Below are 57671 nucleotides of genomic sequence, written 5' to 3' on the forward strand. Positions count from 1 at the left end.
AAGATTTGTTTGGTCCGTTCCCGAAAGAACAGAGAGTACAAAGTTTGAAAAATGATAATCCGGAACTAATGAAAATAGCGAAGGAAACAAAGCTTAGTCCGGCCAACTTGTCAAAAATCATTCAATTTAGTCAATCGCACCCGTCATTGAAGTTTACAGCAGCTGATCTTTCTGAGTACTTACAAGTGACTCGAAGATCGACAGAAAGGTTGTTAAAGAAATTAGTTGATTACGGGTATGCTCATATTTGCGGCGAGGAAATGCCCTATCAACAAGGGCGACCTCGCGCACTATATGAACTGAATTTACCGCTATTTTTAAGCTTCTAGTTGAGCTTTTTGTTTCTTTAGTAGTTCTGCTTTTTCAATGTCTGATAGTTTTACAATTGTGAAGCCTGTTATACCATAAATGATTGAGATAATAGGTACGATGAAATTCAAAATAGCATAAGGGGCATATTCAAATGCACCTACGCCAAGTGTAGCGAGAATAAATACACCGCACGTATTCCAAGGAACGAAGACAGAAGTTAATGTTCCGCCATCTTCTAATGCTCTGGATAAGTTTTTTGAATGTAGTCCTTTTTCCATGTATGCATTTGCGTACATTCTTGAAGGGACAACAATTGAAATATATTGTTCAGAGCAAGTAAGGTTTGTTGCAAAACAAGATGCGATAGTAGAAGCGATAAGCCCTTTTGCTGATTTCGCTAACTTTAAAATTTGATTTACAATTGAGCGAAGAATACCTGTATGTTCTAATACTCCTCCGAAAGTCATAGCGACAATTGTCATAGAGACTGTATTCATCATCGAATCTAAGCCACCGCGGTTAAATAGTTCGTCTACTAGCTTGTTTCCAGTGTCTATAACAAATCCAGCTTGGAGTGCACTGACAGATGCTGAGACAGAACCACCTTGAATAAAGACTTGTGATAAGAATCCTAAAATAATACCGACGAGAATCGCTGGTATAGCAGGGACTTTTTTAGCGACCAATACCATAACGACTACGGGTATAATGAGTAGAAAAGGCGAGATAACAAAGTTTTGTTGCAATACTTGTAACGTTTGATCGATGCTCTTCGCATCAATATTGTTAGCGCCGAAGCTTTTTCCTAAGACTGCGTAGACGATAAGAGTAATAATTAAACCTGGAACTGTAGTAAATAACATATGACGAATGTGTGCGAATAAATCTGTATTTGTTAATCCTGCGGCTAAGTTAGTTGTATCTGAAAGCGGTGACATTTTATCGCCAAAATAAGAGCCTGAAATAATGGCACCAGCAACCATTGGAGCTGGAATTCCCATACTTAGGCCAATTCCCATTCCAGCAACACCAATTGTTCCCATTGTAGACCAAGAGCTACCAATTGCTAATGCAACGATAGAACAAATGACGGTAATGGAAACTAAAAATAGTGATGGAGTTAAAAGTTTTAAACCGTAATAAATCATCGTTGCGACGATTCCACCGCCAATCCAAGCACCAATTGTTAAGCCAACAAGAATAATAATGACGATAGCAGGTAATGCAAGACGAATCCCTTTATACATTGCTTCTTCAAGATCATTCCATTTGTAACCGTAACGCCAAGCGACAATAGAAGCAACGGTTGTACCAATAATAAGTGGAACGTGAGGGGTTTGTTTTAATACAACAATTGTAACCATCATAACTGCAACGGTAATGATAATAGGGATAATCGCTATTCCAAAAGGTATTTCTTTTTTCATAAAGTTCCTCCTTGTTACGTATGTTTGTTTGTATTTTTAGAATTGTCGTAAAATAGACGTTTATTAGGTTATGATAACTAAAAGTTTATGTAAGCGTCAACATAAAAAACAGAAAATAAGGAATGTTCTAGTTGTTTGTTTAGTTTGTAATATAAGTGCAGAGTAAGCTTTTTAAGTATTTAAAAATAAATAATTGACTTTTTTCTTAAAATTCAATATGTTCATAAAAACATCTGTTTTTCATAAGTATAATTAACCCGAATCGTTTGTAATGTGGGAAGGAGACTGGAACGTTGAAAACATTAGAACTACAAGAGCGCTTAACGGAGATTTTTCAGCATTTACACGAAAACCCTGAAGTAAGTTGGAAAGAATATGAAACGACAGCGTATATTACTGACTTTTTAAAAGAAGAAGGAATTTCATATAGAACATTTGATGATTGTCCAGGTGTAATTGCTGAGATTGGAGGCGGGAATCCAGTTATTGCGATTCGTGCTGATATGGATGCACTTTGGCAAGAAGTAAATGGAGAATTTAAAGCGAACCATTCATGTGGCCATGATGCTCATATGACCATTGTAATGGGACTTATTTTACAATTGAAAAATATGAGATGGAAAAGTGGTACGGTTAGATTTATTTTTCAGCCAGCAGAAGAGAAGGGGAATGGTGCTTTGAAGATGGTGGAGAAAGGTGCTGTAGATGATGCTGATTTCTTATTTGGCGTCCATCTAAGACCAATTGAAGAACTATCTTTGAAACAAGCAGCCCCATCTATTCGTCATGGAGCAGCAGGATTTTTAGAGGGTATGATTCATGGGGAGGATGCACACGGGGCAAGACCACATCAAGGTGTGAATGCAATTGATGTCATTTCCATGATTAATATCGGTTTGAAAAATATTTGGCTGCCACCGCAAAGTTCTTATTCAGTAAAAATGACGAGATGCCAAGCTGGTGGTGATAATTTAAATATTATTCCGGGAAATGGTCATTTCAGTTTAGATGTAAGAGCAGAGAGTAATATACTATTAGAAGAATTAAAGAAAAAGATTGAGCATGTAATAGAATCAGCTGCATCGATGGGATCAAAAACTTCATACGAATGGATGGATCTTGCACCAGGAGCAGAGGTTTCCGAAGAAGCAGAGCGCTTTATGCGTAAAGGTATTCTCGAAGTGTATGGGGAAGAGAGATGCACAGGGCCTCTCTATACGACAGGAAGCGATGATTTCCATTACTATACAGTGAAAAGACCACATTTAAAAGCTGTCATGCTTGGACTAGGAGCAGACCTACAACCTGGATTACACCATCCGTATATGAGGTTTGATCATAGTTGTATTATGGATGGGGTAGAAATATTGAAACAAACTGTATTGAAAGTGTTAGAAGACAGGGGCTAGAGAGCCCCTGTTTTTTTGTCGTGAATTGTCGGCAAATCGATATATTTGAAAAACCGTTGATATATTTTGAGTTATGATAGATATATTGAGAAAATCGTTGATATATTTGAAGTTACGATAGATATATTAAGAAAATCGTTAATATAATTTCACGTACCTATTAATTTGATGAAAAATGAGCCTCCAGTACATGGTGTATAATAATAAGTACCATTTTCTAATAGGAGAAGACGAATGAACGAACAATATTACGATGCAGTTTTACATATAAAAACAGTCGGTGAGCAAAAAGGGTTTAACAAGTCTATGCATTATCATCGCTATGAACCGACACCGTATAGCGGGTTAGATGAGTTATTGAATCAATATGAAATACGAAGTAGCGACCGAATTGTAGACTTTGGGTGCGGAAAAGGGCGATTAAACTTTTATATGCATCATAAATGTGGTGCTTCAGCAGTTGGAATTGAAATGAATGAAGAGTTTTATAAAGAAGCGATGGATAATCGAGATCGTTATGCACGAAAGGCACGAAACAGTAAGGGGAAAATTCAATTCCAATGTTGTTTAGCGCAGGAATATGAGATTGATCCACGCGATAACCGTTTTTATTTCTTTAATCCATTTTCTGTACAAGTGTTTATGAATGTAGTAAATAACATTTTGCTTTCAGTAGAAGAAACGGGGAGAGAAGTGGATATTATTTTATATTATCCTTCTGAGGACTATATTTTCTTCTTAGAAAATCAGACTGCGTTTGAGCTGAAGAAAGAAGTTAGATTGCCAGGTGCTTATGAGAAGAATGGGAATGAGAGGTTTTTAGTTTATACATTAGGTTAATAAAAAACAGGTGCCAAGGCACCTGTTTTTTATTAGTTACGGATTAAGTAATCAAATGCACCTAAAGCTGCGTTTGCACCTGAACCCATAGAGATGATGATTTGTTTGTACGGATTATTTGTACAGTCACCTGCAGCAAACACTCCTGGTACGTTTGTAGCGCCGTGCTTGTCTGTTACGATTTCACCGCGAGCGCGTTCAACTGTTTCGCCTAACCAGTCTGTGTTTGGAACAAGACCGATTTGTACGAATACACCTTGTAATTCAACGTGATGAACTTCTTCAGTTTCACGATCGATGTAAGAAATACCGTTTACTTTGTCAGTACCAGTGATTTCTTTCGTTTGAACGTTTTTCAGAACAGTTACGTTTGGTAAGCTGTTAAGACGCTCTTGTAATACAGCATCAGCTTTTAATTCTGGCATGAATTCAAGAACAGTTACGTGCTTAACGATACCTGCTAAGTCGATAGCCGCTTCAATACCAGAGTTACCTCCGCCGATAACTGCTACGTCTTTTCCAGTGAATAATGGACCGTCACAGTGTGGGCAGTATGCTACACCTTTATTTTTGAACTCAGCTTCACCTGGTACGCCAACATTACGCCAGCGAGCACCTGTAGAAACGATTACGCTCTTACTTTTCAGAATGGCGCCGTTTTCAAGTTCCACTTCAATAAGTTCTTTTTTCTCTAAACGTTTCGCACGTTGTAGATTCATTACATCGATGTCGTATTCTTTTACGTGCTCTTCAAGGCTTGCTACTAGCTTAGGACCTTCAGTCTTTTTCACGCTGATGAAGTTCTCAATGCCCATAGTATCCATTACTTGACCACCGAAGCGCTCAGCAACGATACCAGTGCGGATGCCTTTACGTGCTGCGTAAATTGCTGCACTTGCACCAGCAGGGCCGCCACCAACAACAAGAACATCGTATGGATCTTTATCAGAAAGCTCTGATGCATCTGGACCGTTACCCATTTTAGCTAAAATTTCTTCAAGTGTCATACGACCGCTTCCGAAAGATTCGCCGTTTAGGTAAACAGTTGGTACTGCCATGATGTCTTTGCTTTCTACTTCCTCTTTGAATGCAGCGCCATCAATCATAGTATGTGTAATACTAGAGTTAAGAACGCTCATTACGTTAAGAGCTTGTACAACATCAGGACAGTTATGACAACTTAGGCTGATATAAGATTCAAAATGATATTCGCCTTGAATGTTTTTAATTTGATCGATTAATTTTTGTTCAATTTTTGGAGCGCGTCCACTTACTTGTAGTAAAGCTAACACTAATGATGTAAATTCGTGTCCTAATGGAATACCAGCGAATACGACACCAGTGTCTTCACCAGGGCGGTTTACGCTAAAGCTTGGTGTTCTCTCTAATTCAACTTTTTCTACTGTAATCTTAGATGACATAGTAGCTAATTCGTCTACTAGAGCTAACATATCTTTAGATACGTTATCGTCTCCTGCGCTTACTTTAAGTAAAATATCGTTCTCCATTAACTGAAGGTATTGGGATAGTTGTGTTTTTATATCTGCATCTAGTATCATTTTGATCGAACTCCTTAGATTTTGCCTACAAGGTCAAGGCTTGGTTTAAGTGTTGCAGAACCCTCTTGCCATTTAGCTGGGCAAACTTCACCTGGGTTGTTACGTACGTATTGAGCAGCTTTAATTTTGTTAACAAGAATGCTTGCGTCACGGCCGATACCGTCAGCATTGATTTCCATAGATTGGATAACGCCGTCTGGATCGATGATGAATGTACCACGAGCAGCAAGACCTTCTTCTTCCATTAAAACGTTGAAGTTTGTAGTGATTGTGCGAGTTGGGTCACCAATCATGATGTACTCGATTTTGCCGATAGTTTCTGAGCTATCATGCCATGCTTTGTGAGTGAAGTGAGTGTCTGTAGATACAGAGTATACTTCAACGCCTAAGTCTTTTAGAGTTGCATATTGGTTTTGTAAGTCTTCAAGTTCAGTTGGGCAAACGAATGTGAAGTCAGCTGGGTAGAAACAAACTACACTCCATTTTCCTTTTAAACTTTCGTCAGTAACTTGGATAAATTCTCCATTATGGTAAGCATTAGCTTTAAACGGTTTTACTTCTGTGCCGATTAATAACATGTTAAAATTCCTCCTAAATGTTGGTTTGAGCATCAAAAAATAGTGTGCTCATAAAATATATTTTTTAATTAACTATAATAATTCTAATTCGATATTAATTATCATATAGAATTGGTTATTTTGTCAAGCGAATAAACCAACTTTATTCCAATTTAATTAATATTTATTCTCAATTAAGGCTATCACGGAATAGAAAGGTAATTTTAAGTCTATAAATTTTAGATGAGTGTTTGAAAAGTTTAATGTGTATGTTAGAGATAGTGTGTAAGTTTAATGTCTTAGGAAGGAAATATTTCTTAGAAGTTATGGTTTTGAAAAGGAACTGCTTACTTCTATTTTACAAAGAATTTTGTGATAAATAAAATAAAATGAATCGGAAAATTTTTGAACAATTTTTGTCATCTCAAATATATAATTAGGAAGTATATTACGATGATAGTTAGAAACATTGACTCAAAGTGCTAACAAGATATAATAAAACCTAGATATACCTTTCAAAAAGAAGAATACATATTTATAGGATGAAAAAATTCAACCTATTATTTTTTATAGCTTTTAGAAAACGCTTACAATTAGTGTGGAGGGGAAACCATGTCTAAGTTCACGAAGTATTTTTTAATGGAAGCTAAAGATGTGATTGCATATGTGAAAGAGAAATTATCTAAGTTTGAAAATGCAAAGGGGTTACAGTGTAAAGAAATAGGTGATGGCAATTTAAATTATGTGTTCCGCGTTTGGGATGAAAAAGAGAACATGTCTGTCATCGTAAAGCAAGCTGGGGATACAGCTCGCATTTCAGATGAGTTTAAGTTGTCGACGAATCGTATTCGTATAGAATCAGATGTTTTGCAGTTAGAGGATGAGTTAGCACCTGGACTTGTTCCTAAGGTGTATTTATTTGATAGTGTGATGAATTGTTGCGTAATGGAAGATTTATCGGATCACACAATATTACGTACAGCACTTATAAATCATCAAATATTTCCGAGGCTTGCGGATGATTTAACTACTTTTATGGTAAATACACTTTTGTTAACATCGGATGTTGTAATGAATCATAAAGAGAAGAAGGAACTTGTGAAGAATTATATAAATCCTGAATTATGTGAGATTACAGAGGACCTCGTATATTCAGAACCATTTACCAATCATAATAAGCGTAATGAGTTATTTCCGTTAAATGAGGGATGGATTAGGGAACATATTTATAGTGATAAAGAGCTTCGTATGGAAGTAGCGAAACGTAAATTTTCTTTTATGACGAATGCACAGGCATTACTTCATGGTGATTTACATACTGGTTCTGTTTTTGTAAGAGATGATTCTACAAAGGTTATTGATCCTGAGTTTGCTTTTTATGGACCTATGGGATATGACGTTGGGAATGTAATGGCGAATTTAATGTTTGCTTGGGTGAATGCAGATGCAACGATGCCACCTGGAGCTGAGAAAGATACGTATATGGATTGGTTACAAACTACGATGGTAGAGGTAATTGATTTATTTAAGCAGAAGTTTTTAGGTGCTTGGGATATTCATGTGACCGAGATTATGGCGAAGGAAGAAGGCTTTAGCGAAGTCTATTTGCAATCTGTATTAGAGGATACAGCTGCAGTGACAGGTCTGGAATTAATTCGCCGTATTGTTGGATTAGCGAAAGTAAAAGATATTACTTGTATTGGGAATGAGGAAGCACGTGCTAGAGCGGAGCGAATTTGTCTTCAAGTAGCGAAGAGTTTTATTTTACGAGCGAATCAATATAGAACGGGCACAAGTTTTGTAGAAACGTTAAAAGAACAGTCAACGCACTACGCGAAGTAAGGGGAGAATATGATGGAAGAGCAATTAATACCAATTCAGTGGAAAGATGATGCTTTAGTTTTGTTAGATCAAACGTTATTACCAAATGAAATTGTCTATGAATCTTTTAAAACAGCTGAAAGTGTGTGGGATGCAATACAAGTAATGAAAGTACGAGGTGCACCCGCGATTGGTGTTTCAGCTGCTTATGGAGTGTATTTAGGGATAAAGGAATTTGCTGAAAGTACGGAAGAAGGATTTATGGATGAAGTAAGAAAGGTATGTACATACTTGGCGACATCAAGACCGACTGCAGTAAATTTATTTTGGGCGCTTGAAAGAATGGAAAGTGTAGCGACAGATAATGCTCACTTATCAATCTCACAGCTGAAAAATAGATTACTAGAAGAGGCAAAAGAAATTCATAGAGAAGATGAAGAAATTAACCGTCAAATTGGAGAGCATGCATTAACATTATTCCATGATGAAATGGGAGTATTAACGCATTGTAATGCAGGTGCTTTAGCGACGACTAAGTATGGTACTGCGACGGCTCCAATGTATTTAGCGAAAGAAAAAGGATGGAATTTAAAAATTTATTCGGATGAAACGCGTCCTAGATTACAAGGTTCAACGTTAACAGCATTAGAACTGCAGCGAGCGGGTATTGACGTTACTGTTATTACGGATAATATGGCAGCTATGGTCATGTCACAAGGGAAGATTGATGCAGTAATCGTTGGATGCGATCGTGTGGCAGCAAATGGTGATGTAGCAAATAAAATTGGCACATTAGGCGTATCTATTTTAGCTAAGTACTACAACATTCCGTTTTATGTAGCAGCGCCAACACCGACAATTGATTTAAAGACATCGACAGGAAAAGAAATTCCGATTGAAGAAAGAGATGCTTCTGAAGTGATTAATCGCTTTGGACAATATTCAGCTCCGAAAGAAAGTAAAGTATATAATCCAGCATTTGATGTTACTCCACATGAAAATGTAACAGCGATTATTACAGAAAAAGGGATTGTAAAGGCACCGTTTACGGAGAATTTAAAAAAGCTATTTCAATAAGTAGATAAATATAAAAGTCAGTCATCATAAGCTTCATACTTAGGGGGATGTATATGTTATTACAAAAAGAAAGAGAAGAAATTGTAGCGTATGGAAAGAAAATGATTTCTAGTGGTTTAACAAAGGGAACGGGCGGTAATATTAGTATCTTTAATCGTGAACAAGGTCTTGTTGCGATTAGTCCAAGTGGTTTAGATTATTATGAAACAAAGCCTGAAGATGTAGTTATATTAAACTTAGATGGTGAAGTAGTAGAAGGAGAAAGAAAGCCATCAAGTGAACTAGATATGCACCTTATTTATTATAGAAAGCGTGAAGATATAAATGCGCTTGTACACACACATTCTTCTTATGCAAAGACGATTGCATCATTAGGATGGGAACTTCCTGCAGTATCGTATTTAATTGCTTTTGCAGGCCCGAATGTACGCTGTGCGCCGTATGAGACATTTGGTACGAAGCAATTAGCAGATGCTGCTTTTGAAGGCATGATTGATCGCCGTGCAGTGTTACTTGCGAATCACGGTTTAATTGCTGGTGCAAATAATATAAAAATGGCGTTTACTGTTGCAGAAGAGATTGAGTTTTGTGCTCAAATTTATTATCAAACGAAAAGCGTCGGAGAACCGAAGCTTTTGCCAGAAGATGAGATGGAGAATTTGGCGAAGAAGTTTGAAGGGTATGGGCAGCAGTAGAATGAAACAAAAACACCCTCAAGAAAAGATCTTGAGGGTGTTTTTTACGCTTTTTTAAGTAACAAATACATAAAGTAAGGAGCCCCAATTAAAGCAACGACAATACCTGCTGGAATGCCATTAGGATCAACGATATTTCGTCCAATTGTATCTGCTAATAATAATAGCCATCCGCCGATTAAAAGGGCGATAGGCATGAAGATTTGATGTCTTGGACCTACTAAAGATTTCGCGATATGAGGAGCCATTAATCCGATAAAGCTAATTCCTCCTGTTACGGAAACAGCTGCAGCTGCAAGTGCAACGGCTGCAACTAATAAGTACCTGCGTTCTTTTTCAATTTCAATTCCAACGCCGATTGCGACTGGTTCGTTTAATGCTAAGATGTTTAATCGATTTGCTTTATAGAAAATAAACGGAATGAATACGATTAACCATGGGAGCATTGCTAAAACGAAGATCCAGTCATCTCCCCAAATATTTCCGGCAATCCATTTTGAAATAAAGTCTACTTTCATACGATCCGCGGATGAAATAAGGACAATCATCGTTCCAGATAGTGCAAATGCAAAACCGATACCAGTTAATGTTAATCGCACCGGCTGAAGTCCAGTTGATTTACTATATGAAAATACGTAAATTAGAACAGCTGTCAGAAATGCCCCAATAAATCCAACGACAGGTAGTAAGTAAAGAAATGAACCTACGTCTATTGGAAAGTATAAAAAGAAAATAGCAACAGCAACACCAGCCCCAGAGTTAATACCAAGAATACCAGGTTCAGCTAAATCATTTCGGGTAATTCCTTGCAGAATAGCCCCTGATAAAGCGAGAGCCATACCAGCTAATAATGTAATGACAATTCTAGGTAGTCTTAAAGAGTATAAAACGAACTCCTCTTTAAAAGTCCCTTGCCCCATTAATGTTGGGAGTAGTCGATCATAAGATAAAGATGCTGAACCAAGTCCCATTCCAATTACAATGGTTGTGATGATTACTATAAGTAAAGCGAGTATAATGAGACGCTGTTTTCTTAAAATAGATTGCATCATGAGAATGTTTTTCCTCCTTTACGTACAATGAATAGGAAGAATGGTAATCCTACAATCGCGACAATTGCCGCAACTGGTGTTTCGTACGGAGCGTTAATAGTACGTCCGATTGTATCTGCAAGTAGCATAAAGGAAGCTCCAGCAATTGCTGACATCGGTATAACAAATCGGTAATCTGGACCGACAATTGGGCGTACCATGTGAGGTACCATTAAACCGATAAATGCCATATTTCCAACAAGCGCTACAGATGCACCTGCAAGTAAGATAATAATGATAAATAAAATAGTTTTAATAACAATAATTTTTTGACCTAGTCCAATAGCCACTTCCTCACTGAAACTAAGAACTGTCAATTTTTTTGCTAGTAAGATAGCGATAAAGATACTAATTGAAATGACTGGAATAATAATTTTTAATTGGCTCCAAGTTGTTCCAATTACGCCCCCAGCAGTCCAAAGTGATACATCTTGTGAAATTTTAAAGTAAATGCCAATTCCTTCTGAAATTGCGAGTAGAAATGCTGAAACTGCAGCGCCCGCTAATACAATTCGAAGAGGAGAAAGGCCACCTTTTTTCACCATACCAATTCCAAATACCATAATTGCGCCAATTGCAGCACCGATAAAGCAAGCTAACGTTAAGTAAAGATAGCTGATGGAAGGATTGAAAGCAAGTGTTAGTGCAAGCGCAGCATTTGCTCCACCAGATAGCCCTAATAATCCAGGGTCCGCAAGTGGATTTCGTGTTAATCCTTGCATAATTGCTCCAGAAACGGCTAATCCAGCTCCTACAAAAATAGCAGCAACTTCACGTGGTAAACGTATTTCTCGAATAATAGATATTTTGTCTCCTTTAGCGGAGGAAGTGAGTGCTAACCATACATCTTTTATCGAAGTATCTGCAGCACCTAATACCATTGCAACCATAAAAATAAGAAAGAATGCAATTAAGCTTAAAATTAGTTTGTATGTAAAAGCTATAGAACGTGGATTATCATGATCTTTTGTCATTCGTTTCACATCTTTTCTGTTCATAGAATAAAGGAAGAGGAATTCTTAAATTAAGAATTCCTCATGTTTGTATTATTTACCAAGAAAGCTCTTCTTGAAGAAGTCTAGTTGGAAATCTAATGTAAGTGGATCATTGAAATAGAATTCCATCATGTTTGCTTCATATACACGATTATTTTTTACTGCTGGGATGTTTTTATATGATTCTGTCTCTTGGAAGGAGTTATCAGTATCTTTGTTTTTACTTACGATTAAGTAATCACCAGCAAATTCAGGTAATACCTCAGTAGATAATGCGTAATAACCTTCTTTTAATGCTTTTTCTTTTACTTTTTCAGGCATTTTTAATTTCATTTCTTGGTACAGAATTTCTGTTCCGCGGCCCCAGTTCTCGCCGTATACATAAAGCTGTTTGTTGAAGTTTTCTACAACAGAAACTGTTGCATCTTCACCGATTTTTGCTTTAATTTCTTTACCAGCTTCTTGTGCACGTTTCTTGAAGTCATCAACCCAAGTTTTTGCTTCTTTTTCTTTGTTTAATAACTTACCAATTTCTAAATGCTGTGTTAAGTAATCAACTTTTCCGTAAGTGTATGTTACAGTAGGAGCGATTTTCTTTAACTTATCGACATTTTTAACATTTGATAAACCAATGATTAAATCTGGATTTAGTTCAGCGATTTTTTCAACATTTTCATCTGATACTTCAGCAACATCTTTAAGTTTGCTATCAAAACGTGGGTTTTGTTTAGACCATGAATCTACCCCAACAAGATTTACACCTAATGACATTACGTTACCAGCGAATGATGATAGTACAACAACGCGTTTTGGATTTGCAGGAACTTCTACTTTACCATTTTCAGATTGGTATGTAATTGTTTCTGATTTACTACCTTTTGCATCGTTCTTTTTGTCTGTAGAGCCATTGCTACAAGCACTCATAACAAGAACGAAAAGAACTGTTAGTGAAATAAATAACTTTTTCATCGTCTTTCTCCTTTAACATAGATGATATGTGTATACAATAATTTGTTTAACTGCAATCTTTTTGAAAGAGTAGTGGTAAAGCAAAATGATTTATTAAAAATCTTGAATATGAGATTTTATAATATAGTATTAACCATATTAATAAAAGAAGATGTAATCTCAAATTTGCTAATTATTAACAAAATGATAATGATTATCACTATTGATTCTTTAAATAATATAATTTTATATAGGTGTATTGTCAATAGTAATTTTGATTGTAAATTTTGCGGAAACAGGTTATATTTTATTGAGAATGATAATCAATGATTAATAGCTGAGGAGTGAGCACGAATGAATCGAGAAGAATTGTTTGATGTAACCGTGATAGGCGGAGGACCTGCAGGGCTTTATTCAGCTTTTTATAGTGGACTCAGAGAAATGAAAACAAAAATAATAGAATTTCAACCACATTTAGGTGGAAAAATACATGTGTATCCGGAAAAAATGATTTGGGATGTAGGAGGACTATTGCCAGTTACAGGTGATAAGTTAATTGAACAACTTGTACAGCAAGGGTTAACATTTAAGCCGGAAGTTGTATTAGATACAAAAGTAGAATCGATTATTCGTAATCAAGATGGTACTTTTACATTAAAAACAAGTACTGGCGAAGAACACTTTTCAAAAACAGTTATCGTCGCAACAGGAAGTGGTATATTGAAACCGCAAAAGTTATCTATTGAAGGTGCTGAGCGATTTGAAGTATCGAATTTAAATTATACAGTTAAATCTTTAAAGCGTTTCAAAGGTAAAACAGTTATTATTTCCGGTGGAGGCAATTCTGCTGTTGATTGGGCAAATGAATTGGAACCAATTGCGAAAAAAGTGTATGTAACCTATAGAAAAGAAGAATTATCTGGTCATGAAGCACAAGTAAAACAACTTATGAACAGCTCAGCGGAGTGTTTCTTTAATACATCGATTACAAAATTAATTGCTGGTGATAATCATGAAGCGATCGAATATGTAGAATTAACAAATCATGAAACAGGTGAGGTTTCTCACTTACCTATTGATGAAGTTATTATTAATCATGGATATGAACGCGACATTACATTATTAGAAAATAGTGAGTTAGACGTTGCAATTATAGATAATTATTATATTGCAGGTAATGCAAATAGTGAGTCTTCAGTAGATGGATTATATGCTGCTGGAGATATTTTAAAGCACGAAGGGAAACTACACTTAATTGCAGGTGCATTCCAAGATGCTGGAAATGCTGTGAATAAAGCAAAGCAATTTATCCAACCAGATGCAAGTGAGTACGGAATGGTTTCTTCTCATAATGAAGTATTTAAGAAGAGAAATCGCGAACTGATTAAGCAGATGATAAAATAATAAGGAACAAGTATACCCCCACATACTTCTCTATTCAAATGGATGAGAGATGTACGTGGGGGTTTTCCTGTTTACTATATTTTCAATCATTATAATGACACCGGTTTCATCAGTTCATATGATATGAACATTTTTATTGGTAAAGCATCTTAGAAAACAATTTAGCTATGTTTTGCTTACGCAGAACATGGCTAAATTAAGCTGTCCCTTTAGCGCGTTCATTAGGAAATGGCATATTTAGTATAGAAGCAATATATTGTTTTCCATGTTTTCGAGCCAATGATTCTAATATTTGACGGACGCGTTTTGTAAGATGACCTTGTTTTTGGATGGCTTCACAATATGCGTCATAGAAGGCATATTTAGCCCAAAGGAAATCATCTTGTTGGAATAAGAAATGATTTTTGTACCATTCACCAATTGTATGATAACAATTGTTTTCATGTATTGCTGTGCTTTGAGAAAGAAAACGATCAGATAAAGATACATTCAAATGAGAAATTGTGTTTTCTGTTTCAACTTGTAGTGTTTTTTCTAACATTGTAATGATGTGACGAGTAGCCATATGTTAACTCTCCTTTGTGTAAATGGGTAATACCATTCTATATTTAAAAAATTCTTACTATATAATACTATACAATATATGGAATGCATCTACCTGCTTTTTGAACTGCATTTACAAAATCTTTTTTATTTGTTTACAAAAATAAAGTAAAGTAAGATACAGTATAGATGAAAAAATAATAAAGGAATGAACGCATTGTATATAACAGTAGAAGAGACTGCGGAGTATTTGAATTTACCAAAATCGTATATTGAAGAGTTAATTCAGCAAAAGAAAATTCGTGCGCTATTCGATGGAGAGCAATATTTAGTAAATAAAGAACAATTTAATACACATTTAGAACAAATGGAGAAATATAAGCAATTAGTGGAAGAAATATTGAACGAACCAATTCCAGAAGATATGGATGTTAAAGACGAAGATTAAACTATGGAAAATCCCTTATGAAGATATGCAGAAATGTATATTCATAAGGGATTTTTTGTTTGAAGATATCAAAAACATAAGGAGTTCTTAGCCTTTCTTCAAATTTTGATAGGTAGTAGTCTACCATGTTAAAAGCATATTTTTTTCTAGCTAGGACAAACATAGAGAACGTAACCTGTACAGATACATATACTATCAGTGCAAAAGCTTATAAATTAATGGAAGGGGTTTTCTCGTGAGTTTATTTCATTGTGATTTTCTGAAAGACTTAATTGGATCTTTTGTGAGAGTAAACAGGGGTGGTCCAGAATCTCAAAAAGGGACAATAGTCGCTGTATGTTCGGATTACTTTGTATTAAAGAATGAAAAAGGAGAGCTCTATTACTATCAGATTCGTCATCTGAAAAGTATTACAAAAAATGTGAAAGATTGTAAAGTAGATGATTGCAGATGGTTGGAATGTGAATGTGAAGATGACTTTGAAAAGTTACTTCAAAGCTTCAAATATTGCTGGGTGAAAATTAATCGTGGTGGCCCAGAGAAAGTTGAAGGTATTTTACAAGATGTTTCTTGTGAATTTGTGACACTAATTGTAAAAGAAGAAGTTATATTAGTTGCAGTATCTCATATTAAGAGTGTAACAGTACCTTGTAGAGAGAGCGAAGAAAGCGAAAGTGAAAGCGAAAGTGAAAGTAATGATTCAGGTCGAGCTCGCGCACAAAGACAGTCAAGAAGAGGAAGATAATAAGAAAGGAGGATACAAATTTGGAAAGTATATTATGCTGTGAACAAATTAAAGGCTTAGTCGGTGAGACTGTAAAAGTAAATCTTCGTGGACCAGAGAGTCGAGTGGGGGTACTTGTATCGTTAGGAAGAGATTACCTTACATTACAACTTCCTCTTGGTGAATTAGTATATTACCAATTGAAACATGTGAAGAGTCTAGTTAAGAAAGTGAAAGAAAGTAAATGTGGCGATGGCTATGTTTCATGTTTCTGCTCTGATGATGATACTTTCGTCGATGTATTACGTGACTTGAAGTATAAGTGGGTAAAGATTAACCGTGGTGGCCCAGAGTGTGTAGAAGGCCTATTAAGTGAAGTGCATGAAGAATGTATTACGCTAGTAAACGGTGATGAAGTTATTTATATCATTAATTATCATATTAAGAGTGTGAGTCAAGTAGTGAAATGTAAAAAGAATGAAGATGAATAATGTTTAATAAATAAGAGGGGCATTATGAGGGAAAGAGAAGAACAATTTCTTATTTCGATAGTATGAAAAGGAATTACTTACTATTAAGACAGAACATTGCCCTGATTATTTTTTTGAAACGGAAGATAGGAAAGCTAAAATTCATAGGAAGGAGGATATAGATGAATGAGTTAAACAAAAGTATTGGGGAAAATATATATGTTAAATTAATCGGTGAAAAAAGGTTTAAAGGTATATTAATAGACGTAGGAAATGACATTATTGTTCTTTACAATGGACAAGACTATGTATATATATCTTTATATCATGTACAATACTATAAATTTTTAAGACCACATGACGAAGACATACTAAAACCAGATGTTGATTCTGTAATTAAGAGGGAATCCCCTTCAATTTCTTTGAGAAAAGTATTAAGTACTTCTAAAGGGATTTTTACAGAAGTTTATGTAGCAGGAAATGCTCCAATACATGGTTATGTTACAAGTGTGATGAACGACTATATTGTTTTTTATAGTCCGGTTTATAAAACGGTATATATATCTTTAAAGCATTTAAAATGGTTAATTCCGTATAAAGAAAACCAAGTACCGTATGCCCTCAATAAAAATGAACTCCCCGTAAATCCGTTAAATATTACATTAGCTAGAACATTTGAAGAACAGCTTATTAAAATGACTGGGAAAATTATGGTGTTTGATTTAGGTGAGGAGTCCAATAAAATTGGAAAAATGGCGAAAATTGATGAAGGTCATATTGAAATATCAAAAGCACGTGATGCAAAAATGTATGTGAATATTCAACATGTAAAATCCGTCCATTGTCCGTAGATTAGTTGGAAGGGCTGACTTTTTCTTTTATATGCAGAAGAAAAGGTCGAGCCTATTTGTTTTAGTTTAATTTGAAGATGAGGGGAAAAATGAATTGAATATAAACATAGTATAGTGTGATTTTTTAAAAGGTAACTTTACACTAACTTATAAAAATTGTGTACGAGCTATCTTTTTATGTATTCAATTTATTTTTTGAGGAGGAGCTGCTCAACTAATTTATTAAAGGGGTTTTGTTTGTGGAGCAGTTTCCGAATTCGTTATCAATTACATTGCTTGGTAGTGCTGGTGGAGCAGCAAAAGCAGTTTTAGCAATTTTAAATCAAGCGATAGCAAATGAAAAAGATCCAATTTATGAAGTATTAAAGAATGCCAAATTTCATTTGGTGGATATAAAACAAAAAGATAGGACTTATTATGATGATTTGTTTTCGAATTTGAAAAGTCAATTATATTTATATGAAATAAACCTTCAAAATGTAGTGGAATTTAAACAACATTTAAAAGAAAAAAGAACGAGTGTTGTGATTGATGTTTCAGGGGCAGATACAATTAGAGTATTAAGCTGCTGTAATGAACTAGGAATTTGTTATATTAACTCAGCCTTGGAAAATGAGGCAGTAGATCAGGACGATAGCTTAATCGGCTTTCAGCTTACGGAAAGATATACAAGGTTTGAGAAGGAGAAAGAGAAATTTACAAATACAAAAGCGATTATAGGTGCAGGTATGAATCCAGGTGTTGTTCAATGGATGGTTGTTGAGCTTATGAAGGAACGACCAAATGAAAGGCCAAGAGCATGTTATATTGTAGAACATGACACATCGTTTTTGAATGATACAGCACTTATAAAGCCACATACACTTTATGCTTCATGGGCAGTAGAGCGATTTTTAGATGAAGCAATCTGGAGTTATCCGATGTATATGAGTCATCATCGTCCTCTTTACTTTTATGAAGATGTATATGCTTCAGAGTATAAAGTGAAGTTAGGAGAAAAAGAATTCTATGGTTGTTTAATGCCACATGAGGAAGTATTAATTTTAGGGAAAAACTTTAATATGGAAGTTGGTTTTCTTTACCGAATTAATGAGTATACAACAAATATAATTAGACAGAACTTAGATCAAGTAGAAGATTTATGGAACTGGAATCGTAAAGTGTTTAATCCAGCGGAAGAAGAGGTTGCTGGAGAGGACTTGGTCGGTGTGTTACTCGTTTATGAAAATAGTGAGACATATATGTATAATGTGATGAATAGTAGCCAAGTTTTTCGTAAATATAAAACGAATGCAACGTATTTTCAAGTAGGGTGCGGGATTTATGCGGGCTTGTCCAGTTTACTTTTAGATCAATTTGAACAAGGTGCTTATTACGTTGAGGAGTTGTTATTAAATACAGAAAGTAAGTACGGTGAGTATTTAAATTTATATATGAAGGATTTTGTAATAGGGCATAATAATTTTACGGATGGATTGTTACATGACAGGGTAAGATGGATGTAAGTTGTTACCAAAAGGAAGGGGAGATCTCCTTCCTTTCATTATTATAAGGTTAAATATTGCCCTGAAAGCAATTTCATACTTATACTTTAAGGAGATAACAATGAAAGTTTTTTGTATCGATCAAGGGGAGTTTTTATATGAATAAATACAAGAGCTTGATTTATGAAGAAAGAAGAGCCTTAAAGGTATTTATATTATTATTTTATATTATATTCTTTTTATATGACGCTATATATTATTTTGTATATCCTGCTATGAATATTAGTGGAACAGCGGTAGGTTGGCCAGAAGGTAGTCTTGGGATAGGTGTGCCTATATTTGTAATAGCATTATTTCCTATTTCTATATATCTTCAAAAAAGAGGGTATGTATATTCTGTAAAATATTTATTTTTATTTGGGTACATGTTTATCAATCTTGTGAATAATTTAATGATTTATTTGCGAACGGATAGACCTTTTGAACATGGTAGTATGGTAGAAATGTTATTAATTTTATTTGCCCCAGTTTTCGTGAATAGAAAATACTTTTATTTAGTGTCCTTTAGTGTAATTGGAAAGTACGTATTTTTCACATTGCTATTACAAGATTTAAAAGTGGTAATTCCACTTGTTTTATGTATATTCTATTTCATTATTTCACATTCTTTATTAAAACGATTTCAATCTTATGTAAGAACAGTGGTTGAAATGATGAACAATATGAAAGAGACGGAAAATTTAGCTGTGATTGGGACTATGTCTACAACAATTGCCCATGAAATTCGAAATCCGCTAACAGCGTTAAAAGGGTTTACGCAAATGCAAAAAGAAAGAAATCCAACTGATACGATGAGCTACGACATTATGCTACAAGAAATTGAAAGGGTTAATGGATTTGTTAGTGAATTGATGTTGTTAGGAAAACCAAAGCCAACAAATTATGAAAGGTGTAATATACGAGATATCCTTCTATATGTTGTGCATCTAATGGAAAGTTATGCAACGCAATATAGAGTTAAATGTCATATACAAGTAGATGGGAATTTACCGGCTATAAACGGTGATGATAAGCAATTAAAACAAGTGTTATTAAATATCATTAAAAATGGAATAGAATCAATGCCAGAGGGCGGAGAAATTCATATCCGTGCATATCAAAAAACGCAAGGACATTTGTGTATTTCTGTTGAAGACCAAGGATTTGGTATAGAGAATGATAAATTAGAAAAAATCGGCAAGGCGTTTTACACAACAAAGGAGACTGGTACAGGACTTGGGTTAATGATTACATATAAAATTATTAAGGAACATCAAGGGAGTATCACGATCCAAAGTAGTCTAGGAGTAGGAACGAAAGTAGAAATTTTTCTGCCGACCGTTTAATGTATTGGGAGAAAAGATTTTTCAGAAAAGTGTTCTTGTTGTGTAAATATAAACATTTTATAAAATGTTTCAAGAAGGGTTTTTTTTATAAAATACTTCGTTTATAATGGAGGAAAATATCGACATGAGATTGATTGCTCATGTAGCGGTTCAGTGGTGTTATGAAAAGATAAGAAGGGGTGCACACGCATCCTTTTTTCTATGCAGATATTATGAAAGAGGTGGTATGATGGAATTAACATTAAATTCGACTGTATGTTTACACACGATTCAATTTCGAAAAGAGCAAAAGAATTATATTGTAAAAGATACAATTACAGGAGAAAAATATGAAATGCCGCCACTTTGGATTGATGCATTGGCAATGATGCGTGACGGTTTTTTATTGGGGGAAATTGAGGAGAAATTAAAAGAAGAGTATCCATCCGAAGAAGTGAATATGTTAGCATTCACGAGGCAACTGTTAGAACTAGAACTTGTTGAAATGGTAGATGGAGAAGAGATAGCTTGCACAAAGAAGAAAGAGATAGATTGTTTAGCTTGGGTGCGTCCCCGTGTGGAACAATTCTTTCTTAATTTAAATAGAAAATATAGAAGCAAAGACCAATAGTGGCCTTTGCTTTTTTTATAGGCTGTGTTTAAAAAATAACAGCAAATGCTCTTGCGAAAGCACCGTCACTATTTTTAATTTTTAAAGGTGCTGCTGAGAAAAAGAAACGTTTTGCTTCGATAGCATCTAGATTTGTTAAGTTTTCAATTAAGTAAATATTATTCCCTAGTAATATGTGATGAATCGGTGATGTTTCTGTTGTGACTTCATCAGGAGAAATGAAATCTAAACCGATAGATTTTACTTTTAATCGCACTAGTTCTTTAGCTAATTCTTCAGAAAGATAAAATGCTTCCTTCTCATAAGCCTCTGTATTCCATTTGGTGGATAGATTAGAATGAAAAATAACAATATCACCTTCTTTTATGTCAGTATTATGCAATACTGCCTTAGGTAATTTTCGCTCTTGAATATGTGTTACATCTATAAGAACAGCTTCACCTACAAATTGATCCAGCGGTAATTGATCGATGGTCGTTGCGCCTGAAATAAAATGCGCAGGAGCATCACAATGCGTGCCAACATGAACGACAGAATGAAAATCTGTAACTTGATAGCCTGATTCTTCAACACTTGTAACAGCTTCTAGTTGTATTTTAGGTGTTCCAGGAAATTGAGACATATTATTTTCAAATGTTTGCGATAGATCAATTACTTTCATTTTACATACCTCCAATATATGTTTTTCAAATAATAAAAAGCTCATCCTTCAGTATCAAGAAAGATGAGCTTTACATGCTAGTTGAGTTTTATCTTCCAAAATGCAATGCATTTTGCAGGAATTAGCACCTATTCAGTTTGTATAAACTGAGGTTGCTGGGCTTCAAAGGGCCGGTCCCTCTGCCTCTCTTGATAAAGAAGTATTCAGTTTTTAAAATCGGAATTTTCTGATAGTTAAATTGTAATTCATTTCCTTTTTTCGTGCAATACAAAATAGGTATTCACCCAAATAAAGCTGCTCGCATATTGTAGCTTATGTAAATAGAATGCTGCGAAGGAGTGAGTGCAGTGACAGGAAATGTATTAAATTATTATGCTGGTGGTAATACAGCTAGGGGATTTCACAATTTATACGAAGAGAATTTAAAAGGATTAGACAGATTATTTATCTTAAAGGGTGGCCCAGGAACGGGAAAATCTTCTTTAATAAAGGCAATAGGTCGTGAATGGATTGAAAAAGGATATGATATTGAATTTTTACATTGTTCTTCTGATAATAAATCGGTTGATGGTGTAATTATCCCAAAATTAAAAGTAGGAATTGTTGATGGGACATCGCCGCATGTTATTGAGCCAAAAATGCCAGGAGTTGTTGAAGAGTATATAAATTTAGGAATTGCTTGGGACTCAGATAAACTAAGAAAGCAGAAGTTAGAAATTGAAAGATTTGTTTCAGAAGCAAGCAAAGCTTTTCAGTCTGCTTACGCACGTTTTAAAGAGGCATTGGTTATACATGATGAGTGGGAGAAGATATATATTGATAATATAGATTTTAATAAAGCAAATGAACTAACCAATCAGCTAATCCAGAAATTATTTGTAGATAAAAGCGGGAGACAATCGCTTGTAAAACATCGTTTTTTAGGAGCTGCTACACCGAAAGGAGCAGTTGATTTTGTTCCTAATTTAACAGAAGGGTTACCACATCGTTATTTTATAAAAGGGCGCCCAGGCTCTGGAAAATCAACGATGCTCAAAAAGTTAGCTAAGGCAGCTGAAGAAAAAGGATTTGAAGTTGAAGTATATCATTGCGGATTTGACCCGCATAGTCTTGATATGGTTATCGTAAGAGAATTAGGCTTTGCAATTTTTGATAGCACCGCACCACATGAATATTTTCCAAGTCGCGAGGGTGATGAAATTATTGATATGTATGCCCTTATTGTTACGCCAGGGACGGATGAGAAATATGCGAAGGAAATTCGTGATGTTTCCATTCAATATAAAGCAAAAATGAATGAGGCGATGTCTTTCTTAGCGAAAGCAAAATCGGTTCGTGATAAATTAGAACGAATTTATATTGCTGCTATGGACTTTTCAATAGTAGATGCATATAAAGAGGAGATTCAAAAAGAGTTTGAACGAATTGCTACTACTGTAATCGAAAAGCAACAATAGACGTTTCATTAGGCTGTCAGTAATTTCTGACAGTTTTTTTGGTATGTAGTAAAATTAGTATTGTATTTGTCGAATTTCCAAGGAAATAATCAAAAAATGGAGGTGTTATGCAATGAGAGGGAAAATCGAGTCGGAGTTAGAAAGAATTGAAAAAGAGAATGATATGAAAATTTTATTTGCGGTAGAATCAGGGAGTCGTGCTTGGGGTTTTCCATCGAAAGATAGCGATTATGATGTTAGGTTTGTTTATATACATCCGGTAGAATGGTATTTATCAATTCATGACAAACGAGATGTAATTGAATATCCAATTAGTGATGATTTAGATATAAGTGGTTGGGATATTAAAAAGTCTTTGCAACTATTCGCGAAGTCGAATCCTGCTTTACTTGAGTGGATTCGATCACCAATTTTTTATTCGAAAAACTCTAATTTTCCAGAACTACTTCAACAGATGAGTGAGAAGAATTTTGATCCAAAAGCAACGATATATCATTATTTACATATGGCGTCGAAAAATTATCGTGAATTTTTGCAAGGTGAGAATGTAAAGCTGAAAAAGTACTTTTATGTATTACGTCCCATTTTAGCTTGTAAGTGGCTAGAAGAGAAAACGACTTTACCTCCTGTAGAATTTGACCGATTGATTACAGAATTATCATTAGAACGTAGCGTATTAGATGAAATTGAAAAGTTGTTAATAAAGAAAAAAGCAGGTACTGAATTAGATGTTGGATTGAAAATTAAGGTGCTAAATCAATTTTTAGAAGAACAAATTCATTACTATCAGCAATATGTAAAAGGAATTGAAAAGGGATCAGGAATCGATATTGAGAGTTTAAATACATTGTTTCGAGATATGTTGTTTGAAGCATATGAAAAAGAGCACAAGTAAGTTTGTGCCCTTTTTATTTTGTAGGAATGAAGAAAACAGATATAGCTGCGATAAGACCTGCAAAGGAGAATAAGTAAAAATTCCATGCTAAGTCATATTGCATTGTCATAATAATACCGACGAGAATTGGGCCAGCAATTGCACCAACTCGGCCAAGCCCCAGTCCCCAGCCTAAGGAGGTAGCTCGGATATGTGATGGGAAGTATTGTGTTACATATGCATTTAATATTTGAGTAATACCGACTGATCCAATACCAGCAAGGCCAATTAAAAGATAAATGATTGTAACAGATGGTTTGATTGTTAATAGTCCGATACATATGGCTGCCATAAGATAAGAGATGCTAATAACAATTTTTGCTCCTATACGATCAGCAATTGCTCCAGCGAATAATGCGCCGATAGCTGCGGTAATATTTAGCATAAGTAGAAATGACAGACTAGACCCAAGAGGATATCCTGCCTGGCGCATCATCTGTGGTAACCAAGTGTTTAAACCATATATTAAAAACATTCCCATTATATAAGTGATCCAAAAAAGTAGCGTTGCTTTTATGTATTCTTTTGAGAATAAAGTGAAAAATCCATTTTTCTTTCGTATAGTAGATGGGTCTTGATGAGTTTTATCTTTTACATGAAATTCAATTTGAAAACGATTAAGAATTTGGTTCACTTCTTCTTGGCGATTACGTGATAATAAAAATTGAATGGACTCGGGTAAATAGCGAATAATGAAAGGAATGAGGAGTAGTGGAATCATTCCGATACCAAACATAATTCTCCATCCGAAATCTTCTAACATAAGCATGGAAAAAATAGCACCTAACACGATACCTAAAGGATAGCCAGTAAACATAAGAGCATAAATAAAAGATTGCCTTTTTTTTGGTGAATATTCAACAGTAAGTGCTGAAGCTGTTGGGATAACACCGCCTAATCCGATTCCTCCTATAAATCGAGATAATCCAAATAACTCAGGAGAAGGAGCGATAGCCGCTAAACCCATTGTGATAGAAAAAAGTGCTAAACAGCATATAAGCGTCCATTTACGCCCAATTAGATCTGTAATCGTTCCAACTAGAATAGCCCCAATAAACATCCCAAATAAAGCATAGCTTGCAATTGTACCAGCATGCGCTGGTGATAGCGCCCAGCTTTTGTCTTCTAGGAGCTTTGGTAGAACGGCACCGTAAATACCTAAATCATATCCATCAGCTAAAATGGCTAGCCAACAAATAAAAACAACAAGTTTTGTAATAGAGCTTGGAAAGATAGTTTCTGTAGATTCTAGATGAGGTGGAGCTGAAGGTTGCATAATATTCACCCCTTTTAATTTGTAGATGAATATATTATTTTATTTAATGTTAATATTTTCCTCCTTGTGTCGAATTTTATCTGAAAAGGGTTTATAACAAATAAAGAAGTTCAACAGTAATTTTGTTGAACTTCTTTATTTGTTTACTCATTATCAACTCGTTTTAACGGTTGATCTGCTGGGCCTTCAAGAACGTCTCCCTCAATTGAAAAACGAGAACCATGGCAAGGGCAATCCCAAGTACAATCACCATTATTCCATTCAACTTCACAGCCGAGATGTGTACAAGTTGTATCGACGATATGTAATTTTCCTTCTTTGTCCTTATAAGCACCTGCTCTTTTACCGTTAACATGTACGACAGATCCTTCACCAACTTCGAGATCTTCTGGCTTACGTAATGCGGTTTCAATCTTTCCTGCAATTAAATGTTTCGCAACATCAATGTTTTGGGAGAGGAACGTTTTTATATCTGGATTTCCATGGAAGCGTGATGGTGCATACAGTTCTTTATAGGGACTGTGAACTTTTAGGATGGAGTCCTTCAGTAGGTGAGCGGCAGCAGTTCCAGTTGTCATTCCCCATTTGCGATATCCAGTTGCAACAAATATATTTGGATTTCTTTCGTTAATATGTCCGATATAAGGAAGCTTATCTAGAGTAATTAAATCTTGTGCTGACCATCTATAAGGAACTTCATCTATTCCAAAAGTGGCTTCAGCAAAAGAATAGAGTGCTTCATAATGAAGCATTGTATTTATTCCCTGACCTGTTTTATGACTCTCTCCGCCAATCAAAATTAATTTTTCTCCATTATTTGTTATATAGCGTAAGGAGCGCTTTGGATCATCAATACTTAAATACATGCCACCTGGATACTCCGTTTTTGCTTTTATTGCAAGAGCGTAGGAGCGTTCTGCGTACATTCGCGTAAAGAAAAAGCTATTCGCATCATAAAAAGGAAAATGTGAACAAGAGACGACATATTCACAAGTGATATGATGGCCCTCTTTTGTAATTATTTGTGGATAATCGCCCTTTTCCACATCCATAGCTGTTGTTTGTTCATAGACCTTTCCGCCCATCTCCACAAACTTTTCTAAAAGTGTTTTTAAATAAAGAAGGGGATGGAAGTGTGCTTGATTTTTCATTACAAGCGCAGATTGTACTGGAATAGGAATCGATAGAGATTGAACATAGTCACAAGGTATATTTAATTTTTGATAAGCTTCATATTCTTTCGATAAATTTCTTAATCCGTTATCAGTAGTTGTATATAAATATGAATCTTCATTTGAGAAATTACAGTCGATTTTATATGTTTGAACAGTTTTATTTATGAATTGTAGAGCCTTATTATTTGATTCATAGTAAAGCCGGGCCTTTTCTACACCGAAATGATTTATTAATTCATCATAAATAAGATCATGTTGTGCTGTTACTTTCGCTGTTGTATGCCCAGTCGTTCCGTTTAAAATACGGCCGGAATCAATTAAAACAACATCGACGCCTTCTTTTGCAAGTAAATAGGCAGTAGTAATACCTGTAATACCAGCACCGATAATAGCAACTTTCGTCTTTATATTTTCGGATAAACGAGGGAAAGTAGGAAACTGAGTAGATTCAATCCAATAAGATAGCGGCAGTTGTGGAAATGTATCACTTGTCATTGCGGAAACCTCCTGATTTTAGAACAATTTTCCTTTTAATATTTCCATATTATATGAAATTCATGTGTGTTGTTTTAGAAGTAGTCTATTTTTATTAAAAGAGGTTATAAATTATTTTAATATAATTAATTAGGTGGGGCATTATGAAGTAGTAGGATTTATATAAAACTAAATTCAAGTGATTCAGTTTTGTTGATTACATAGGGAGTTATTGAATGAGATAGAGTCTATGGTGTTTAAGAAAATGTCTATATATATTGGGTAAATCCTTATGGAATCTATACATTTTCTTTAGTGAAATAAAGTATGATTATAAAAATATAACCACCTTTTATTACTAGGTCATAAAAGGTGTTGACAATATAGAAATTCTATTGTTATGATTCATCATGTGGAAAGGTTGATAGAGAGTAAAAAGAGAAATGTTTTTCATTGATAATAAAAGCGAAAAATAAGTGACGATAGAGTGAGTATATTTTCCTTATAATAGATGCTTTTTGGATCACCTAGTAAAATCAATCTGGAAGCAAGAATTAATATATGTAAGTTGCGCAAGGCGCGGCATAAGAAAGGAGCAAAAGGATGAAGGAGCTTCATACGTTTGGGTGGTATGCAGCACGTGTATCACCACATTTGCCGAAAAAAGCATTTAAACCAGTGCCTACTCGTTTATTTGGTGGACTGGCTTATTTGCTTGTGGCATTGGCGGGGTTAATAGCGATTGGTGTATTTGAATTGAATGTGTGGGCGAATCTAGGAATTGCAATTGTTCTTGGATTATGTTTTGCTTCACTTGGATTTTTAGGGCATGAAATTTTACATGGAACTGTTGTAAGAAAGGCATGGCTTCGTGACTTCTTAGGCGCGATTGCATTTATGCCATTATCAACAGGGCCAAAGCTTTGGAGAAAGTGGCATAATGCAACGCATCATGTTCATACACAGCATGAAGAGAATGATCCAGATGCATGGCCGACACTTGAGAAACTTAAGAAGAGTAAGTTTTTGAGTTGGGTATATCGTATGCCCCTTCATGTACGTTCATTCTTTAGTTTTCTGTCACTAACAATTCAATTTACATTGCATTCGACTCGAATGTTCTTTCATTTTATAAAAGAATTTAAGTCATCCAATCAAAAATCTGTATGGCTTCAACTTCTTTTACCTTGGACAGTTTGGATTAGTTTATTGTTTATTATGGGACCAGGAAAATGGTTATTTGCATATGTCATTCCGTTGTTAATTGCTAACTTTATTGTAATGGCATATATCGCAACAAATCACCGCTTAAATCCAATTGTTCCAGTAAATGATCCATTAGCAAACTGTTTATCAGTAACAGTGCCGCGCTGGGTAGACGTTTTACATTTCAACTTCTCATATCATACAGAACATCATCTGTTTCCTGCTATGAGTTCAAAATACTATCCGTTAGTAAAAGAGAAGATTAAAGAAATGTGGCCGGAACGCTATCACGAAATGCCGATGACAAAAGCATTGGCAGCACTTTGGAATACACCACGTGTGTATTATCACGGAAGTGAATTAGTTGATCCGCATAGAGAGCATTTCTATGGTTCTTTAGGAAATGGACTAGATCCTCATAATATTTCATATCGTGAGGAACATATAGAAGAAAAAGAGAGTATTAAAAAAGTAAATCAGTAAAAATAGATGTATTTTATAGCAAAAAAGCAAGCTCTTAGTGAGCTTGCTTTTTTGCTATAAAGAAACTTCTTTCTTGTTTTTTCTGCTTACTTGGACGGAGTTAGTTTCTTTTCGTTGTAATCGTTTTTCTAAAAGATTAACAAAATAAGTAAATAGAAGAACAAGTACGAGATAGTATGCACCAACGATTATGTAAGTATCTAATTGTTGGAAGTTACCTGCTGCAATTGATAAACCTGATCCCCATAATTCGGACATTCCTACATAAGCAACAAGTGAAGAATCTTTTAATCCGATAATAAATTGGTTTCCTAGAGGAGGAAGAGACAGACGAAATGCTTGTGGTAATATAATTCGTCGCATAGCTAAAGGATAAGGCATGCCTAAAGAGCGAGCTGCTTCTAATTGTCCCCGGTCAACGGATTGAATAGATCCACGGAAAATTTCCGTAATATATGCACCGTTATGAATTGCTAAAGCGATTGCTCCTGCCCAAAAAGGGGTGAAAACAACAACGGATGTAATTCCAAAATAGAGAATGGCAATTTGAACAATTAAAGGTGTACCACGAATAATAGCAATGTAGACATGAGCGATACTATTTAAAACTTTATTGTTAGAGATTCGAAAGAAAGCGAATAATAATCCAATTAATGAACCGAGTACTAGGGAAGTTAATGTTAATTGTAATGTGACAATAGTAGCTTTTAAGAGTGTGGGATAGGAAGAGATAAAAATTTCAAACATGCGTTTCACCTCATATTGTATAGATTTTAGTAGAGAATGAAATGCCCCACATAAAATGAACACTTAATCAGTGGGGCACTGTTTATGAATCTTTTGAATGGCTAACTTACTTACTTCGTTTTTTCCTCTTCACCAAGAATATTACGCCCGAACCATTTTTTACTGATCTTTTCATACGTACCATCTTTAATGATTTCATCTAACGCTTTATTTACTTGCTCAACCATTTCTTTATCATCTTTGCGGATAGCAATTCCCATTTCATCAAGATTTAATGGTTTTCCGGCTTCTTTTATATTCGATTTTCCTTCTTTTATCATACGTAGACCAACCATTTGATCCGTAATTACTGCATCAACACGCCCAGGCTCTAAGTCCATAAGAGCAGTAATATCGCTGTCATATTCTGTGATTTGATCTGTATATTTTGCAACAAGATTTTTAAAGGTACTAGCTTTTACAACACCAATTTTCTTACCTTTTAAATCTTCTGGAGAAGAGATAGCGGTATTCTTTTTAGCCACAAAAATTTGGGCGCCAGAGCGATAGTACGGATTTGAGAAACCAACAGCTTTTAAGCGCTCATCTGTAATTGCCATACTACCCAGTATTACATCATATTTCTTCGCTTGAAGACCTTGAATCAGCGTTTCCCATGGGTTTGTAACGGGCGTAGCCTTCATGTTCATCTTTTTAGCAAGAGCTTCACCGATTTCTACATCAAAGCCGACAAGTTTGCCGTCATTTTCTTTATAGTTAAAAGGTTTGTATAATCCACTCATCGCATAGCGAAATTCTTTTTCACCATTTGATGAAGTAGTAGAGCTTTCTTTGCTACAAGCTCCTAGTATGAAGGATGTACATAGTGTAATGCTCGCAACAATGGTTAATAGTTTTCTTTTCATAAAACCCCTCCTATATATTGATCATACGGATGGTTTTTTAGTATGTTATTGAAATATTTTATTTGGATGATTAGTTGTGCACCGTATGAATATATTCCTTTTCGTTTGAAACAGAAGTTACATTATAAAACGTTGCGTAAAAATTGTTTTGCTCGTTCATGTGATGGAGCTGAAAAGAATTGTGCTGGCGGAGCATCTTCTACAATCTTTCCATCGTCCATAAAGATGACGCGATCAGCTACATCTTTTGCGAAATTCATTTCATGAGTAACAATAACCATTGTCATCCCTTCTTCAGCAAGTTCTTTCATAACTTGCAATACTTCTCCAACAAGTTCAGGGTCTAAAGCTGAGGTAGGCTCATCAAATAGCATAATCTTAGGGCTCATTGCAAGAGCTCGTGCAATGGCAATGCGCTGTTTTTGACCACCTGAAAGAAGATGAGGAGTTACATCCGCTTTATCTTGAAGGCCGACTTTTTGGAGAAGTTGATTTCCAATATCCTTTGCATTTGCTTTCTCTAATTTTTTTACGTGAATAGGTGCTTCTATGATGTTTTCTAGTGAGGTCATATGAGGAAAGAGGTTAAAGTGCTGAAAAACCATACCGACATTTTCACGGACTTTATTTAAATTTGAATGCTTTGGATCAATTCGCTCACCTTGTAAGTGAATTTCGCCTTCATCGTACATTTCTAAAAAGTTAAGACAGCGAAGTAATGTACTTTTACCAGAACCACTGGCACCAATTAAAACAACAACTTCTTTTTCTTTTACTTCTAAATCAATTCCTTTTAACACATCAAGTGAACCGAATGATTTTACTAGATTTCGAACTTGAATCATACAAAACCCCCAGTTAAAAATATATTTTACAAATGTTGCCCCTTATTTCTGTTATTAGTCATAAATTGTCAGAATCCTTTATTTTTTTCGTGCAATTTGATATTCAAAGAAATAATAATTTTTAAAATCCCTATATCCTTCTATAATGAAAATATGGATAATAATATATAGGTAGTATTTATATTGCTTATAAAAAGGGGGAAAGGGAAGATGGAAAAAGAAAGGAAAACATTTTCTTTTGGATTACGTACACAACTTATGCTATTCACTACAGTTTTAGCTCTCATTACATATTCAACAAGTATATTTTTTATTTACGTGATATACGATTATTTTCAAAGTTATGTAAGTCAAACAGTATATAATATTATCGTTATGTTATTAGGGGTAGTATGGTCTGGAATTTTAGCATATGGAGCAGCCGTATTTTTAATTAAACCGCTTCGCAAGTTAGAGGAAGCGGCAAGAAAAGCAGCTGAGGGTGATATTCGTGAAGATGTTCCATTACCGAAGACAGATGATGAAATTAAATCTTTAAGTGTTGCATTTAATATGATGTTAGGAAACTTAAGGGGCATGGTAAAAAATATTGATACAACATTTTCTTATACAAACAATCAAGTACAGCAGATTAGAAAACAAACAGGCGAAGCAACGAGACAAGCGCAAGGTGTATCTGAGACTCTTGCAGAGATTTCTTCAGGCGCTGAGCAATCAGCAGCATCAATTCAAGCAATTGTTTCTGCTGTTGATACAACGACGTCTATTGCAAGTGAAGTAGAAGAAAAAGCGAAGCAGTCTGATACGTTGTCTTCAGAAATGGTTCAAGCTTTAGGGTATAGTACTCGTGTCTTTACGTCTTTAATTCAAGGTATTCAAACATTGGCAAAAGAAAATGAAGATTCCATGCAAAATGTACAGAAGTTAGAAGAACGAATGAAACAAGTAGAACATATTGTGTCTGTTGTGAGTGCGATTGCTAGCCAAACGAATTTATTAGCACTAAATGCTTCTATTGAGGCAGCTCGCGCAGGAGAGCATGGAAGAGGTTTTGCGGTTGTTGCGGAAGAAGTACGTAAACTTGCTGATGAAAGTGATCATTCTGCAAGAAACATATCTCAGTTATTACGGAATATGCAAGATGAAGTACAACAAGTTGCAATGAAAATGACAGAACAAGTGAAAATAGCTAAAGAAGAGGCGAAACGTGGGGAAGCTACGGAATTAATTTTAAAAGAAATGTCATCAAGTGTTATGGAAGTAGCCGATGCAACTCAGCAAATTAGTAGTTATATGAATGAACAAGTGAGCCACATTCATCAAACAGGAGCACAAACAAAAGCTGTAGCAGCAATTGCTGAAGAAACGTCAGCTGGTTCGCAAGAAGTGGCGCGTGTAACGCTACAACAGTCTAAAAATATGATAGTAATCGATCAATTATTAAAGGACTTAGAGAAGCAAGCAACTGATTTGAAACAAACAATTGAACGATTTTCAATGTAAAAGGAAGAACAGAATGCTGTTCTTCTCTTTTTTATTTAGTTTGATTTAATATTTACAGTTAAACTATGAACGTTTCCGCAACATTCTTTTCTCTCCCTTTCGGATGAAAATTATAGCGAGCTATAATATTAAAAGGGGTGTCTTTTATGAAAAAAGAAAAAAGACAACGGTTAATTAAACAATTTGTAAAGGAGTATGAAATAGATAAGCAAGAAAGATTAGTAGAATTGTTAGCAAAAAAAGATGTATTAGTAACACAAGCTACGGTTTCTCGCGATATTCGTGAGTTAAACTTAACGAAGGTACCTTCTCAAGAAGGATTAATGATATATAAAGTTTTCTCAGAAGAGCATTTACAAACTGATATAAAGTTAAAGAAAAAATTACGAGAAGTTGTTGTGAAAATTGATTGTGTAGATCAATTAATGGTTATTAAAACATTACCTGGTAATGCACATGTTATTGGTGTTTTATTTGATGAGTTAGATTGGAAAGAAAAAATAGGATGTATATGTGGAAATGATACATGCCTTATAATTTCACAGTCGAAATCAGATAGGGAGATTATAGAAGAAAGATTAAATTTAATTATTTAGATGCAAAAATCCTGTTTTTAATAAAATTAAAAACAGGATTTTTGTTTAAATACGGAAGTTAAATATTCAACATATATGCGTAATATATGTGTTTTTTATTGAAAAAGCGAGAGAGTTTGTTATAAAAATACAAATTCGTATGATTTAAAAAAAATAACTTGTTTAATATTTCACAATGATAATGTGGATGCTTTCACAAAGATAAAAGTGCAGAGCATTTATTATGTACTTGTAAGACATCAAACATATTTAAAAGGAGGTACAACAAATGAAACATCCGATACATGTTACTTCAGAAATTGGGGAATTACAAACGGTTTTATTAAAACGACCGGGTAAAGAAGTGGAAAACTTGACGCCAGATTATTTGCAACAATTATTATTTGACGATATTCCATACTTACCAATTATTCAAAAAGAGCATGATTATTTTGCACAAACGTTACGCAATCGGGGTGTTGAAGTTCTTTATTTAGAAAAACTAGCTGCTGAGGCGTTAGTAGATAAAAAACTTCGAGAAGAATTTGTTGATCGTATTTTAAAAGAAGGACAGGCTGACGTAAATGTTGCACATCAAACTTTAAAAGAATATTTACTTTCCTTTTCAAATGAAGAATTAATTCAAAAAATTATGGGCGGTGTACGGAAAAACGAAATTGAAACAAGTAAGAAGACACATTTATATGAATTAATGGAAGATCATTATCCGTTTTACTTAGATCCAATGCCTAATTTATATTTTACTCGTGATCCAGCAGCTAGCGTGGGCGATGGCTTAACGATAAATAAGATGAGAGAACCAGCGCGTAGACGTGAATCATTATTCATGGAGTACATCATTAAATATCACCCAAGATTTGCAAAACATAATGTACCAATCTGGTTAGATCGTGATTATAAATTTCCAATTGAAGGTGGCGACGAGCTAATTTTAAATGAAGAAACAATTGCGATTGGAGTGTCTGCTCGTACTTCAGCTAAAGCAATTGAACGTTTAGCTAAAAATCTCTTTAGCCGACAAAATAAAATTAAGAAAGTGTTAGCAATAGAAATTCCAAAATGCCGAGCATTTATGCATTTAGATACAGTATTTACAATGGTTGATTATGACAAGTTTACAATTCATCCAGCCATTCAAGGGCCAAAAGGGAATATGAATATTTATATTTTAGAAAAAGGATCAGATGAGGAAACTCTTAAAATTACACATCGTACTTCTTTAATGGAAGCATTAAAAGAGGTATTAGGCTTAAGTGAATTAGTTCTTATTCCATGTGGAGGAGGAGATGTAATTGCTTCTGCTCGTGAACAATGGAATGATGGCTCGAACACATTAGCAATCGCACCAGGTGTAGTTGTTACATATGATCGCAACTATGTATCCAATACGTTATTACGGGAGCACGGTATAGAAGTAATTGAAGTGCTAAGTTCGGAATTATCTCGTGGTCGTGGGGGTCCACGTTGCATGAGTATGCCAATTGTTCGTAAAGATATTTAGTATAAATAACGGAGAAAGTAGGGATGAAGTATGTTAATGACTAGACCAAATTTAAAAGGAAGAAGCTTTCTAGCAGAAAAAGATTTTACACAAGAAGAATTGTTATATTTTCTAGATTTGGCAGCAGAATTAAAAGAGAAAAAGAAAAATGGTATCCCGCATCATTATTTAGAAGATAAGAATGTAGCGCTCTTATTTGAAAAAACCTCCACTCGTACGCGCTGTGCATTTACAGTAGCATGTACAGATTTAGGGGCGAATCCTGAATATTTAGGGAAAGGTGATATTCAGCTTGGGAAAAAAGAATCCGTAGAGGATACAGCAAAAGTGTTAGGGCGTATGTTTGACGGAATTGAGTTTCGTGGATTTAATCATGAGACTGTAGAATCTTTAGCACAAAATTCTGGTGTGCCAGTTTGGAATGGATTAACAGACATGTGGCATCCAACACAAACACTAGCAGATTTATTAACAATTAGAGAACATGTAGGGAAGTTGAAAAATGTGAAGCTCGTTTACGTTGGAGATGGACGAAATAATGTTGCTAATAGCTTACTAGTTGGTGGAGCAATCGTTGGAATGGATGTACGTATTTGCACACCAGAATCTTTATGGCCTGCACAAGAAGTAATTGATTTAGCAAAAAAATATAATGAACAGGTAATGATAACAAGTAATGTGGAAGAAGCTGTTGCGAATGCAGATGTAATTTATACAGATGTATGGGTGTCTATGGGGGAAGAAGAAAAATTTGCTGAACGTGTCGAGTTATTGAGACCTTATCAAGTAAATATGAAAATGATTAAAGAAACAGGGAATGAAAACGTGATTTTCTTACATTGTTTACCTGCATTTCATGATGTTGAAACGATGTATGGCGAAGAAGTTTACGAGAAATATGGGTTGAAAGAAATGGAGGTAACTGACGAAGTATTCCGCAGTAAACATTCAAAAGTATTTGATCAAGCTGAAAATAGAATGCATACAATTAAAGCGGTTATGGCAGCTACTTTAGGAAACATGGAGTAAAGAAGAAAGGGAGTCTTCCTTTCTTCTTTCTCCTCCTTTAGACACTATCATTCACTATTGCTTTTGTATTGTTATTGCAATTAAAGAGAGGTGAGTGGAATGGGTGAAGATAAGAAATTAGGGTTGTTTACACTAACGGCTCTTGTAGTTGGGTCTATGATTGGCGGTGGAGCCTTTAATTTAGCGAGTGATATGGCAAAAGGTGCTGGTGCTGGAGCCATTATTATTGGCTGGGTTATAACAGGAATTGGGATGATTGCACTTGGATTATCTTTTCAAAATCTAACTGTAAAACGGCCAGATTTAGATGGTGGTATTTTTAGCTATGCAAAAGCAGAATTTGGTAATTTTATGGGATTTAATAGTGCGTGGGGATACTGGCTATCTGCTTGGCTTGGGAATGTAGCTTACGGTACATTATTATTTTCTTCATTAGGATATTTCTTCCCGATCTTTGAAGGCGGTCAAAATGTAGAATCCATTATTGGTGCAAGCGTATTATTGTGGTGTGTTCACATGTTAATTTTACGTGGAGTTCAATCAGCAGCACTTGTGAATTTAGTAACTACAATCGCAAAATTAGTACCTGTATTTGTATTTATTGTCATAGGAATCTTCGCGTTTCATATTGATACATTCTTAGATGGATTTTGGGGGCAAACTGGTTCTTTTTCATGGGGAGCAGTTGGCAGCCAAGTTAAAAGTACAATGCTTGTAACTCTATGGGTATTTATTGGGGTAGAAGGGGCTGTTGTTTTATCCAGTCGAGCAAAAAATAGAAGTGATGTAGGGAAAGCAACGGTTATTGGCTTAATTGGTACACTCATCATTTACATTTTAATCACATTATTGTCTCTTGGACTTATGCAGCAAGCAGATATTGCTGGTTTGAAAAATCCAGCTATGGCTTATTTATTTGAAAGTGTTGTTGGAAAATGGGGTGCTATCTTTATAAATTTAGGTTTGGTCATCTCTGTATTAGGTGCTTGGTTAGGTTGGACTTTGCTCGCTTCTGAAATTCCATATTTAGCCGCTAAAGATGGAGTATTTCCAAAATGGTTCGCAAAAGAAAATAAAAATAAGGCTCCAGTAAATTCATTATGGATAACAAATGGTTTAATTCAAATATTCTTGTTAACATTCGTCGTTTCTGATCAGGCGTATAACTTTGCATTCTCTTTAGCATCTTCAGCCATTTTAATTCCATATGCTTTTTCAGCATTTTATCAACTGAAGCATAGCTTAAAATCTGAAGAAGTAGATCGAAATAAAAATATAATAATTGGTTTGATAGCAAGTATTTATGGTGTGTGGTTAGTTTATGCAGCTGGTTTAGAGTATTTATTATTAACAATGACTTTATATGCGCCAGGTATTTTTATTTTTTACAATGTTCAAAAGCAAAAGAGTTCGAAGCAAATATTTACTCGAGTGGAATTAGCATCATCCGTAGCAATTGGTGCTTTAGCATTCTTTGCGATTTATGGATTAATTACAGGCAGTATTACTTTATAAAGCGCTGTGAAAGCGAAATGAACTGGAGGGCTGAAATATGGCACGAAGAAAAATTGTAGTTGCACTAGGGGGAAATGCGATACAGTCTGGAGAAGCTACTGCGGGAGCGCAGCAAGAAGCGTTGGAAAAAACAGCGGAACAACTTGTGAAAATAATGGAAAATGATGTGGATATAGTAATTGCGCATGGAAATGGCCCACAAGTGGGGAATATTTTATTACAGCAAAAAGCTGCAGAAACGGAAAAGACACCTGCAATGCCATTAGATACTTGTGGGGCAATGAGCCAAGGGATGATTGGATATTGGATGGAAAATGCGATTGAAAAGGCATTAAAAAAACGGAATATACAAAAAGATGTAGCAACGGTTATAACGCGCGTTGTAGTGGATAAAAAAGATGAGGCATTTAAAAATCCAACTAAACCAATTGGTCCTTTTTATACAGAAGAAGAGGCCAGAAGATTAATGGATGAAACAAAAGCAGTGTTTAAAGAAGATGCTGGTAGAGGATGGAGACGTGTTGTTCCATCACCGAAGCCTGTAAGTATTCATGAACATAAAGTGATTAATTCTTTGGTGGAAGATGGAAACATAGTGATAGCTGTTGGCGGGGGTGGAATTCCAGTAATTGATTCCGAAGAAGGGTTAAAAGGAACTGAAGCGGTTATCGATAAAGATTTCGCTGCGCAGAAATTAGCAGAATTAGTAGATGCCGATACGCTCGTTATTTTAACTGCAGTTGATCATGTGTATGTAAATTATAATCAACCGAATCAAAAAAAATTAGAGCATGTCACAGTGAATCAATTAGAAGAATATATTGAAGAACAACAATTTGCTGCGGGAAGCATGCTTCCAAAAATTGAAGCTGCTATTAATTTTGTTAATACAAATCCAAAAAGAAAAACAATTATTACGTCTTTAGAAAAAGTATATGAAGCACTAGAAGAAAAAGCTGGTACTATTATTTCAAAACAGAATGTATGCATGTATGTTTAAATTATTATGTACGCTACTTAATAGTAAAAAAAAGAATGAGGTTAATAACTTCATTCTTTTTATTTATTAATATTTTTTGTACTCATTGTTCATAAAGTTTTCATGATGAAATCTGAATATATAAGTTAATTATGATAAAATTCAAATTGAATACGCTTTCTTGATTTTTCGCTCCAACATACAGCAAGAGAGAGGGAATTTTATGAATAGACGGAACGTAGTGAAAGACTTAAAGCAGTTCGAATTATTTGCTCATTTAACAGAAAAAAAATTGAAAGGCTTAACAGAGTTTGTTTATTGGCGAACTTATAAAAAAGGTCAATTTTTATTTTTAGAAGGGGATTCAAGGGAAAGAATTTACTTCATGTTAGATGGTTTTGTAAAGTTAGAGCGGGTTAATCAAAATGGGAACTTATTATACGATGACTATGTAAAGCGGTATTCTATTTTTCCTTATGGTGGTATGTTTACAGACAGAGGATATAACTATACAGCAGAAGCAATGACGGATGTGGAGGTATATTATATTCCAACGGTAATCTTTGAAGATATGGTAAAATCGAGCAGAACGCAATTGATGTACGTTGTTCAGCAATTATCATCTATATTAAAATTGAATGAAAATCGAGTGCAAAATATTACAATTCCTAATGCACAAGATCGTGTTATCCAAACGTTAAATTATTTAATGCAGGATTTAGGAGAACAGAGTGGGGAAAAGATTGTAATTTCATGTCCACTTACAACAATTGAAATATCCAAAATATCTGGAACATCTCGAGAGACAGTTAGCAGCGTATTAAAACAATTAAAAAATGATAGCATTGTTACAATTTTAGATAAAAAAATTACAATACACAATCCAACATATTTTGAAGAAATCTCTATGTGAAAATTGTATATTGATTTTTTAATTCATAATGTATATTAATAAGGTTCTTTATATATTTATAAGGAACTTTTTTACGTTATCCTCTATAAAAAGATTGTATAGTATGGTAATAATAGCTAAAATCGATAATAAAAAACAAAGTGAAGGGGAGAAAGAATGATTCGTATTGAGTATGATCGATTAGTAGCTATTTGTTACAGTATAGGGGTTTTGTTATTATTAAAAATTCCAAATGATAATGAATTAATTGGGGAAAAACTATTCAATGTCTATAAGGTTCCGATACATACGTATGTTTATATGGATTATAAAGTCTCAAATATATTGATTGTTTCTTTCATACTACATGTACTTGCATTTATATTATTTTTAAAATGGCTAGGAAAAAAGGAGTCTAGTGCATTTAGAAAAATGAATAAGATAAAAGTAGTAGGCATTAGTATTTTGATTGTAATGATGCCGTTTATTTTAAATACAATCCTCCAGACATTGAATAAAACATGGTATTACGCAGGAAAAACAGGGGTAGAAGCAATAGAATATAAAAAAGAAGATAGCCAGTGTAGAATGGAGAAAAATGGAGAGAATATCCAACCGAAGTGCATTGTTACTTTAAAAAATTATCGTAATCATTCACAAGCATTAAAAGTTGTTTTATATGATAATGCAAACGAGAATTCAAAAAGCTATCCAGTACCGAAACCAGTCTATTTACAAAAACATGAGACAAAGCAATTTGAATTTCAAGTTCCTGTTTCTTATAATAGAGGTATTGAACAAGATAAAGTACCAAATATTAAATTACATTCATTGCATGAAAATAATACGAAATACAATTAATCTGTAAGTAAAAGTTTATGAGTAGGAGCAAGAATTTGAAACGATATAGAAAATCAACTTGAATCATCCAACATACTGCGAGGTAACGGTATATTGGATGATTTTTTTATGTTATCCCCTTTTTTCACGTATGAAAAGGAGGAATACTTTGTTGAAAATGAAAAACATCACAAGGATCATACATGGTTTTTACTTTACGTAATCTGTGAAAGTTAAAGCCATAATAACTAGTTTGCCAATTTTTAATGTCGATATCGGGCCAGTTCACATAGTCACCTAGTGTATAAGGATCTAAGCTTTCTCGTAAACCTTTAACCCAGCGTATATTTCGATTTTCTTCATCATCGCATTTCCAAGAGGTAATGTATTCTTGAGCAATAATTGCTTTACGATGAAAATAAGCCGTTTCATTCGGCGAAATATTTTCAACAGCACCTATGAGCGATTGATGCCAAATACTAGCATCTTTATTTGGTGCATGAGAAAGAAAGGATTGCATGATTTGAATGCCTTTAAGGGAAATAGGTTTATAGACATAGGAACCAGAGCGCTTGAAATTTTCAGGGATGTTACCGCCATTAAAAAATTCAACAGCCCTTATATAAGGAACTTCTTCTATAAAGAGAGAGGGGCTACCAGTTTCAAGAAGAGGGGATAATAGGGAATGGAGTTCAGAGGGAGAACCGACAAACTCGCCTTGTGCTTCGATTTTATTTCGTTGCTTGGCGAATAATTCGATCGATGAAGTGAGACGTTCATCTATATAAGGTGCCCAGTTTTGCCACGCTTGAAATGCAGCAATAAAGTCTTCCCATTCCCATGTAATTGAGAAAATTGATACATTTTTTACGGGGTGGACTCGAAAAGTTAAGGAAGTGATAATTCCGAAGTTTCCACCACCGCCACCACGGCATGCCCAAAAAAGGTTAGAGTTTTCTTGTTCATTTGCACGAATGAGTTTTGCACCAAATTTTCCACACGCTTGTACCATTTCCACTTCCATTAATTGATCACATGTTAATCCAAATAAGCGTGAAAGCATACCAATACCACCGCCAAGTGCTAATCCAACAATTCCAACGCTTGCACTTGTACCAGCAGGAATTGTAACACCGTAATTCCAAAGTTCTTTATAAACAGTGCCAAGATTTGCACCAGCCTCAATTGTTGCTGTTAATTTCTCTGTATTAACAGTAATGCGATGCATTTCACTCACATCAATAATAAGTCCTCTATTTAAAAGAGAGAAATTTTCATAGCTATGACGTCCACTTCTTAACCGAAATGGTATATGACGTTCACGTGCCCATTTTAAGGCGTTACATACATCCTTGTTATTTTGACAAAAAACAATAATACAAGGGAGTTTTGGAATACTTAAATTTAAATTCATTCGGGCTACGTCGTAGTCAGGATCTGTGGGAACAACGATACGACCTGTTAATTTTGTTTGCTTCAATTTCTTACTCCTTTCCAAAATAATCAGAGCTTTTTATTAATATATGAAAAATGTCTGTAATACGCGTGGACAAGGAGAGGTGGAGAATGAGATTTACCTTTGTGAGAAATAAATAAAGCATAAGAATAAAGAATCTACATAGAGTTCAATGAAAACAGTTGCAAACTGTTCATATTTTGTTATGATAGTGTTACGAAAACGTTTGCATAAAATTCTGATGGGATGCAAAAGGAGAGAAGGACTATGAATAAGACATGGTGGAAAGAAGCAGTTGCTTATCAAATTTATCCACGAAGCTTTATGGATTCAAATGGTGATGGTATTGGAGATTTACAAGGTATTATTGCAAAACTGGATTATTTAAAAGACTTAGGTATAGATGTAATTTGGATTTGTCCAATGTATAAGTCGCCTAATGATGATAATGGTTATGATATTAGTGATTATCAAGATATTATGGATGAGTTTGGTACAATGGCAGACTTTGATGCTTTACTAGATGAAGTTCATAAGCGTGATATGAAGCTTATTATTGATTTAGTTATTAATCATACGAGTGATGAACATCCATGGTTTATTGAATCACGTTCATCTAAAGATAATCCGAAGCGTGATTGGTATATTTGGCATGATGGTAAAGATGGTGCGGAGCCAAACAACTGGGAAAGTATTTTTAATGGTTCGGCATGGGAATATGATGAAGAAACAGAACAATATTATTTACATCTATTCTCACGTAAACAACCAGATTTGAACTGGGAGAATAAAGAAGTTCGTGAAGTACTATATGATACGGTTAATTGGTGGCTTGATAAAGGTATTGATGGTTTCCGCGTTGATGCGATCAGTCATATAAAAAAAGAAGAAGGCCTTAAGGATATGCCAAATCCAAAAGAGTTAAAATATGTGCCATCTTTTGATAAACATATGAATGTGAAAGGTATTCAACCTTTATTAGAAGAGCTAAAAGAAAATACATTCTCTAAGTACGATATTATGACTGTTGGTGAAGCAAATGGCGTTAAGATTGAAGATGCTGAGCTTTGGGTTGGAGAAGAGCAAGGTAAGTTCAATATGGTATTCCAGTTTGAACATTTAAGTTTATGGGATGCAGAGAAGAAGAAAGACCTTGATGTTGTAGGATTGAAAAAAGTATTAACGAAATGGCAAAAAGGATTAGAAAATAAAGGATGGAACGCTTTATATATTGAGAATCACGATAAACCACGTATCGTTTCAACATGGGGAGATGACAAACAATATTGGCGTGAAAGTGCAACAGCTCTAGGAGCGATGTATTTCTTTATGCACGGTACACCGTTTATTTATCAAGGACAAGAAATTGGTATGACAAATGTTCAGTTACCAAATATTGAAGATTACGATGATGTAGCAATTAAAAATTTATATCGCGAGAAAATTGCAGAGGGCGTACCACATCAAGATATGATGGAGATTATATGGGCTTCTTGCCGCGATAATTCACGTACACCTATGCAGTGGAATGATGAGATGAATGCTGGTTTCACAACAAGTACACCTTGGTTTAGCATGAATCCAAATTACAAAGAAATTAATGTTGAAAAGCAAAAAAATGAAGAAAAGTCTATTTTCAATTTCTATAAGAAAATGATTGCCCTGAAAAAAGAGCACGATGTACTGAACTATGGTACGTACGATTTACTTTTAGAAGACGATCCACAAATTTATGCATATACACGTACGTTACAGGATGAAAAAGTCATTGTAATTAGTAATATCTCAAAAGAGGAAGCTGTGTATAATGAGGATTCATTTGCATTAGAACGCAAACGTTTGCTTTTAAATAACTATGAAGTTGCGGAACATGAAGAGGTAACAACAATTGCTTTAAAACCTTATGAAACAAGGGTTTATCGCATTTCATAATAAAAAAGGATGCTCTTTGAGCATCTTTTTTTATGAAAAAAAATAAATTTCTATTGCAAAGTGAAAACGCTTTTATTAAAATAGATTTATGAAAACGGTTGCGTAAAGATAAAAATAAAGTAACATAAGGAATCGTTTTCATAAAGGGAACAGAAATTATAATTTAAATCATTATGTTGTTATAAATAAAGGGGAGGAAGAACAGATGAAAATTACGTCTTTTGATTTTTGGCAAAAGTTCGGGAAAGCGTTATTAGTTGTTGTAGCCGTAATGCCAGCAGCTGGTTTAATGATTTCCATCGGTAAGTTAATTGGTATGTCTGCGGGGGATGTTAACGCAGTTCATACAATCGCTCGCGTAATGGAAGACATCGGTTGGGCAATCATTACAAATCTACACATCTTATTCGCAGTAGCAATTGGGGGATCTTGGGCGAAGGATCGTGCAGGTGGTGCATTTGCAGCGCTATTAGCATTCGTCTTAACAAACCGAATTACAGGAGCTATATTTGGCGTAAACGCTCAAATGTTAGCGGATTCAAAAGCGACAGTTTCTTCAGTAATAGCAGGAGATTTACTTGTAAAAGATTACTTTACTTCTGTACTTGGTGCACCAGCATTAAACATGGGAGTTTTCGTGGGGATTATCACAGGTTTCTTAGGAGCTAATCTATATAACAAATATTATAACTATAATAAATTGCCACAGGCATTAGCATTCTTTAATGGAAAACGATTTGTACCATTCGTTGTAATTCTTTGGTCTACAGTTACTGCGATTGTATTATCATTTCTATGGCCATTCATCCAAAGTGGGTTAAATGAATTTGGTCGCTGGATTGCAGCTTCAAAAGATAGTGCACCAGTTGTTGCACCGTTTGTATATGGAACGTTAGAGCGTTTATTATTACCATTTGGTTTACACCATATGTTAACGATTCCGATGAACTATACAGAGCTAGGCGGAACATATACGATGCTAACTGGTTCAAAAGTTGGACAAGTTGTAGCAGGACAAGATCCATTATGGCTTGCATGGATTACAGATTTAAATAATTTATTAGCAAATGGAGATACGAAGGCATATAACGATTTATTAAATAACGTTGTACCAGCTCGTTTCAAAGCTGGACAAGTTATCGGCTCAACAGCAGCGTTAATGGGGATTGCATTTGCGATGTTCCGTAACGTTGATAAAGAAAAGCGTGCAAAATATAAACCAATGTTTTTATCAGCAGCATTAGCAGTATTCTTAACAGGTGTAACAGAACCAATTGAATTCATGTTCATGTTTATTGCTCCAGTATTATATGTTGTATATGCTATTACAACAGGACTTGCATTCGCACTAGCTGATTTAATTAACTTACGTGTTCATGCATTTGGATTTATTGAGTTAATTACTCGTACACCAATGATGGTTAACGCAGGTTTAACAAGAGACTTAATCAACTTTGTTATTGTTTCATTAGTGTTCTTCGGTCTTAACTTTACACTATTTAATTTCTTAATTAAAAAATTCAATTTACCAACACCAGGGCGTGCAGGTAACTATATTGATAATGAAGATGAGGCATCAGAAGGGACAGGAAATGTACAAGACGGTTCATTAGCAACAAAAGTTATCGATTTATTAGGTGGAAAAGAAAATATTGCTGACGTAGATGCTTGTATGACACGCTTACGTGTAACAGTAAAAGATTTAGATGTTGTTGCACCAGAAGCACAGTGGAAACAAAATGGTGCTTTAGGGCTTATTGTAAAAGATAAAGGTGTACAAGCGGTATATGGTCCGAAAGCTGACGTATTAAAGTCAGACATTCAAGATATGTTAGGTGCGTAATAATATGAAATTGCTAACTTTAAACTGTCATTCTTGGCAAGAAGAGAATCAAATAGAAAAGATACGATACCTTGCTAAAGTAATTCAAGAAGAAGAGTACGATGTCATCGCATTGCAAGAAGTAAGTCAGTCCATACAAGCTGAAAATGTATGCGGTAACAAGAAAAAAGATAATTTTGGACTTTTACTATTAGAAGAGTTAAAAGCGCTACATGTAAAAGATTACAATATTACTTGGGATTTCTCTCATATTGGTTATGACGTGTACGAAGAAGGATTAGCGATTATAACGAAGCATAATATTATAAAAGAAGATACGTTCTTTATTTCAGAAAACAAGGATACAACGTATTGGAAAACGCGTAAAATTGTAAGTACAACAATTGCTTATAATGGTAAGGATATAACGTTTTACTCTTGCCATCTCGGTTGGTGGAATGATGAAGAAGAGTCATTCAAAGGTCAAGTCGATCGTTTGATGGAGCGTGTAGATAGCAATAAGCTCGCCTTCTTAATGGGGGATTTTAATAACAATGCTCGGTTGGAAGGCGAAGGTTATGAGTATATGATGCAAAAAGGGTTGTATGACACATATGAATTAGCAATAGAGAAGGATGAAGGAACGACTGTCCAAGGTGAGATTGCTGGTTGGGATGAAAATAAACATAATTTGCGAATCGATCTAATATTGTGTAACCAAAGTAAAAAAGTTCATTCTTCAAAAGTTATTTTTAATGGTACAAACAGAAATGTAATTTCAGATCATTTCGGTGTAGAGGTTCAATTGGATATATAATAGAAGAAATCCTCACAGAGAATAAAAGCTGTGAGGATTTTTTTAGGAATACAAGTATTTCCAAGAGAAAATACTTGTATTTTTTATGACATTTCATATATATTTGTTATTATTGAATGTAAAACCGATTTGGTCATTTTGTATTCATACTTTGACTCACTTCGTTATATAATAAAGTAAGTGAAAGTTAATGGGAAAAAATAGTACGTTTTTGGTTAATACACGATGTAGAAAGTGATATAATTGCAAAATGCATGTATCATTTTCTAAAGAAGGAAAAATATATAATTAGGTGATAACTTCTATGAAACAGATTTGGCGTATTTATAAGACAGATTTACGGAATGTAGCCAAACATTGGGCTGCAATTGTTATTGTTTTAGGATTAATGATTTTACCATCGTTATATGCATGGTTTAACATTAAAGCTTCTTGGGATCCGTATGGAAATACAAAAGAGGTTCCCATTGCAGTTTCTAACCAAGATGCAGGTTCTAATTTAAGAGGGAAAGATATTAATATCGGGAAAGAGATTGTAGACTCCCTTAAGAAAAACAAAAATCTTGGCTGGAAATTTGTAGATGAAAAACAAGCGATTTACGGAGTTGAGCGTGGGGATTATTATGCAAGTATTACGATTCCAAAAGACTTCTCTGAAAAAATTGCAACTGTTCTGGATGAAAATCCTAAAAAACCAGAACTGGATTACTATGTGAATGAAAAAGTAAACGCGATTGCACCGAAGATTACAGCAAAAGGTGCATCAGGTATTACAGAAGAAATTAGTAAAAACTTTGTAAAAACAGCAAACGGTGAGATTTTTAAAATTTTCAATGATCTTGGAATCGATTTAGAAACAAACTTACCAAGTATCGAAAAAGTAAAAGATCTTGTATTTAAGTTAGAAGCGCAGTTCCCAGAAATGAATACACTCATGGATAAGGCATTAGATGATGCAACTCGAGCAGAAGATGTTGTAAAAGTAGCGCAGAAAGATTTACCTGTTGTAGAGAGTGTAATAAATGATGGGCAGGAAGCGTTGGCGAATTTAGATAAGTTCTTTGCAAGACAAGATCAAACATTAAAAAACGCTCCAGGAACGATCAGAAATGATTTAGTAGCAGCAAAAGGCGTTATGGATAGTGCAGCTGCATTTACTGACTTTTTAATGAATCCAGGTGTAGAACTAAATATTCCTGACTTGTCTGGAATGAATGGATTACCTGAATTCCCAGCGAGACCGGATCTTTCTAAGTTGAATAGTGATGGGTATAAAGGGATAGCACAAAATATTAATCAAACAGTAAATAATGTTCTAAGCTCATCACGTGCAGGAACAGCTTATGCACAAAGTGTTATGGATGGATTGCAAAATGGAAGCGTTGATCCAGAGATAGCTAAGAAAAATATTTCGACTATATCTAATAATCTTCAAACGCATATTGACAATCTTTCTTATGTAATTGATGTTATGGCTCGTTTAGAGCAAGGGGCTCAAACTGAGTTTGGACAAAATTTCTTTAAAACAAGAAAAGAGCATTTAACGGATATTAAGAATGGACAACAAGATTTAAATAATCGTTTTAAACGTTTAAACGATTTAATTAGCACAGGTCAGGAAGTTAAACAAGATGTGCGTGATGGAATTAATCAGAAATTAAATGAAACAAATGCTTTAATCGATCGAGCTGAAAAAGATTACAATGAAACGTTTGTAGCTGATTATAAAAAGGCAGTTAGCGCGGTAGATCAAGCTAAAGCTGATGCGAATCAAATATATGATAATGCAAAAGCAGATTATGATAAAGCAAAAAATAGCCTTGAAGGTGCAAAAGCAGATTTACAGAAAGCAAAAGAAGATGTACAAAATAGAGGTATTAACGGTTTAGATTCAACGAAAGTAGCTTTAAATAGCTTAAATGGTCAATTCCAATCTGGAATCGGTTTAATTGATGATATGATTCCAGTTCTAGAAAGTACAAATAAGGTTTTAGCGGATGTAAATAGTGATAAAAACCTTAATAATGGAATCGCAAAATTAAACAAAGCGAAAAGCAGCTTACAAAAAGGTGTAGAGGCAACGAATAAGGGAATTACACTTCTGAACAATGGCCAGAAACCTACAAAAGATGTAATTGAAAGTATTAACAACGCTGCGAAGGGCGGATCAGCTCAATTAACAGATGTATTATCGACGTATGATTCAGAAATTGTACCTAATTTCAATACAGCAATTGCTCGTACAAAAGAGATGTCGAAAAATACAACTCAAATTTTAAATGATGCAGACAAAAAGCTTCCAGATGTTAAAAAATTACTAGAAGATTCATCAAAAGGCTTAGTAGACGGTAGAAAGAAATTAGTAGACATTAAAGCTGAAATGCCGGAGACTGAGAAAAAGATTAAAGACTTAGCAAATAAAATTCGTGATTTTGAATCTGAAGAAGATATAAAAGACATCATACGCTTATTGAAAAACGATGTTGAAAAGCAAAGTGATTACTTTGCGAATCCAGTCAATTTAAAAGAGAATAAATTATTTGCGATGCCGAACTACGGTTCAGCGATGTCACCATTCTATACAGTGCTTGCATTATGGGTAGGCGCATTATTAATGGTTTCATTATTAACGGTAGAAGTACACGAAGAGGGCGCGAATTATAAGAGCCATGAAATTTACTTCGGACGTTTATTAACATTCTTAACGATAGGTCTTTCACAAGCGTTTATCGTATCGATGGGAGATATATTCTTACTCGGTACGTACGTAGTCGATAAGTTCTGGTTTGTGTTATTTAGTTTATTTATTGGTGGAGTCTTCGTTTGTATTGTATACTCACTCGTTTCTATTTTCGGAAACGTTGGGAAATCGATGGCGATCATTTTACTTGTACTACAAGTAGCAGGATCGGGCGGAACATTCCCAATCCAAATGACACCAGCGTTCTTCCAAGCGATTTATCCGTTCTTACCATTCACATACGCAATTAGCGCAATTCGTGAAACAGTTGGCGGAATGCTTTGGGATATCGTAACGCGAGATTTACTTGTGTTAAGTGCTTTCGTAGTAGTTATGATTGTTGCTGCGTTATTACTGAAAACACCAATTAACAAATCAAGTGAAAAATTTGTTGAGAATGCAAAAGGAAGTAAAATCATTCACTAAAATAAAAGGTTCCTACCGATAGAGGTAGGAACCTTTTTGTTTAATCAAATTTTAATTTTTTTAATGCTTCTGCGAATGGGTTATTTAATGGTTCTTCTTCTTTTTTCTGTTGTTTCATATATTTTTGAACGTCGCGTTTATCGGCTTTGTTTCCAGATTCTTTTTTACGTCGCTCTTGGAATGTTGATAATTTCTCACGATAGCCACATTTACATGCGAAAATTTGGCCTGCACCTTCACCACGTAATTCTAGTTTCTTCTTACATTGTGGACAGCGAGCATTTGTTGTACGAGATACATTTTTACGATGACCACATTCACGATCTTGGCATACGAGCATTTTTCCCTTTTTGCCGTTTACTTCTAGCATTGGTTTACCGCAGTCTGGACAAGACTTCGTTGAAATGTTGTCATGTTTATATTTTTTATCACTCGATTTAATTTCAGAAACAATTTCTTTCGTATAGTTCTTCATTTCAGAAATGAATACTTCTTTTTTCAGCTTACCTTTTGCGATAGCCTCAAGTTTTTGTTCCCATTCACCAGTTAGTGTAGGGGATTTTAACTCTTCTGGTGCTAAATCAAGTAACTGACGGCCTTTTGAAGTAATATGAATATCTTTGCCACGTTTTTCAATTAAGAACGAATTGAATAGCTTGTCGATAATATCAGCACGCGTTGCTACAGTACCTAATCCACCAGTCGATTTTAATGTATCAGCGAGTTGTTTATTTTGCGTATCCATATATTTTGTAGGATTCTCCATTGCTGAAAGTAAAGTTGCTTCATTAAAGCGTGCAGGTGCTTTCGTTTGGCCTGATGTTTGCATAAGTAACTTTACAGTTAATGTATCGCCCTTTTCAATGTGAGGCAGAAGCTGCTCTTTTACGTCATCAGTTACATCATCGTCTTCAAATCGATTTTCGTATACTTCCTTCCAACCAGCATGTAAAATCGTTTTTCCGCGTGCAATGAACGTTTCACTACCAACTTTGGTACGTAATGTTAGTTGCTCGTATTCGAATGCTGGGAATAAAACAGCTAAGAAACGTTTTACAACTAAATCATAAATTTTGCGTTCTTTATCTGTGAATGCTGAGAAGTTAACGTATCCTTCTGTTGGAATAATCGCATGATGATCGCTTACTTTACTATCATCAACAAATGATTTGTTAGGTTTGATAGGCTTTTGTAATACTTTATGTGCGAAGGGACGGTATTCTCCAACACCACATGCTTTTAGACGTTCTGGAAGTGTTCCAACGATATCAGATGAAATGTAGCGTGAATCTGTACGAGGGTACGTTAGCACTTTATGCTGTTCATACAATTTCTGCATAATATTTAATGTTTCTTTAGCAGAGTAACCGAACTTTTTATTTGCATCACGTTGCAATTCAGTTAAATCATAAAGACCAGGAGAGAATGACTTCTTCTGTTTCTTATCAATTTCCACAACGGTAGCATTTTGTTTATCTAAACTGTTTACAATACCATCAATTTTTTCTTTATTAAAACTACGGCTATTGCCATTTGTATCTTGCCAAGTAAGTTTGAGTTTCTCCATTGTTTGAGCTTCGATGCCGTAGTAAGTTTGTGCTTTGAAGTTCTTTATTTCATCCTCACGACTAGCGATCATAGCAACAGTAGGAGTTTGCACACGGCCGCAATTTAACTGGGCATTAAAGCGAGTTGTTAAAGCGCGAGTTGCATTAAGACCGATATACCAGTCAGCTTCTGAACGTGCAACTGCTGAAGCGTATAAATTGTCATAGGCTTTACCTGGTTTTAAATTTGCAAAACCATCTTTAATTGCTTTATCGGTTACAGAAGAAATCCATAAACGTTTGATTGGTTTATTTAGCTTAACTTTATCGATAATCCAGCGTGCGACTAATTCCCCTTCACGTCCAGCGTCTGTTGCTACAATAATTTCATTTACATCTTTTCTAAGTAGCTGACTTTTTACAGCATTAAATTGTTTACCAGTTTGTTTAATAACCGTTAATTTCAAACGCTCAGGTAGCATCGGTAAATCTTCTAAATTCCACTTTTTATATTTCACATCATAACTTTCTGGATCTGCTAATGTAACGAGATGACCTAAAGCCCAAGTTACAATATATTTATTACCCTCAAGATAGCCGTTTCCTTTTTTATCACACTTCAGTACACGAGCAATATCTCGTGCAACGGAAGGTTTTTCAGCGATTACAACGCTTTTTGACATATTAAAAACATCCTTTCAAATTTCCATAAGTTAAATATAGCATACATCTTCTTGAGATTCAGTTTCGCTCCATATTTGAGCTGTTTTTAATGGAGGGAACAAAATCCCAACTAATTAAAGTTTCACTTTATCAGTTGCTTCTATATTAAATAGAAAAAGTAAAGAACTTGTTATTTTACTAGAATAAGAGTAGACTTTGAAGTAGATGAATAAGAAACACATGGGAGTTTGTGGATACAAACTGAGAGTATGGCTACTAGTCCGTCATTGACCATTTGAACCTGTTGGATAATGCCAGCGTAGGGAGAGTGTAAAAGCACATATTCAGGCACTTTGCGTACGCGCAAAGTGTCTTTTTGTGTATCTCCCATCATTATAGTTAGGAGATGAAAAGGATGAATATGAAAGAAATTAGTAAAGTAGTGGATTTGGTGAGAGAATCTAATCCGCTCGTTCATAATATTACAAATGTTGTTGTAACAAATTTTACTGCTAACGGTTTGTTGGCACTTGGGGCATCGCCTGTAATGGCGTATGCAAAAGAAGAAGTAGCAGAAATGGCTAGCATTGCTGGAGCGTTAGTATTAAATATGGGGACACTTCGTCCTGAAGAAGTAGAAGCGATGCTACTCGCGGGTAAATCAGCAAATACGAACAATGTGCCAGTACTATTTGATCCAGTTGGTGCAGGAGCAACTTCGTATCGAACAGAAGTTGCGAGACATATTCCGGCTGAAATCGATTTAGCAATTATCCGCGGAAATGCAGCTGAAATAGCAAATGTTATTAATGAGAAATGGGAAATTAAAGGGGTAGACGCTGGTACTGGAAATGGCAATGTTGTAAGTATTGCAAGGCAGACAGCAGACGAACTAAATACAGTTGCGGTCATTACTGGAAAAGAAGATGTTGTTACAGATGGAGAGAGAACTATTGTTATTCGAAACGGTCACCCTATTTTAACGAAAGTTACGGGAACAGGTTGTTTACTAACTTCTGTAATAGGAGCATTTGTAGCAGTGGAAAAAGATTATGTAAAAGCAGCAGTAGCAGCATTAACGTTTTATGGTGTAGCTTCGGAACTGGCAGCTGCTAAGACCGTGGAAAAGGGACCTGGTAGTTTCCAAATTGAATTTTTAAATCAGTTAGCGAATACTACTGCTGGTGATATTGAGAAGTATGGAAAGATTGAGGAGTTAGAGTAAGGGGGATGAAACACATGATGCGCATTGAAACAAAGAAGATGTCTAAGTTATTACAAGTGTATTTTATTATGGGAAGTAATAACTGCACGAGGGATCCTTTAGCTGTATTGAAAGAAGCATTAGATGGTGGAGTGACACTTTTTCAGTTTCGCGAGAAGGGGGAAGGTTCTTTAATCGGAGGAGATAGAGTGCGCTTTGCAAAAGAATTGCAGACGCTTTGTAAGGAATATAGTGTTCCTTTCATTGTAAATGATGATGTAGAATTAGCCATTGAATTAGATGCAGATGGTGTTCATGTAGGACAAGATGATGAAGGAATTACATCTGTTCGTGAAAAAATGGGAGATAAAATTATCGGTGTATCTGCTCATACAATTGAAGAAGCACGCTTTGCAATCGAAAACGGAGCAGATTATTTAGGCGTTGGACCTATTTTCCCAACGAGTACGAAAAAAGATACGAAAGCGGTTCAAGGAACGAAAGGATTAGCTTATTTTAGAGAACAAGGAATTACAGTGCCAATCGTTGGTATTGGTGGGATTACAATTGAAAATACAGTGGCAGTTATAGAAGCGGGTGCGGACGGTGTTTCAGTTATTTCAGCAATTAGTTTAGCTGAATCTACGTATGAAAGTACGAGAAAATTAGCTGAAGAAGTAAAGCGAAGTTTGTAGAAAAGGACATGTAGTATTTTAAGTGATACATCGAGAAGTAGACTGCCCAAAAAATTTAAACAAACGTTTGATTAAAAAAGCACAAACCTTTTTAAATAAAGGTTTGTGCTTTTTCTTTAAAACATAATTGAAATTAAGAGCATTCCAATTCCGATAGAAGTAAATGTTGCAATTAGGCCAGGAATCATAAAACTATGATTTAATACGTATTTACCGATACCTGTTGTACCAGTACGGTCAAAGTTAATAGCAGCAACGATTGTTCCATAGTTTGGAATGAAGAAATATCCATTTACTGCAGGGAACATAGCAATCAGTAGCGCCGGTGGAATGCCAAGAGATAGTCCAAGTGGCATTAAGGCACGAACAGTTGCTGCTTGGCTGTACAGTAAAATAGATAGAATGAATAGTGCGATGGCAAATAGCCAAGGTGCACTTGTTACTAAATGCTGAATGGATCCTTGAATCATATTTAAGTTTCCATTAAAGAAAGTATCTCCCATCCAAGCGATACCGAAAATAGCAACAACTGCTGTTGCCCCCGCTTTAAAGACGTTACCAGACACAATGCTTTCTACATTTGGTTTACAGAAAATAATAATAAGAGCCGCGATAGTTAACATAACCATCTCAATTGTATTCGGCATGGAAAGACGGGCTAACTTCCCATCAACTATCCATCCTGGACGAAGTGCTTCAAATGAACCAAGAAGTACAACAAGGAAGGTTCCTACAAGGAAAAGGATAACTGATAATTTTGCGCCCTTTACACCTACAAATTCTTTTTTCTCTTCAAGCTTAGGAATCATTCCTTCTTTTAATCGTTTTAAGTATTCAGGGTCTTCATTTAATTCTTTTCCCATCTTACTAGCAACGAATGCTGCTAACATACAAGCAATGAAAGTGGAAGGAATACTCACTTTTAAAATATCTAATAAAGTGATTTTATAGTCAGCTAACATTGCTAAAAGAGCAACTGTGGCAGCTGAAATTGGACTAGCTGTAATTGCTTGTTGAGAAGCGATTACGGCAATCGACATTGGGCGTTCCGGTCTAATCCCTGATTCACGAGAGACTTCTGCAATAACAGGAAGTACAGAATAGGCAACGTGACCAGTACCTGCACATAGTGTGAATAAATAAGTAACAATTGGAGCAAAAAAAGTAATACGCTTTGGATTTTTTCGTAATGCCTTTTCAGCTAGATGAACAAGATAGTCCATTCCTCCAGCAGCTTGCAAAGCACCAGCAGCTGTAATTACTGCCAAAATCATAAGCATTACATCGATAGGAGGCGCGGTTGGTTGTAGGTGGAAGACAAAAACGAGTATTGCCATACCAACTCCACCCATTACTCCTAAACCAACTCCGCCTAGGCGTGCACCAATAAAAATACAGAGTAACAAGGTAAGAAATTGTAGCCAAAACATGATAAACTACCTCCGAAATTCATTAGTTAAGATATATTCGAATAGTTTAATTTGAATGAAAATTAAATAAATACCCGAAGAAATCCTTGTTATTTATACATTTTTTATTATATAACACAAAAAAAGTAACATTCACGTACTTTTTGAAATTATTTCGAAAAAGCAATGCATTAAAAATTTGTATTTATATCTCTAAATAAGTAGACATTTTGATTTATATGTTGTAATCTTTGAAAGAGAATAAATTAATTCTCATAGAACTCCCATATCGTTCAACTCGTTCAGCGAGAAAGGCAAACTGATGGAAACATGAGGACGCAAAACTACAGGAGCTAAGGTCGAAAGGCTACGCTAGCCAGTTACCGGACGGATAGGGTTGGTCTTGGCCAATGCTTTTACATTGGCTTTTTTTTATTCTCGAACATATTGAGAAACATTTTCAAACAAAATATCCATATATTTTGTTTTTTTGTTTGTGTTGATTAAGGAAGGTGGATATTAATGAAAAAATATTGGCATAAGTTATCGTTCCTTCAAAAGAACGTCTTATTAACCGTATTAGTTATTTTGACACTTGTTGGAAGTATGGGTGCATTAAGTTTCAATATGTTTCAAAATAGTATGATGTCTTTATTTGAAAGGCAGTCTATTGAAACAGGAGAAATAGTATTGAAAAAACTGGATGTAGAATTAGTTAGAGACATGGCGAAAGATCCTACAGCCGAAAAAGTGAAAAAAGAAAAGTTAACAGAGAAATTAGATGAAGTATCAAAAGAATTGAAAAGCATTGGACAAACGTATGTTACAGGAGCAAAGCCGAATGAAAAGCGAGAATTACAACTCGTTGGTTTGACTACAGAGTTAACAAATGCGTTTCCTATAAAGCCGGGAGATTATTATGAACAACCCGCTCATTGGATGAAGGCATACGATAAAGTGATTGATACGAAAAAGGCTCAAATGACAGAAGTATATGAAGATGAAATAGGTTCGTGGGTGACAATATTAGAACCAATTACAGATGGAGAAAACAATATTATTGCAATTGTTGCCGCTGACTTAGATGCTTCCATTGTTCCTATTACAAAAGAGAAGTTTATGATACAGGGTTTACTCTTTATCATTATTTCATTAGCAATTGCGACTATTACTCAATTCTTTATCGTGCGTCACTCGCTAGCTCCATTAAAAGATTTACGAGAAGGGTTACGTAAAATTGGTGAAGGTGACTTGAGTATTAAATTAAAAGAAAGACCAGATGATATTGGAATTATTAATGTTTATTTCAATAACACGATTGAAAAGTTTAAAGGGATTATAGATAAAGTAAGGCAAACTGCTGAGCAAGTTTCTTCTTCTTCACAAGAATTGTCGGCGAGTACAGAGGAAAACAGCATGGCAGTTCAAGAGATTGCAAGTTCTATTGAAGGTTTAAGAGTAGGGGCACAGTCTCAAAAAACTTCAGTACAACAATGTTTAGGGATTGTACATGGAATGGAAGATAAGGTAGAAGAGATAACTGGGGCTGCGAAACAAGTTGCGGTTGCTTCTGAAGGTATGGAACAACATTCAATTGAAGGTAATGAAGTGATTGGACAAATTATTAATCAAATGAGTTTAATCCAAAATGCAGTACAAGATTTGTCTTCCATCATTTATTCGTTAGAAACAAGGTCAAAAGAAATTAGTGATATCGTAACTGTAATTACAGGTATTTCAAATCAAACAAATTTATTAGCTTTAAATGCTTCTATTGAGGCTTCACGTGCTGGAGCAGCTGGAAGAGGGTTTGCAGTTGTTGCTGATGAAGTACGAAAATTAGCAGAACAGACGGAAGCGTCTGCTAAAGATATAGCGAAATTAATTGGTGAAACACAAGCTGAGACAGAAGATGCTGTAGTTTCCATGCAAAAAGGTTCAAAAGAAGTAGAAACTGGAATTTCGCTTGTTCAAAGTAGTGGGAATTTCTTTGAAAAAATCTCCAAATCAGCGCAATCTGTTACAGATCAAGTAAAAGCTGTTTCGGGTAATTCGAGTGACATTTTACAAAATAGCCAGAATATCGTTCAAGTCGTAAATGAATTATCACATATTGCAAACACTTATGCCAACAGCAGTAGTAATGTTGAAGAAAGCATGAAAGAGCAAGAAATATCAGTACAAGATATTGCAGAATTAGCGACTTCTTTAAGTTGGCTTTCTCAGGAATTACAAGAGCTTATTGGTGAGTTTAAAAGCGAATAAGGAGAAAGTTCAATTCTAATCAAAGGGGATATCTCCGCTACTGATTATGAATTGAACGAATCTGCCCGTTAATAAGGGATGAAAAAGGTGTGAATTTTCACACCTTTATTATATTTAAGAGAGGAATTTACATAAATATGAAATTAGCAATTTCTTATAATGAGATGGTAAAAGAATTTTTAGGGAAAGTAGAAGGAAGTATTAAAATACCTAAAGATGTGCAAGGAACGGAACTTAGGATAAAAAGGAAAACTGAACTATTTCCAAATTTGACTCACATTGTAGATTTAATAGGAGCGACTGCAACGTGGTTATATCATATTTCTAAAGAAAAACATATTGTCGTGCTTTATCATGTAAGAGGAAGTTTATTTCCGATTACTATTGAAGTTTCTAATTTTCTCTCCTATGAAAGTTTGAATTTACAGATTGAAGAGCAACTGGAACAAATTAAAGAAATGAATGAGGAAGAAATAGAAGAGTTTCAAAACGGTAATACATTATATGAAATGTCACCTATTATTATTGGTGAAACATATTATGAGCTACAAGACACGAATACATTACAATTTGTATTTAGTAAAAATATGCAAAGTGTAGAAATAATATTTAATAGTGTTAATTGGAAGGAAACAACGATTACTCGTTATGCACAACAAATACAAGGTGTTTTAATTGGTACATCACAAAATAAGAATAATTATATAAAGAATTTTAATATTATTACAGAGGCCGAGATGGCACTTTATAGTCAAGTGAATGATACGACAGCAGTATATCCTGAGAAAAGTATCGTCGATATGTTCTATAATACTGTTACTCAATTTCCAAATCGTATAGCTTTATCTTCAAGGGAAGGTACTTTAACTTATGAGGAGCTAAATAAAAAAAGTAATCAAATAGCTCATATGTTAATTAAAAATGGCGTCCAATTAGGAGACTATGTTGGAATATTTATGAAACGTAGCATAGACACAGTAGTAAGTATGGTAGCTATATTAAAAGCTGGTGCAGCGTATGTTCCGAT

At 34.9% G+C, this 57671-nt stretch carries 49 protein-coding genes and 3 riboswitches (2 of these 52 cut by a window edge); of the genes, 33 read left to right on the top strand and 16 right to left on the bottom strand.

Annotated elements, in window-relative coordinates:
- A protein-coding gene (locus H6481_RS09840) for a hypothetical protein (RefSeq protein ID WP_000972797.1) crosses the window boundary here: on the top strand, window positions 1–329 show its 3' end. 943 nt of this gene lie to the left of the window's left edge; only the last 329 of its 1272 coding nucleotides appear in the window; the start codon falls outside the window, past its left edge; it ends in the stop codon at window positions 327–329.
- On the opposite strand, the gene nhaC is transcribed toward H6481_RS09840, so the two are convergent.
- Entirely contained in the window at window positions 318–1739 is a 1422-nt protein-coding gene (gene nhaC, locus H6481_RS09845) for a Na+/H+ antiporter NhaC (protein ID WP_182811567.1), read from the bottom strand. The genes H6481_RS09840 and nhaC overlap by 12 nt on opposite strands.
- 293 nt (window positions 1740–2032) lie before the next feature.
- On the opposite strand from nhaC, the gene H6481_RS09850 reads away from it, so the two are divergent.
- Both H6481_RS09850 and H6481_RS09855 read left to right on the top strand, forming a co-directional pair.
- Window positions 2033–3148 (top strand): M20 peptidase aminoacylase family protein, encoded by a 1116-nt coding sequence (locus H6481_RS09850; RefSeq protein ID WP_000853516.1) that lies wholly within the window; start codon window positions 2033–2035, stop codon window positions 3146–3148.
- Between the two features lie 234 nt (window positions 3149–3382).
- Window positions 3383–3988 (top strand): class I SAM-dependent methyltransferase, encoded by a 606-nt coding sequence (locus H6481_RS09855; RefSeq protein WP_023520963.1) that lies wholly within the window; start codon window positions 3383–3385, stop codon window positions 3986–3988.
- 32 nt (window positions 3989–4020) lie between these two features.
- Here the strand turns inward: H6481_RS09855 and ahpF are convergent, their stop codons facing one another.
- The gene (ahpF, locus tag H6481_RS09860) at window positions 4021–5547 is read right to left on the bottom strand and encodes an alkyl hydroperoxide reductase subunit F (protein ID WP_000599499.1); all 1527 of its coding nucleotides are present in this window, start codon (window positions 5545–5547) and stop codon (window positions 4021–4023) included.
- Between the two features lie 14 nt (window positions 5548–5561).
- Entirely contained in the window at window positions 5562–6125 is a 564-nt protein-coding gene (gene ahpC / locus H6481_RS09865) for an alkyl hydroperoxide reductase subunit C (protein WP_000924420.1), read from the bottom strand.
- 591 nt (window positions 6126–6716) lie between these two features.
- On the opposite strand from ahpC, the gene mtnK reads away from it, so the two are divergent.
- Genes mtnK through H6481_RS09880 form a run of 3 tightly spaced genes read left to right on the top strand, consistent with a single transcriptional unit; the run spans window position 6717 to window position 9697 of the window.
- Complete coding sequence (mtnK, locus tag H6481_RS09870) at window positions 6717–7946, top strand: S-methyl-5-thioribose kinase (RefSeq protein ID WP_098519473.1); 1230 nt, start codon at window positions 6717–6719, stop codon at window positions 7944–7946.
- Between the two features lie 9 nt (window positions 7947–7955).
- Window positions 7956–9002, top strand: coding sequence for an S-methyl-5-thioribose-1-phosphate isomerase (gene mtnA, locus H6481_RS09875; RefSeq protein ID WP_061666185.1), 1047 nt, complete (start codon window positions 7956–7958; stop codon window positions 9000–9002).
- A 53-nt stretch (window positions 9003–9055) separates the two neighbouring features.
- Complete coding sequence (locus H6481_RS09880; protein WP_182811570.1) at window positions 9056–9697, top strand: L-fuculose-phosphate aldolase; 642 nt, start codon at window positions 9056–9058, stop codon at window positions 9695–9697.
- A gap of 44 nt (window positions 9698–9741) precedes the next feature.
- Here the strand turns inward: H6481_RS09880 and H6481_RS09885 are convergent, their stop codons facing one another.
- From H6481_RS09885 to H6481_RS09895, 3 genes are read right to left on the bottom strand one after another with little or no spacing between them, the layout of a single operon-like run.
- Window positions 9742–10749 carry an iron ABC transporter permease gene (locus tag H6481_RS09885; RefSeq protein ID WP_000983749.1) on the bottom strand — a complete coding sequence of 336 codons (1008 nt, stop codon included), beginning with the start codon at window positions 10747–10749 and terminating at the stop codon, window positions 9742–9744.
- Window positions 10746–11786 (bottom strand): iron ABC transporter permease, encoded by a 1041-nt coding sequence (locus H6481_RS09890; RefSeq protein WP_002025239.1) that lies wholly within the window; start codon window positions 11784–11786, stop codon window positions 10746–10748. The genes H6481_RS09885 and H6481_RS09890 overlap by 4 nt, the downstream gene beginning before the upstream one ends.
- A gap of 48 nt (window positions 11787–11834) precedes the next feature.
- Window positions 11835–12752 carry an iron-hydroxamate ABC transporter substrate-binding protein gene (locus H6481_RS09895; RefSeq protein WP_000732579.1) on the bottom strand — a complete coding sequence of 306 codons (918 nt, stop codon included), beginning with the start codon at window positions 12750–12752 and terminating at the stop codon, window positions 11835–11837.
- A gap of 333 nt (window positions 12753–13085) precedes the next feature.
- Here H6481_RS09895 and H6481_RS09900 point away from each other — a divergent pair, with 333 nt between their 5' ends.
- Window positions 13086–14135, top strand: a complete 1050-nt coding sequence (locus H6481_RS09900) for an NAD(P)/FAD-dependent oxidoreductase (RefSeq protein ID WP_001078267.1) — start codon at window positions 13086–13088, stop codon at window positions 14133–14135.
- A 196-nt stretch (window positions 14136–14331) separates the two neighbouring features.
- Here the strand turns inward: H6481_RS09900 and H6481_RS09905 are convergent, their stop codons facing one another.
- Complete coding sequence (locus H6481_RS09905; protein WP_016121517.1) at window positions 14332–14700, bottom strand: hypothetical protein; 369 nt, start codon at window positions 14698–14700, stop codon at window positions 14332–14334.
- A 186-nt stretch (window positions 14701–14886) separates the two neighbouring features.
- Between H6481_RS09905 and H6481_RS09910 the strand changes: the two genes are divergently transcribed.
- The 7 genes from H6481_RS09910 to H6481_RS09940 all read left to right on the top strand — a co-directional run bounded on the left by H6481_RS09910 (window position 14887) and on the right by H6481_RS09940 (window position 20650).
- A complete protein-coding gene (locus H6481_RS09910) occupies window positions 14887–15126 on the top strand; it encodes a helix-turn-helix domain-containing protein (protein ID WP_001998970.1) in 240 nt (79 codons plus the stop codon).
- Window positions 15127–15361: 235 nt separating this feature from the next.
- Window positions 15362–15871: a spore coat protein gene (locus H6481_RS09915; protein ID WP_071740540.1), complete on the top strand. Its 510-nt coding sequence runs from the start codon at window positions 15362–15364 to the stop codon at window positions 15869–15871.
- A 20-nt stretch (window positions 15872–15891) separates the two neighbouring features.
- Entirely contained in the window at window positions 15892–16341 is a 450-nt protein-coding gene (locus H6481_RS09920; RefSeq protein WP_000443836.1) for a hypothetical protein, read from the top strand.
- Window positions 16342–16502: 161 nt separating this feature from the next.
- Window positions 16503–17171, top strand: a complete 669-nt coding sequence (locus tag H6481_RS09925) for a hypothetical protein (protein ID WP_001004268.1) — start codon at window positions 16503–16505, stop codon at window positions 17169–17171.
- A 239-nt stretch (window positions 17172–17410) separates the two neighbouring features.
- Window positions 17411–18676, top strand: coding sequence for an S-adenosylmethionine decarboxylase related protein (locus H6481_RS09930; RefSeq protein ID WP_071731328.1), 1266 nt, complete (start codon window positions 17411–17413; stop codon window positions 18674–18676).
- Window positions 18677–18813: 137 nt separating this feature from the next.
- Window positions 18814–20040 carry an ATP-binding protein gene (locus tag H6481_RS09935; RefSeq protein ID WP_001046108.1) on the top strand — a complete coding sequence of 409 codons (1227 nt, stop codon included), beginning with the start codon at window positions 18814–18816 and terminating at the stop codon, window positions 20038–20040.
- Between the two features lie 229 nt (window positions 20041–20269).
- Window positions 20270–20650: a hypothetical protein gene (locus H6481_RS09940; RefSeq protein ID WP_000424116.1), complete on the top strand. Its 381-nt coding sequence runs from the start codon at window positions 20270–20272 to the stop codon at window positions 20648–20650.
- Window positions 20651–20678: 28 nt separating this feature from the next.
- Here the strand turns inward: H6481_RS09940 and H6481_RS09945 are convergent, their stop codons facing one another.
- Complete coding sequence (locus H6481_RS09945) at window positions 20679–21311, bottom strand: cyclase family protein (protein WP_000862977.1); 633 nt, start codon at window positions 21309–21311, stop codon at window positions 20679–20681.
- Window positions 21312–21396: 85 nt separating this feature from the next.
- A riboswitch (SAM riboswitch) is annotated at window positions 21397–21509 on the bottom strand.
- A 149-nt stretch (window positions 21510–21658) separates the two neighbouring features.
- Between H6481_RS09945 and H6481_RS09950 the strand changes: the two genes are divergently transcribed.
- Window positions 21659–22768: a PRK06851 family protein gene (locus H6481_RS09950; protein WP_182811573.1), complete on the top strand. Its 1110-nt coding sequence runs from the start codon at window positions 21659–21661 to the stop codon at window positions 22766–22768.
- A gap of 112 nt (window positions 22769–22880) precedes the next feature.
- Complete coding sequence (locus H6481_RS09955) at window positions 22881–23663, top strand: nucleotidyltransferase domain-containing protein (protein WP_182811576.1); 783 nt, start codon at window positions 22881–22883, stop codon at window positions 23661–23663.
- Window positions 23664–23676: 13 nt separating this feature from the next.
- Here the strand turns inward: H6481_RS09955 and H6481_RS09960 are convergent, their stop codons facing one another.
- Window positions 23677–24978, bottom strand: a complete 1302-nt coding sequence (locus H6481_RS09960; protein ID WP_182811578.1) for an aromatic acid/H+ symport family MFS transporter — start codon at window positions 24976–24978, stop codon at window positions 23677–23679.
- 143 nt (window positions 24979–25121) lie between these two features.
- On the bottom strand, window positions 25122–26648 hold the full coding sequence (locus H6481_RS09965; protein WP_182811581.1) for an FAD-dependent oxidoreductase: 1527 nt from the start codon (window positions 26646–26648) through the stop codon (window positions 25122–25124).
- A gap of 582 nt (window positions 26649–27230) precedes the next feature.
- Here H6481_RS09965 and H6481_RS09970 point away from each other — a divergent pair.
- A complete protein-coding gene (locus H6481_RS09970; RefSeq protein WP_000661208.1) occupies window positions 27231–28316 on the top strand; it encodes an acyl-CoA desaturase in 1086 nt (361 codons plus the stop codon).
- Between the two features lie 54 nt (window positions 28317–28370).
- Here the strand turns inward: H6481_RS09970 and H6481_RS09975 are convergent, their stop codons facing one another.
- From H6481_RS09975 to H6481_RS09985, 3 genes are all read right to left on the bottom strand, one after another.
- Complete coding sequence (locus H6481_RS09975) at window positions 28371–29126, bottom strand: amino acid ABC transporter permease (protein WP_003269335.1); 756 nt, start codon at window positions 29124–29126, stop codon at window positions 28371–28373.
- Between the two features lie 47 nt (window positions 29127–29173).
- Entirely contained in the window at window positions 29174–29968 is a 795-nt protein-coding gene (locus H6481_RS09980) for an ABC transporter substrate-binding protein (RefSeq protein WP_182811584.1), read from the bottom strand.
- Window positions 29969–30090: 122 nt separating this feature from the next.
- On the bottom strand, window positions 30091–30813 hold the full coding sequence (locus H6481_RS09985; RefSeq protein ID WP_000616920.1) for an amino acid ABC transporter ATP-binding protein: 723 nt from the start codon (window positions 30811–30813) through the stop codon (window positions 30091–30093).
- A gap of 210 nt (window positions 30814–31023) precedes the next feature.
- On the opposite strand from H6481_RS09985, the gene H6481_RS09990 reads away from it, so the two are divergent.
- From H6481_RS09990 to H6481_RS10025, 8 genes are all read left to right on the top strand, one after another.
- Window positions 31024–32316: a methyl-accepting chemotaxis protein gene (locus H6481_RS09990; RefSeq protein ID WP_182811587.1), complete on the top strand. Its 1293-nt coding sequence runs from the start codon at window positions 31024–31026 to the stop codon at window positions 32314–32316.
- Between the two features lie 146 nt (window positions 32317–32462).
- Window positions 32463–32912 (top strand): arginine repressor, encoded by a 450-nt coding sequence (gene argR, locus H6481_RS09995; RefSeq protein WP_000711826.1) that lies wholly within the window; start codon window positions 32463–32465, stop codon window positions 32910–32912.
- 268 nt (window positions 32913–33180) lie between these two features.
- Window positions 33181–34413 carry an arginine deiminase gene (gene arcA / locus H6481_RS10000; RefSeq protein WP_000682331.1) on the top strand — a complete coding sequence of 411 codons (1233 nt, stop codon included), beginning with the start codon at window positions 33181–33183 and terminating at the stop codon, window positions 34411–34413.
- A gap of 30 nt (window positions 34414–34443) precedes the next feature.
- Complete coding sequence (argF, locus tag H6481_RS10005) at window positions 34444–35442, top strand: ornithine carbamoyltransferase (protein ID WP_000930283.1); 999 nt, start codon at window positions 34444–34446, stop codon at window positions 35440–35442.
- A gap of 99 nt (window positions 35443–35541) precedes the next feature.
- A complete protein-coding gene (gene arcD, locus H6481_RS10010; protein WP_182811590.1) occupies window positions 35542–36957 on the top strand; it encodes an arginine-ornithine antiporter in 1416 nt (471 codons plus the stop codon).
- 37 nt (window positions 36958–36994) lie between these two features.
- Window positions 36995–37957 carry a carbamate kinase gene (gene arcC, locus H6481_RS10015; RefSeq protein ID WP_000113953.1) on the top strand — a complete coding sequence of 321 codons (963 nt, stop codon included), beginning with the start codon at window positions 36995–36997 and terminating at the stop codon, window positions 37955–37957.
- Between the two features lie 202 nt (window positions 37958–38159).
- The gene (locus tag H6481_RS10020; RefSeq protein ID WP_001081906.1) at window positions 38160–38849 is read left to right on the top strand and encodes a Crp/Fnr family transcriptional regulator; all 690 of its coding nucleotides are present in this window, start codon (window positions 38160–38162) and stop codon (window positions 38847–38849) included.
- Between the two features lie 156 nt (window positions 38850–39005).
- Complete coding sequence (locus tag H6481_RS10025; RefSeq protein WP_000619195.1) at window positions 39006–39689, top strand: hypothetical protein; 684 nt, start codon at window positions 39006–39008, stop codon at window positions 39687–39689.
- Between the two features lie 124 nt (window positions 39690–39813).
- Here H6481_RS10025 and H6481_RS10030 read toward each other — a convergent pair whose 3' ends face one another.
- Window positions 39814–41148: an FAD-binding oxidoreductase gene (locus H6481_RS10030; RefSeq protein ID WP_182811593.1), complete on the bottom strand. Its 1335-nt coding sequence runs from the start codon at window positions 41146–41148 to the stop codon at window positions 39814–39816.
- A 243-nt stretch (window positions 41149–41391) separates the two neighbouring features.
- Here H6481_RS10030 and H6481_RS10035 point away from each other — a divergent pair, with 243 nt between their 5' ends.
- From H6481_RS10035 to H6481_RS10050, 4 genes are all read left to right on the top strand, one after another.
- Entirely contained in the window at window positions 41392–43056 is a 1665-nt protein-coding gene (locus H6481_RS10035) for an alpha-glucosidase (RefSeq protein WP_088022840.1), read from the top strand.
- A gap of 205 nt (window positions 43057–43261) precedes the next feature.
- Window positions 43262–44899, top strand: a complete 1638-nt coding sequence (locus H6481_RS10040; RefSeq protein ID WP_000705566.1) for a PTS transporter subunit IIBC — start codon at window positions 43262–43264, stop codon at window positions 44897–44899.
- 4 nt (window positions 44900–44903) lie between these two features.
- Window positions 44904–45695, top strand: a complete 792-nt coding sequence (locus H6481_RS10045; RefSeq protein ID WP_182811596.1) for an endonuclease/exonuclease/phosphatase family protein — start codon at window positions 44904–44906, stop codon at window positions 45693–45695.
- A gap of 304 nt (window positions 45696–45999) precedes the next feature.
- Entirely contained in the window at window positions 46000–48861 is a 2862-nt protein-coding gene (locus tag H6481_RS10050; protein WP_000810079.1) for a YhgE/Pip domain-containing protein, read from the top strand.
- 40 nt (window positions 48862–48901) lie between these two features.
- Here the strand turns inward: H6481_RS10050 and topB are convergent, their stop codons facing one another.
- The gene (topB, locus tag H6481_RS10055; protein WP_182811599.1) at window positions 48902–51091 is read right to left on the bottom strand and encodes a DNA topoisomerase III; all 2190 of its coding nucleotides are present in this window, start codon (window positions 51089–51091) and stop codon (window positions 48902–48904) included.
- Between the two features lie 210 nt (window positions 51092–51301).
- A riboswitch (TPP riboswitch) is annotated at window positions 51302–51414 on the top strand.
- 72 nt (window positions 51415–51486) lie between these two features.
- Between topB and thiM the strand changes: the two genes are divergently transcribed.
- Together thiM and thiE are read left to right on the top strand one after the other, a co-directional pair.
- Window positions 51487–52296 (top strand): hydroxyethylthiazole kinase, encoded by an 810-nt coding sequence (gene thiM / locus H6481_RS10060; protein WP_053565352.1) that lies wholly within the window; start codon window positions 51487–51489, stop codon window positions 52294–52296.
- A 14-nt stretch (window positions 52297–52310) separates the two neighbouring features.
- Window positions 52311–52970: a thiamine phosphate synthase gene (thiE, locus tag H6481_RS10065; protein WP_182811602.1), complete on the top strand. Its 660-nt coding sequence runs from the start codon at window positions 52311–52313 to the stop codon at window positions 52968–52970.
- Window positions 52971–53086: 116 nt separating this feature from the next.
- On the opposite strand, the gene H6481_RS10070 is transcribed toward thiE, so the two are convergent.
- Complete coding sequence (locus H6481_RS10070) at window positions 53087–54400, bottom strand: anaerobic C4-dicarboxylate transporter (protein ID WP_000498704.1); 1314 nt, start codon at window positions 54398–54400, stop codon at window positions 53087–53089.
- A 282-nt stretch (window positions 54401–54682) separates the two neighbouring features.
- Window positions 54683–54767: riboswitch (cyclic di-GMP riboswitch) on the top strand.
- 134 nt (window positions 54768–54901) lie between these two features.
- Between H6481_RS10070 and H6481_RS10075 the strand changes: the two genes are divergently transcribed.
- Both H6481_RS10075 and H6481_RS10080 read left to right on the top strand, forming a co-directional pair.
- Window positions 54902–56644: a methyl-accepting chemotaxis protein gene (locus H6481_RS10075; protein ID WP_182811605.1), complete on the top strand. Its 1743-nt coding sequence runs from the start codon at window positions 54902–54904 to the stop codon at window positions 56642–56644.
- Window positions 56645–56781: 137 nt separating this feature from the next.
- On the top strand, window positions 56782–57671 hold the beginning of the coding sequence (locus H6481_RS10080) for a non-ribosomal peptide synthetase (protein ID WP_182811608.1). The gene runs 2692 nt beyond the window's last position; the window shows 890 of its 3582 coding nt (coding positions 1–890); it begins with the start codon at window positions 56782–56784; its stop codon lies beyond the right edge, outside the window.

It is taken from the genome of Bacillus sp. ME78 (assembly GCF_903970865.1).
Lineage (GTDB): Bacteria > Bacillota > Bacilli > Bacillales > Bacillaceae_G > Bacillus_A > Bacillus_A cereus.

Excerpts from the sequence above, each read along its gene's own strand:
- nhaC (WP_182811567.1), bottom strand. The coding sequence starts at position 1,739 with ATGAAAAAAGAAATACCTTTTGGAATAGCGATTATCCCTATTATCATT.
- H6481_RS09855 (WP_023520963.1), top strand. The coding sequence starts at position 3,383 with ATGAACGAACAATATTACGATGCAGTTTTACATATAAAAACAGTCGGT.
- ahpF (WP_000599499.1), bottom strand. The coding sequence starts at position 5,547 with ATGATACTAGATGCAGATATAAAAACACAACTATCCCAATACCTTCAG.
- ahpC (WP_000924420.1), bottom strand. The coding sequence starts at position 6,125 with ATGTTATTAATCGGCACAGAAGTAAAACCGTTTAAAGCTAATGCTTAC.
- mtnK (WP_098519473.1), top strand. The coding sequence starts at position 6,717 with ATGTCTAAGTTCACGAAGTATTTTTTAATGGAAGCTAAAGATGTGATT.
- mtnA (WP_061666185.1), top strand. The coding sequence starts at position 7,956 with ATGATGGAAGAGCAATTAATACCAATTCAGTGGAAAGATGATGCTTTA.
- H6481_RS09880 (WP_182811570.1), top strand. The coding sequence starts at position 9,056 with ATGTTATTACAAAAAGAAAGAGAAGAAATTGTAGCGTATGGAAAGAAA.
- H6481_RS09885 (WP_000983749.1), bottom strand. The coding sequence starts at position 10,749 with ATGATGCAATCTATTTTAAGAAAACAGCGTCTCATTATACTCGCTTTA.
- H6481_RS09890 (WP_002025239.1), bottom strand. The coding sequence starts at position 11,786 with ATGAACAGAAAAGATGTGAAACGAATGACAAAAGATCATGATAATCCA.
- H6481_RS09895 (WP_000732579.1), bottom strand. The coding sequence starts at position 12,752 with ATGAAAAAGTTATTTATTTCACTAACAGTTCTTTTCGTTCTTGTTATG.
- H6481_RS09900 (WP_001078267.1), top strand. The coding sequence starts at position 13,086 with ATGAATCGAGAAGAATTGTTTGATGTAACCGTGATAGGCGGAGGACCT.
- H6481_RS09905 (WP_016121517.1), bottom strand. The coding sequence starts at position 14,700 with ATGGCTACTCGTCACATCATTACAATGTTAGAAAAAACACTACAAGTT.
- H6481_RS09910 (WP_001998970.1), top strand. The coding sequence starts at position 14,887 with ATGAACGCATTGTATATAACAGTAGAAGAGACTGCGGAGTATTTGAAT.
- H6481_RS09925 (WP_001004268.1), top strand. The coding sequence starts at position 16,503 with ATGAATGAGTTAAACAAAAGTATTGGGGAAAATATATATGTTAAATTA.
- H6481_RS09935 (WP_001046108.1), top strand. The coding sequence starts at position 18,814 with ATGAATAAATACAAGAGCTTGATTTATGAAGAAAGAAGAGCCTTAAAG.
- H6481_RS09940 (WP_000424116.1), top strand. The coding sequence starts at position 20,270 with ATGGAATTAACATTAAATTCGACTGTATGTTTACACACGATTCAATTT.
- H6481_RS09945 (WP_000862977.1), bottom strand. The coding sequence starts at position 21,311 with ATGAAAGTAATTGATCTATCGCAAACATTTGAAAATAATATGTCTCAA.
- H6481_RS09955 (WP_182811576.1), top strand. The coding sequence starts at position 22,881 with ATGAGAGGGAAAATCGAGTCGGAGTTAGAAAGAATTGAAAAAGAGAAT.
- H6481_RS09960 (WP_182811578.1), bottom strand. The coding sequence starts at position 24,978 with ATGCAACCTTCAGCTCCACCTCATCTAGAATCTACAGAAACTATCTTT.
- H6481_RS09965 (WP_182811581.1), bottom strand. The coding sequence starts at position 26,648 with ATGACAAGTGATACATTTCCACAACTGCCGCTATCTTATTGGATTGAA.
- H6481_RS09970 (WP_000661208.1), top strand. The coding sequence starts at position 27,231 with ATGAAGGAGCTTCATACGTTTGGGTGGTATGCAGCACGTGTATCACCA.
- H6481_RS09980 (WP_182811584.1), bottom strand. The coding sequence starts at position 29,968 with ATGAAAAGAAAACTATTAACCATTGTTGCGAGCATTACACTATGTACA.
- H6481_RS09985 (WP_000616920.1), bottom strand. The coding sequence starts at position 30,813 with ATGATTCAAGTTCGAAATCTAGTAAAATCATTCGGTTCACTTGATGTG.
- H6481_RS09990 (WP_182811587.1), top strand. The coding sequence starts at position 31,024 with ATGGAAAAAGAAAGGAAAACATTTTCTTTTGGATTACGTACACAACTT.
- argR (WP_000711826.1), top strand. The coding sequence starts at position 32,463 with ATGAAAAAAGAAAAAAGACAACGGTTAATTAAACAATTTGTAAAGGAG.
- arcA (WP_000682331.1), top strand. The coding sequence starts at position 33,181 with ATGAAACATCCGATACATGTTACTTCAGAAATTGGGGAATTACAAACG.
- argF (WP_000930283.1), top strand. The coding sequence starts at position 34,444 with ATGTTAATGACTAGACCAAATTTAAAAGGAAGAAGCTTTCTAGCAGAA.
- arcD (WP_182811590.1), top strand. The coding sequence starts at position 35,542 with ATGGGTGAAGATAAGAAATTAGGGTTGTTTACACTAACGGCTCTTGTA.
- arcC (WP_000113953.1), top strand. The coding sequence starts at position 36,995 with ATGGCACGAAGAAAAATTGTAGTTGCACTAGGGGGAAATGCGATACAG.
- H6481_RS10020 (WP_001081906.1), top strand. The coding sequence starts at position 38,160 with ATGAATAGACGGAACGTAGTGAAAGACTTAAAGCAGTTCGAATTATTT.
- H6481_RS10025 (WP_000619195.1), top strand. The coding sequence starts at position 39,006 with ATGATTCGTATTGAGTATGATCGATTAGTAGCTATTTGTTACAGTATA.
- H6481_RS10035 (WP_088022840.1), top strand. The coding sequence starts at position 41,392 with ATGAATAAGACATGGTGGAAAGAAGCAGTTGCTTATCAAATTTATCCA.
- H6481_RS10040 (WP_000705566.1), top strand. The coding sequence starts at position 43,262 with ATGAAAATTACGTCTTTTGATTTTTGGCAAAAGTTCGGGAAAGCGTTA.
- H6481_RS10045 (WP_182811596.1), top strand. The coding sequence starts at position 44,904 with ATGAAATTGCTAACTTTAAACTGTCATTCTTGGCAAGAAGAGAATCAA.
- H6481_RS10050 (WP_000810079.1), top strand. The coding sequence starts at position 46,000 with ATGAAACAGATTTGGCGTATTTATAAGACAGATTTACGGAATGTAGCC.
- topB (WP_182811599.1), bottom strand. The coding sequence starts at position 51,091 with ATGTCAAAAAGCGTTGTAATCGCTGAAAAACCTTCCGTTGCACGAGAT.
- thiM (WP_053565352.1), top strand. The coding sequence starts at position 51,487 with ATGAATATGAAAGAAATTAGTAAAGTAGTGGATTTGGTGAGAGAATCT.
- thiE (WP_182811602.1), top strand. The coding sequence starts at position 52,311 with ATGATGCGCATTGAAACAAAGAAGATGTCTAAGTTATTACAAGTGTAT.
- H6481_RS10070 (WP_000498704.1), bottom strand. The coding sequence starts at position 54,400 with ATGTTTTGGCTACAATTTCTTACCTTGTTACTCTGTATTTTTATTGGT.
- H6481_RS10075 (WP_182811605.1), top strand. The coding sequence starts at position 54,902 with ATGAAAAAATATTGGCATAAGTTATCGTTCCTTCAAAAGAACGTCTTA.